General features: G+C 73.7%; 45 protein-coding genes, 1 tRNA gene and 3 pseudogenes. 29 read left to right on the top strand and 20 right to left on the bottom strand.

Annotation, left to right across the window (positions count from 1 at the left end):
* A pseudogene (locus ACSNN9_RS13665) lies at positions 1 to 76 on the bottom strand (DUF402 domain-containing protein); the annotation flags it as partial.
* Between ACSNN9_RS13665 and ACSNN9_RS13670 the strand changes: the two are divergent.
* The 3 genes and pseudogenes from ACSNN9_RS13670 to ACSNN9_RS13680 all read left to right on the top strand — a co-directional run.
* Positions 76 to 765: pseudogene (locus ACSNN9_RS13670) on the top strand (PPK2 family polyphosphate kinase); the annotation flags it as partial. The pseudogenes ACSNN9_RS13665 and ACSNN9_RS13670 sit on opposite strands and share 1 nt — an antisense overlap.
* Positions 766 to 908: 143 nt before the next feature.
* Positions 909 to 1,535 carry a DUF47 domain-containing protein gene (locus tag ACSNN9_RS13675; protein ID WP_088998168.1) on the top strand — a complete coding sequence of 209 codons (627 nt, stop codon included), beginning with the start codon at positions 909 to 911 and terminating at the stop codon, positions 1,533 to 1,535.
* 4 nt (positions 1,536 to 1,539) lie between these two features.
* Positions 1,540 to 2,544 carry an inorganic phosphate transporter gene (locus ACSNN9_RS13680; protein WP_088998169.1) on the top strand — a complete coding sequence of 335 codons (1,005 nt, stop codon included), beginning with the start codon at positions 1,540 to 1,542 and terminating at the stop codon, positions 2,542 to 2,544.
* Positions 2,545 to 2,600: 56 nt separating this feature from the next.
* Here the strand turns inward: ACSNN9_RS13680 and ACSNN9_RS13685 are convergent, their stop codons facing one another.
* On the bottom strand, positions 2,601 to 3,569 hold the full coding sequence (locus ACSNN9_RS13685) for a Gfo/Idh/MocA family protein (RefSeq protein ID WP_436673405.1): 969 nt from the start codon (positions 3,567 to 3,569) through the stop codon (positions 2,601 to 2,603).
* Between the two features lie 71 nt (positions 3,570 to 3,640).
* Here ACSNN9_RS13685 and ACSNN9_RS13690 point away from each other — a divergent pair, with 71 nt between their 5' ends.
* Positions 3,641 to 4,474, top strand: a complete 834-nt coding sequence (locus ACSNN9_RS13690) for an NUDIX hydrolase (protein ID WP_436673406.1) — start codon at positions 3,641 to 3,643, stop codon at positions 4,472 to 4,474.
* Between the two features lie 31 nt (positions 4,475 to 4,505).
* Here ACSNN9_RS13690 and ACSNN9_RS13695 read toward each other — a convergent pair whose 3' ends face one another.
* The 8 genes from ACSNN9_RS13695 to ACSNN9_RS13730 form a co-directional block, all read right to left on the bottom strand.
* Complete coding sequence (locus ACSNN9_RS13695) at positions 4,506 to 4,919, bottom strand: VOC family protein (RefSeq protein ID WP_436673407.1); 414 nt, start codon at positions 4,917 to 4,919, stop codon at positions 4,506 to 4,508.
* A gap of 138 nt (positions 4,920 to 5,057) precedes the next feature.
* Complete coding sequence (gene pstB / locus ACSNN9_RS13700) at positions 5,058 to 5,834, bottom strand: phosphate ABC transporter ATP-binding protein PstB (RefSeq protein ID WP_358083247.1); 777 nt, start codon at positions 5,832 to 5,834, stop codon at positions 5,058 to 5,060.
* Positions 5,835 to 5,854: 20 nt separating this feature from the next.
* Complete coding sequence (pstA, locus tag ACSNN9_RS13705) at positions 5,855 to 6,943, bottom strand: phosphate ABC transporter permease PstA (RefSeq protein WP_436673408.1); 1,089 nt, start codon at positions 6,941 to 6,943, stop codon at positions 5,855 to 5,857.
* A 76-nt stretch (positions 6,944 to 7,019) separates the two neighbouring features.
* Complete coding sequence (gene pstC, locus ACSNN9_RS13710; protein ID WP_357877683.1) at positions 7,020 to 8,111, bottom strand: phosphate ABC transporter permease subunit PstC; 1,092 nt, start codon at positions 8,109 to 8,111, stop codon at positions 7,020 to 7,022.
* Between the two features lie 52 nt (positions 8,112 to 8,163).
* Positions 8,164 to 9,270 (bottom strand): phosphate ABC transporter substrate-binding protein PstS, encoded by a 1,107-nt coding sequence (pstS, locus tag ACSNN9_RS13715; protein ID WP_436673409.1) that lies wholly within the window; start codon positions 9,268 to 9,270, stop codon positions 8,164 to 8,166.
* 323 nt (positions 9,271 to 9,593) lie between these two features.
* Positions 9,594 to 10,520, bottom strand: a complete 927-nt coding sequence (gene mshD / locus ACSNN9_RS13720) for a mycothiol synthase (RefSeq protein ID WP_436673410.1) — start codon at positions 10,518 to 10,520, stop codon at positions 9,594 to 9,596.
* 115 nt (positions 10,521 to 10,635) lie between these two features.
* Positions 10,636 to 11,583, bottom strand: a complete 948-nt coding sequence (locus tag ACSNN9_RS13725) for a polysaccharide deacetylase family protein (RefSeq protein WP_436673438.1) — start codon at positions 11,581 to 11,583, stop codon at positions 10,636 to 10,638.
* A 105-nt stretch (positions 11,584 to 11,688) separates the two neighbouring features.
* The gene (locus ACSNN9_RS13730; protein WP_436673411.1) at positions 11,689 to 12,408 is read right to left on the bottom strand and encodes a winged helix-turn-helix transcriptional regulator; all 720 of its coding nucleotides are present in this window, start codon (positions 12,406 to 12,408) and stop codon (positions 11,689 to 11,691) included.
* 246 nt (positions 12,409 to 12,654) lie between these two features.
* Between ACSNN9_RS13730 and ACSNN9_RS13735 the strand changes: the two genes are divergently transcribed.
* The 9 genes from ACSNN9_RS13735 (at position 12,655) to ACSNN9_RS13775 (ending at position 18,223) form a co-directional block, all read left to right on the top strand.
* Entirely contained in the window at positions 12,655 to 13,716 is a 1,062-nt protein-coding gene (locus tag ACSNN9_RS13735) for a hypothetical protein (protein WP_436673412.1), read from the top strand.
* An 82-nt stretch (positions 13,717 to 13,798) separates the two neighbouring features.
* Positions 13,799 to 14,587, top strand: coding sequence for an LmeA family phospholipid-binding protein (locus tag ACSNN9_RS13740; protein WP_436673413.1), 789 nt, complete (start codon positions 13,799 to 13,801; stop codon positions 14,585 to 14,587).
* Between the two features lie 78 nt (positions 14,588 to 14,665).
* Positions 14,666 to 14,743, top strand: coding sequence for an Ms5788A family Cys-rich leader peptide (locus ACSNN9_RS13745; RefSeq protein ID WP_311202345.1), 78 nt, complete (start codon positions 14,666 to 14,668; stop codon positions 14,741 to 14,743).
* 204 nt (positions 14,744 to 14,947) lie between these two features.
* Positions 14,948 to 15,796: a sulfurtransferase gene (locus ACSNN9_RS13750; protein ID WP_357874982.1), complete on the top strand. Its 849-nt coding sequence runs from the start codon at positions 14,948 to 14,950 to the stop codon at positions 15,794 to 15,796.
* 3 nt (positions 15,797 to 15,799) lie between these two features.
* Positions 15,800 to 16,123 carry a DUF1416 domain-containing protein gene (locus ACSNN9_RS13755; protein ID WP_358083226.1) on the top strand — a complete coding sequence of 108 codons (324 nt, stop codon included), beginning with the start codon at positions 15,800 to 15,802 and terminating at the stop codon, positions 16,121 to 16,123.
* A gap of 97 nt (positions 16,124 to 16,220) precedes the next feature.
* Positions 16,221 to 16,994, top strand: a complete 774-nt coding sequence (locus tag ACSNN9_RS13760; RefSeq protein ID WP_436673414.1) for a hypothetical protein — start codon at positions 16,221 to 16,223, stop codon at positions 16,992 to 16,994.
* Between the two features lie 26 nt (positions 16,995 to 17,020).
* Positions 17,021 to 17,827: a helix-turn-helix domain-containing protein gene (locus tag ACSNN9_RS13765; protein ID WP_436673415.1), complete on the top strand. Its 807-nt coding sequence runs from the start codon at positions 17,021 to 17,023 to the stop codon at positions 17,825 to 17,827.
* On the top strand, positions 17,814 to 18,005 hold the full coding sequence (locus tag ACSNN9_RS13770) for a DUF397 domain-containing protein (RefSeq protein WP_436673416.1): 192 nt from the start codon (positions 17,814 to 17,816) through the stop codon (positions 18,003 to 18,005). The genes ACSNN9_RS13765 and ACSNN9_RS13770 overlap by 14 nt, the downstream gene beginning before the upstream one ends.
* Positions 18,006 to 18,148: 143 nt before the next feature.
* Positions 18,149 to 18,223: transfer RNA gene (locus tag ACSNN9_RS13775), tRNA-Lys, on the top strand.
* A 79-nt stretch (positions 18,224 to 18,302) separates the two neighbouring features.
* Here ACSNN9_RS13775 and ACSNN9_RS13780 read toward each other — a convergent pair.
* Entirely contained in the window at positions 18,303 to 18,593 is a 291-nt protein-coding gene (locus ACSNN9_RS13780) for a helix-turn-helix domain-containing protein (protein WP_436673417.1), read from the bottom strand.
* Between the two features lie 77 nt (positions 18,594 to 18,670).
* Between ACSNN9_RS13780 and map the strand changes: the two genes are divergently transcribed.
* Complete coding sequence (map, locus tag ACSNN9_RS13785; protein WP_436673418.1) at positions 18,671 to 19,489, top strand: type I methionyl aminopeptidase; 819 nt, start codon at positions 18,671 to 18,673, stop codon at positions 19,487 to 19,489.
* A gap of 78 nt (positions 19,490 to 19,567) precedes the next feature.
* Here the strand turns inward: map and ACSNN9_RS13790 are convergent, their stop codons facing one another.
* The 6 genes from ACSNN9_RS13790 to ACSNN9_RS13815 all read right to left on the bottom strand — a co-directional run bounded on the left by ACSNN9_RS13790 (position 19,568) and on the right by ACSNN9_RS13815 (position 25,073).
* On the bottom strand, positions 19,568 to 20,092 hold the full coding sequence (locus ACSNN9_RS13790; protein ID WP_436673419.1) for an SMI1/KNR4 family protein: 525 nt from the start codon (positions 20,090 to 20,092) through the stop codon (positions 19,568 to 19,570).
* Between the two features lie 103 nt (positions 20,093 to 20,195).
* Positions 20,196 to 20,843, bottom strand: a complete 648-nt coding sequence (locus ACSNN9_RS13795; RefSeq protein ID WP_436673420.1) for a hypothetical protein — start codon at positions 20,841 to 20,843, stop codon at positions 20,196 to 20,198.
* A gap of 344 nt (positions 20,844 to 21,187) precedes the next feature.
* Positions 21,188 to 21,862: a hypothetical protein gene (locus ACSNN9_RS13800; protein ID WP_436673421.1), complete on the bottom strand. Its 675-nt coding sequence runs from the start codon at positions 21,860 to 21,862 to the stop codon at positions 21,188 to 21,190.
* 167 nt (positions 21,863 to 22,029) lie between these two features.
* Positions 22,030 to 22,449, bottom strand: a complete 420-nt coding sequence (locus ACSNN9_RS13805) for a MerR family transcriptional regulator (protein WP_436673422.1) — start codon at positions 22,447 to 22,449, stop codon at positions 22,030 to 22,032.
* On the bottom strand, positions 22,449 to 23,948 hold the full coding sequence (locus ACSNN9_RS13810; RefSeq protein ID WP_436673423.1) for a SulP family inorganic anion transporter: 1,500 nt from the start codon (positions 23,946 to 23,948) through the stop codon (positions 22,449 to 22,451). The genes ACSNN9_RS13805 and ACSNN9_RS13810 overlap by 1 nt, the downstream gene beginning before the upstream one ends.
* A 258-nt stretch (positions 23,949 to 24,206) precedes the next feature.
* Positions 24,207 to 25,073, bottom strand: a complete 867-nt coding sequence (locus ACSNN9_RS13815; RefSeq protein ID WP_436673424.1) for an SDR family oxidoreductase — start codon at positions 25,071 to 25,073, stop codon at positions 24,207 to 24,209.
* A 114-nt stretch (positions 25,074 to 25,187) separates the two neighbouring features.
* On the opposite strand from ACSNN9_RS13815, the gene ACSNN9_RS13820 reads away from it, so the two are divergent.
* Together ACSNN9_RS13820 and ACSNN9_RS13825 are read left to right on the top strand one after the other, a co-directional pair.
* Positions 25,188 to 25,805, top strand: coding sequence for a TetR/AcrR family transcriptional regulator (locus ACSNN9_RS13820; protein WP_436673425.1), 618 nt, complete (start codon positions 25,188 to 25,190; stop codon positions 25,803 to 25,805).
* Between the two features lie 121 nt (positions 25,806 to 25,926).
* Positions 25,927 to 26,433, top strand: coding sequence for a hypothetical protein (locus ACSNN9_RS13825; protein ID WP_121397180.1), 507 nt, complete (start codon positions 25,927 to 25,929; stop codon positions 26,431 to 26,433).
* Here ACSNN9_RS13825 and ACSNN9_RS13830 read toward each other — a convergent pair.
* Positions 26,377 to 26,868, bottom strand: coding sequence for a GNAT family N-acetyltransferase (locus ACSNN9_RS13830; protein WP_436673426.1), 492 nt, complete (start codon positions 26,866 to 26,868; stop codon positions 26,377 to 26,379). The genes ACSNN9_RS13825 and ACSNN9_RS13830 overlap by 57 nt on opposite strands.
* Positions 26,869 to 26,900: 32 nt before the next feature.
* The gene (locus ACSNN9_RS13835; RefSeq protein WP_436673439.1) at positions 26,901 to 29,216 is read right to left on the bottom strand and encodes a glycoside hydrolase family 65 protein; all 2,316 of its coding nucleotides are present in this window, start codon (positions 29,214 to 29,216) and stop codon (positions 26,901 to 26,903) included.
* A gap of 262 nt (positions 29,217 to 29,478) precedes the next feature.
* On the opposite strand from ACSNN9_RS13835, the gene ACSNN9_RS13840 reads away from it, so the two are divergent.
* Positions 29,479 to 30,117, top strand: a complete 639-nt coding sequence (locus tag ACSNN9_RS13840; protein ID WP_436673427.1) for a phosphatase PAP2 family protein — start codon at positions 29,479 to 29,481, stop codon at positions 30,115 to 30,117.
* Positions 30,118 to 30,239: 122 nt separating this feature from the next.
* Here the strand turns inward: ACSNN9_RS13840 and ACSNN9_RS13845 are convergent, their stop codons facing one another.
* On the bottom strand, positions 30,240 to 30,992 hold the full coding sequence (locus ACSNN9_RS13845; protein WP_436673440.1) for a prepilin peptidase: 753 nt from the start codon (positions 30,990 to 30,992) through the stop codon (positions 30,240 to 30,242).
* 549 nt (positions 30,993 to 31,541) lie between these two features.
* Between ACSNN9_RS13845 and ACSNN9_RS13850 the strand changes: the two genes are divergently transcribed.
* From ACSNN9_RS13850 to ACSNN9_RS13905, 12 genes and pseudogenes are all read left to right on the top strand, one after another.
* Complete coding sequence (locus tag ACSNN9_RS13850) at positions 31,542 to 32,159, top strand: hypothetical protein (RefSeq protein WP_436673428.1); 618 nt, start codon at positions 31,542 to 31,544, stop codon at positions 32,157 to 32,159.
* Positions 32,153 to 33,079, top strand: coding sequence for a hypothetical protein (locus ACSNN9_RS13855; RefSeq protein WP_436673429.1), 927 nt, complete (start codon positions 32,153 to 32,155; stop codon positions 33,077 to 33,079). The genes ACSNN9_RS13850 and ACSNN9_RS13855 overlap by 7 nt, the downstream gene beginning before the upstream one ends.
* Positions 33,076 to 33,735 carry an SAF domain-containing protein gene (locus ACSNN9_RS13860; RefSeq protein ID WP_436673430.1) on the top strand — a complete coding sequence of 220 codons (660 nt, stop codon included), beginning with the start codon at positions 33,076 to 33,078 and terminating at the stop codon, positions 33,733 to 33,735. Before ACSNN9_RS13855 ends, ACSNN9_RS13860 begins: the two co-directional genes overlap by 4 nt.
* A gap of 2 nt (positions 33,736 to 33,737) precedes the next feature.
* Complete coding sequence (locus tag ACSNN9_RS13865; RefSeq protein WP_436673431.1) at positions 33,738 to 34,538, top strand: ParA family protein; 801 nt, start codon at positions 33,738 to 33,740, stop codon at positions 34,536 to 34,538.
* Complete coding sequence (locus tag ACSNN9_RS13870) at positions 34,528 to 36,060, top strand: CpaF family protein (protein ID WP_436673432.1); 1,533 nt, start codon at positions 34,528 to 34,530, stop codon at positions 36,058 to 36,060. Before ACSNN9_RS13865 ends, ACSNN9_RS13870 begins: the two co-directional genes overlap by 11 nt.
* Entirely contained in the window at positions 36,021 to 36,965 is a 945-nt protein-coding gene (locus tag ACSNN9_RS13875) for a type II secretion system F family protein (protein ID WP_436673433.1), read from the top strand. The genes ACSNN9_RS13870 and ACSNN9_RS13875 overlap by 40 nt, the downstream gene beginning before the upstream one ends.
* Positions 36,962 to 37,840 (top strand): type II secretion system F family protein, encoded by an 879-nt coding sequence (locus tag ACSNN9_RS13880; RefSeq protein ID WP_436673434.1) that lies wholly within the window; start codon positions 36,962 to 36,964, stop codon positions 37,838 to 37,840. Before ACSNN9_RS13875 ends, ACSNN9_RS13880 begins: the two co-directional genes overlap by 4 nt.
* A gap of 26 nt (positions 37,841 to 37,866) precedes the next feature.
* A complete protein-coding gene (locus ACSNN9_RS13885; protein WP_250102226.1) occupies positions 37,867 to 38,070 on the top strand; it encodes a hypothetical protein in 204 nt (67 codons plus the stop codon).
* A gap of 9 nt (positions 38,071 to 38,079) precedes the next feature.
* Positions 38,080 to 38,592 carry a TadE/TadG family type IV pilus assembly protein gene (locus ACSNN9_RS13890; protein WP_436673435.1) on the top strand — a complete coding sequence of 171 codons (513 nt, stop codon included), beginning with the start codon at positions 38,080 to 38,082 and terminating at the stop codon, positions 38,590 to 38,592.
* Positions 38,577 to 39,056, top strand: coding sequence for a TadE/TadG family type IV pilus assembly protein (locus ACSNN9_RS13895; RefSeq protein ID WP_436673436.1), 480 nt, complete (start codon positions 38,577 to 38,579; stop codon positions 39,054 to 39,056). Before ACSNN9_RS13890 ends, ACSNN9_RS13895 begins: the two co-directional genes overlap by 16 nt.
* Complete coding sequence (locus ACSNN9_RS13900; RefSeq protein ID WP_436673437.1) at positions 39,053 to 39,484, top strand: pilus assembly protein TadG-related protein; 432 nt, start codon at positions 39,053 to 39,055, stop codon at positions 39,482 to 39,484. The genes ACSNN9_RS13895 and ACSNN9_RS13900 overlap by 4 nt, the downstream gene beginning before the upstream one ends.
* Positions 39,485 to 39,499: 15 nt before the next feature.
* Positions 39,500 to 40,659: pseudogene (locus tag ACSNN9_RS13905) on the top strand (LysM peptidoglycan-binding domain-containing protein); the annotation flags it as partial.
* Positions 40,660 to 40,970: the final 311 nt, after the last annotated feature.

Here is a 40,970-nt window from a genome sequence, read left to right on the forward strand (position 1 = left end):
GGTAGCCGAAGCGGGCGCGGTGCTCGGCGAACTCGTCCTCGTCGCGCAGCTCCACCAGGCCGGTCGTCCGGCGGCGCGGGCGGGCCGGGCGCGGCTGCCGGGCGCCGGGTGCTGCTGGTCCTCCAGGCGATGGACTGCGGCGGCAAGGACGGCACGATCAGGCGGGTGGCCGGCGCGATGAACCCGCTGGGGCTGCACGTCCGCTCGTTCGGCCCGCCCACCCCCGAGGAGCTGCGGCACGACTTCCTGTGGCGGATCCGGCGGGCGCTCCCGCCGCCCGGTCACGTCGGGGTCTTCAACCGCTCGCACTACGAGGACGTGCTCGTGGCCCGCGTCGAGTCGCTGGTGCCCGAGCCGATCTGGCAGGCCCGGTACGACGAGATCAACGCCTTCGAGCGGGAGCAGGTTGACGCGGGGGTGACCCTGGTGAAGGTGCTGCTGCACATCTCGTACGCCGAGCAGGGCCGGCGGCTGCTGGCACGGCTGGACGACCCGCGCAAGCACTGGAAGTACGACCCCTCGGACGTCGACGCCCGCGCCCGCTGGGACGACTACCAGGCCGCGTACGCCGAGGCCCTGAGCCGGTGCGGCACGGACGCCGCGCCCTGGTACGTGGTGCCGGCGGACCGCAAGTGGTACCGCGACTGGGCCGTCGCGCACCTGCTCCGCGAGACGTTCGACACCCTCGATCTCGGGTATCCGCCTGCCGGTTTCGACGTCCGGTACGAACGGGAGCGGCTGCTGGGACCCGAGAGAAGGGCGTAGGTGAACGGCAGGTGAACGACCGGTGAATGTGGCCTGACCAGGGGGAGGCCGCGCAATTCCCGGTTCCGTCGTTTTCTAGCATTCCCAGGCGGGCACCCTCCGGGCGACCGACACCCTTCCACCGACACGACGAGGTCCGTGCTGTGAAGTTTTCCTTCCGCCCGAACGAGGGCGCCTTTTACGAGCTCTTCACCAGGGCCGCGCAGAACCTGGTGAAGGGCACCGAGCTGCTCAACGAGCTGGCCCTCCCCGGGGTGGAGGTGCAGTCGGTCAGCGAGCGGCTCACCGAGGTGGAGCACGACAGCGACCAGATCACCCACGAGCTGTACAAGAAGATCAACTCGACCTTCATCACCCCGTTCGACCGGGAGGACATCTACCGGCTCGGGTCGCTGCTGGACGACGTGATGGACCACCTCGAGGCGGTCGGCAACCTGCTCTACCTCTACGGCCTGACCAAGCTGCCCTCGCTGCCCCGCGAGATGCACGAAATGGTCAACGTGCTCGACGCGCAGGCGAAGCTGACCGCCGACGCGATGCCGCGCCTGAAGTCGATGAAGGACCTCGAGGACTACTGGATCGAGTGCAACCGGCTGGAGAACGACGGCGACCAGGTGTACCGGATGCTGCTGGTCCGCCTCTTCTCCGGCGAGTACGACGCGCTGACCGTGCTGAAGATGAAGGAGGTCGCCGACGAGCTGGAGGCCGCCTGCGACGCCTTCGAGCACGTGGCCAACACCGTCGAGACCATCGCGGTCAAGGAGTCCTGATCCTGTGAGTCCCGAACTCATCGCCGTGCTGGCGGTGATCGCGGTGGCGTTGGCGTTCGACTACACCAACGGCTTCCACGACGCCGCCAACGCGATCGCGACCAGCATCTCCACCCGGGCGCTCACACCCCGGGTGGCCCTGGCCATGGCGGCGGTCGGCAACTTCATCGGCGCGCACTTCGGCGCCGAGGTGGCCAAGACCGTCGGCAGCGGCCTGGTGAAACTACCCACCGGCACGGCGAGCCTCGGCATCGTCTTCGCCGGCGTGATCGGCGCGATCGTCTGGAACCTCGTCACCTGGTACTTCGGCCTCCCGTCGTCCTCGTCGCACGCGCTGATCGGCGGCCTCGTCGGCTCGACCGTCGCCGCGTCCGGCACGGTGCTCTGGACCGGCATCGGGGAGAGCGTGATCATCCCGATGGTGCTCTCGCCGATGGTCGGCTTCCTGCTCGGCTACATCGTCATGATCGCCGTTCAGTGGATCTTCCGGAAGGGGCACCCGGGCCGGCTCAACCGGGGCTTCCGCTGGGCGCAGACCGCGTCCGCCGCCGCCATGTCGGTCGGCCACGGCATGCAGGACGCCGCCAAGACCATCGGCATCGTGGTGCTCGCCCTCTACGTGGGCGGCTACCAGGACGACCCCAGCTTCATCCCGGAGTGGGCGTTCTGGACCTCGGCCGCCGTGCTGGCCGCCGGCACGTACGCCGGTGGTTGGCGGATCATCCGGACGCTGGGCCGGAAGATCATCGACCTGCGGCCGCCGGAGGGCTTCGCCGCCGAGACCGTGGCCAGCGGGGTGCTCTACTTCAACGCGCTGGTCCTCGGTGCGCCGATCTCGACGACCCACACGATCACCTCGGCGATCATGGGCGTCGGCGCCACCAAGCGGCTCTCCGCCGTCCGGTGGGGCGTGGCCGGCAACATCGTCGGCGCGTGGATCCTCACCTTCCCGGCCGCCGGCTCGATCGGCGCCCTGATGTACTTCCTGGTCCGCCCGCTGTTCAGCTGAACCGCGACGAAGGGCCCCCCGCGACGCGTCGCGGGGGGCCCTTCGCGCACAGCCCGTCAGGAGTAGTCGACGCCGATCTGGGCGCGGACGGAGTCGAGGAGCGCCATCACCTCCAGCGTGGCGACGTGGGGGACCAGGGGGCTCTCCAGGAGGCCCTCGGCGAGGCAGCGCTGGACCTCGGCGGCCTCGTACTGGTAGCCGCCGCCGACCAGCTCGTCGGTGATCGTCTCCGGCTCGGCGCCGGCCCGGCGCAGGGTCAGCGAGCCGGGGCGGAAGAACGGCTCGGGCAGGTCGATCCGGCCGGTGGTGCCGGTGACCGAGGCGACCAGCGGGGGCGCCCCGACCATGCCGCAGCTCAGCGTGGCGACCGCGCCCGAGTCGTAGCCGAGGACGATGCCGGTGTTCTCGTCCACCCCCTCCGGGCTCAGCCTGGCCCAGGCCCGGACGTGGTCGGGCACGCCGAGCAGCAGGTGGGCCAGGCTGACCGGGTAGACGCCGAGGTCGAGCAGGGCGCCGCCGCCGAGGGTGCGGGCCCGCATCCGGTGCTCCGGCGGGAACGGCCCGGCCACCCCGAAGTCGGCCCGGACGCCGGTCACCGTGCCGACCGCGCCGTCGGCGACCAGCTCGCAGAGCCGGCGGACGAGCGGGTTCGTCCGCATCCACATGGCCTCCATGAGGAAGATCCCGGCCGCGCGGGCGGTCTCCACCAGCTCGACGCTGGTCGCCAGGTCGAGGGTGAACGGCTTCTCCAGCAGCACCGCCCGGCCGGCCGCGAGGCAGGCCATGGCCGCCTCGTGGTGCGCGGCGTGCGGGGTGGCGACGTAGACGACGTCCAGCTCGTCGTCCGCGGCGAGTTCCGCCCAGGAGGCGTACGCCCGCGGCACGCCGTGCCGGGCCGCGAACCGCTCCGCGCTCTCGGCGGTACGCGAACCGACCGCCGCGAGTTCGGCGCCCGGGACCAGGCGCAGGTCCTCGGCGAAACGGGCGGCGATGTTGCCGGTGGCCAGGATGCCCCATCGAGTCATGCCGGCCACGCTAGCGAAGATCACCCGACGGCGGCGCGGGCGATCCACCCGTCGGGAACTAGGCTCGGCCCATGACGATCGACGCCGACGGCTTCCCCGCACCCCCGGCGCTCGTGGCGCACGCCCGCAAGTTCCGGGCCGAGGGCGGCACTCCGGTGGTGCCCCGGGTCGCGGCCACCGTGCTGCTGCTCCGCCCCGCCGGCGACGACTTCGAGGTGTACCTGATCCGTCGGGTCGCCGCGATGGCCTTCGGCGGGATGTACGCCTTCCCCGGCGGCGGCGTCGACCCCTCGGACTCGCAGGCGCACCTGGACTGGGCCGGCCCGACGCCGGCCGGGTGGGGTGAGCGGCTGGGGCTGACCCCCGAGGCCGCGCAGGCCGTCGTCTGTGCCGCCGCCCGGGAGGTGTTCGAGGAGGCCGGCGTCCTGCTGGCCGGCCCCGACGCGCAGACCGTGGTGGGCGACGTGAGCGGTGACGACTGGGAGGCCGACCGGGTGGCGCTGGAGCAGCGTCGGGGCGGCTTCGCCGACATGCTCGCCCGGCGCGGGCTCACCCTTCGGTCGGACCTGCTGCTGCCGTGGAGCCGGTGGATCACGCCGGAGTTCGAGCCGCGCCGCTTCGACACGTACTTCTTCGTGGCCCTGCTGCCGGAGGGGCAGCGGACCCGGGACGTCTCCGGCGAGGCCGACCACACCCTGTGGGTCCGCCCGGCGGACGCCCTGGCCCGGGCGGAGGCGGGTGAGCTGACCATGCTCCCGCCCACGCTGGTGAGCCTGGCCCAGGTGGCGGCCGGCGGCGACCTGGCCGGCGTCGCCCGCGCGGCGGCGACCCGGGACGCGGCCACCCCGGTCACGCCCCGCCTCGACGCGCCCGACGACGGCGAGGCCCGGTTCGTGCTGGGCTGACTGTGGTCTTCGTGCGCGGAGGTCGGCGAGGCTAGGCCACGAAGATGCAGAACGGGTGACCGGACAGGTCCGCGAACACGTACAACGGCTCGTCGGGGTCGTCGGACCGGTCGAGCAGGAGTTCCGCGCCCAGGGCCTCCGCGCGCTCACGCTGCCTCTCCAACTCGGACGCGTCCGGGACCGTGAAGTCGAGGTGCAACTGCATCGGAACGTCGTGCCGGGGCCAGGTGGTCCGAGGCAGGCGATCGACAAGTTGGAAGGCGAGCCGGGCCGCTCCGTCGGAGTCTCTGAGCACGAGCCAGCCCGGGGCGTCGGCCGTCCCGTCCGTCGGTGGTTCGTCACCGGGTCGGTACCGCAGCCCGAGCAGCTGCCGGTAGAACTCGGCAAGCTCCCGTGGGTTCGTGCTGTCGAGCACGGTCTGCAGCAACCGGGGATATTCCGACATGCCCGTCCTCCGCATCGACCGTAGGCGTTCCCCGACCCTAGAGCAGATCCCGGGGCGCTGCCGGGCTTGCCACGGCGTGGGCCCGGGAACGGAAGGGCCCCTTCCCAGGAGAGCGGGAAGGGGCCGCTGCCTCGCCGCTCAGCCGAAGCGGCCGGTGATGTAGTCCTCGGTCTTCTTCACGCCGGGGTTGCTGAAGATCTTCTGCGTGTTGTCGTACTCGATGAGGCGGCCCGGGTCGCCGGTCTTCTCGATCGAGAAGAAGGCGGTCCGGTCCGAGACGCGGGCGGCCTGCTGCATGTTGTGCGTGACGATGATGATGGTGAACTTGTCCTTGAGCTGGAACATCAGGTCCTCGATGGCCAGCGTGGAGATCGGGTCGAGCGCCGAGCAGGGCTCGTCCATCAGCACCACCTGCGGCTCGACGGCGATGGTCCGGGCGATGCAGAGCCGCTGCTGCTGACCGCCGGAGAGGCCGGCGCCGGGCTTGCCGAGCCGGTCCTTCACCTCGTCCCAGAGGTTGGCCGAGCGCAGCGCCCGCTCGGCCGCCTCGTCCAGGATCGACTTCTTCCGGACGCCGTTGAGCCGCAGCCCGGCCACCACGTTCTCGAAGATGCTCATGGTGGGGAACGGGTTCGGCCGCTGGAAGACCATGCCGATCATGCGCCGGACGGCGGTGACGTCCACGTCGCGGTCGTAGATGTCCTGGTCGTCGATGGTGAGGCTGCCCTCGACCCGGGCGCCGGGGAGCACCTCGTGCATCCGGTTGATCGACCGCAGGAAGGTGGACTTGCCGCAGCCGGACGGGCCGATCAGGGCGGTCACCGTCTTCGGCTCGACCGTCAGGTTGATGTTCTCGATCGCCTTGAAGGCGCCGTAGTAGGCGGTGACGTTCGAGGCTTCGATGCGCTTGGCCATGGTGGTGGTACCTCCGGGGTTCATCGGCCGAGCCGGTTGCGACGGGCCAGCAGCTTCGCCGCGACGGTCAGGATCAGCACGAGGGCGACCAGGGTGAGTGCCGCGGTCCACGCCCGCGCCGGCGCGTACCTCGACGCGTCACCGGCCTGCTGGTAGACGAAGAGGGCCAGCGACGACTGGTTGTTCTCGAACGGGTTGAAGTTGATCGCCGCGCCGCCGCCGGCGACGAGCAGCACCGGGGCGGTCTCTCCGGCCGCGCGGGCGATGGCGAGCATGACGCCGGTGACGATGCCCGGCAGGGCGGTCGGCAGCACGACCCGCAGGATGGTCTTCCACTTCGGCACGCCGAGGGCGTACGCCCCCTCGCGCAGCGGCGCCGGGACGAGACGCAGCATCTCCTCGGTGGAGCGGACCACGGTGGGCAGCATCAGCACGCTCAGCGCGAGCGCGGCGGCGAAGCCGGAGAAGCTGGGCCGCCCGTCGTTGAACCACGGCGAGACGATCAGCACCCAGAACGCGAGCACGAACAGGCCGGCGACGATCGACGGGATGCCCGTCATCACGTCCACGAAGAACCGGATCGTGAGGGCGAACCGACCCCGGCCGTACTCGACGATGTAGATCGCGCAGAGGATGCCGAGCGGGACGGTGATCAGGGCGGCGATGCCGACCTGCTGGAGCGTGCCGACGATCGCGTGGTACGCGCCGCCGTTCGGGTCCCGCGCGCCGATGTTGTTCATCGAGGTGAGGAAGAAGTCGGCGTCCAGGCGTTCCGCGCCCTTGCTGACCAGGGTCCAGACCACCGACGCCAGCGGCAGGACGGCCAGCACGAACGCGGAGTGGATCAGCGCGCTCCAGGTGCGGTTGCGGGCGGACCGCCGCCCCTCGACGCGGTTCGCGGCGGCGAACAGGCCGGCCAGGTAGAGCAGCGCGCCGAGGACCACGACCAGCACGGGGCCGCCGGTGTCGGTGCCGTACACGAAGGCGGCGGCGACCAGCAGGGCGGCTGCCGCGATGGCCGGCGCGGCGTACTTCGGCAGGCGCCGGGCCCGCAGCGTGGGCGGCTGGGCCGGCGGGCGGGTGCGGTGCGAGGTGACGGTGGTGCTCATGCCGCCACTCCGCTCCGCTGCGTGGCGCCATGAGGCACCGAGGCACTGTGACGATGATTCGCTCGCTGGTGCTCGCTCATGCGGCCGACTCCGTGAACTCCCGGCGGCGGTGGATGATCGCCCGCGCCGTGATGTTGACGATCAGCGTGATGGCGAAGAGCACGAGACCCGAGGCGATCAGCGCGCCCCGACCCGTGTCGTTCGCCTCGCCGAACGTGTTGGCGATGTTGGCGGCGATGGTGTTGCCGCCGCTCTCGATGAGGTTGAACGAGATGCCGAAGGTGATGCCGAGGGTCATCGCCAGGGCGATGGTCTCGCCGAGCGCCCGGCCCAGGCCGAGCATCACGGCGGCGACGATGCCGGGGCGGCCGTACGGCAGCACCGCGGTGCGGATCATCTCCCAGCGGGTGGCGCCGAGGGCGAGGGCGGCCTCCTCGTTGGCGGTCGGGGTCTGCAGGAACACCTCGCGGGAGAGCGAGGTGATGATCGGCAGCACCATGATCGCCAGGACCAGCGCGCCCAGCATGATGGACTTCCCGAACGGACCGTCGCCGCCGAAGATCGGGATCCAGCCGAAGTACGTGTTCAGCCAGGCGGAGAAGTCCCGCACCGGGTTGATGAAGACGTCGCGACCCCAGAGACCGAAGACCACGCTCGGCACCGCGGCCAGCAGGTCGATCAGGAAGCCCAGCGTGGTGCCGAGCCGGCGCGGCGCGTAGTGGGACAGGTAGAGGGCGATGCCCAGGGCCACCGGCACCGCGATGAGCAGGGCCAGCGCGGAGCTGAGCACGGTGCCGAAGGCGAGCGCCCCGATGCCGAACTTCGGCTCCGCGTCGTTCGGGAACCAGCCCTCGAAGGTCCAGAAGCTCTCGGTGTTGGCCCGTAGCGCCGGCACCGCCTTGGCGACCAGGAAGACCGCGATCGCCGCGATGACGACCAGGACGGCGGTGCCGGCGGCGAGGGTGAGGGCGCGGAAGGCCCGTTCGGCGCCGAACGCCCGGGCCCGGGGCAGCGCGCCGCCGCCGCCCAAGCCGGCCCCGCCCGGGGTACGGGTGCTGACTGGTGCCTCGGCCAGACGCGCCGAGGCACCGGCGGGCCGGTCGTGACCTTCGGTCACGCGCGTCCCGCCGGTGCCGGCGTGGGCCGAGCGGTGAGGGGTTTCACCCATCTGCTCGCTCGCTTCGCGTTGAGGTGGTGGTGACGGTGTCGATGCGGACGGCTCAGGCGAGGTTCTTGACCGCGGCCTCGACCTTGGTGCGGACCGAGTCGGGCAGCGGGGCGTAGCCCAGCTCCGTCAGGTCGGCCTGGCCCTCGGTGCTGGCGGCGTGGGCGAGGAAGCCCTTGACCAGTGGGAGCTTGTCGGCGGCGAGGCCCTTGGTGCAGACGATCTCGTAGGTCACCAGGACGATCGGGTAGGCCCCGGCCTCCTTGGTGTTGTAGTCGATCTTCATCTTCAGGTCGTCGCCCTGGCCGACCACCTCGGCGCCGGCGATGGTCTTGCCGGCCGACTCGGCGGTCAGCTCGGCGAACTCACCCGCGCCGTTGCCGACCTTCGCGGTCTTCAGGCCGCCGTTCTCGGCGTACGACCACTCGACGTAGCCGATGGTGCCGTCCTGGCCCTTGATCGCGCTGGCCACGCCGTCGGACTTCGCCGCGCCGGTGCCGCCCGGGGCCTTCCACTCCTTGGCCTTGCCGAAGGTCCAGTCGGACGCGGCGGTCTTGGTGAGGAAGTCGGTGAAGTTGTCGGTGGTGCCGGAGGAGTCCGAGCGGTGCACCGCGTTGATGGCGGTCGACGGCAGCTTGGCGTCCGGGTTGTCGGCCTTGATCGCCGGGTCGTCCCACCTGGTCACCTTGCCGGCGAAGATCTTCGCCAGGGTGGCCGGCTTGAGCTGGAGGTTGTCCACGCCGCTGACGTTGTAGGCGATGGCCACCGGGCCGATCACCATCGGCAGGTTGATCGCGGCGCCGCCGACGCACTTGGCGTTGGCCTGCGGCTGCTCCTCCTCCTTGAGGGCGGAGTCCGAGCCGGCGAAGTCGGCGGTGCCGGCGATGAAGGCCTGGATGCCGGCGCCCGAGCCGGAGGGCTCATAGTTGATCTTGGCGCCGGAGCACTTCTGCTGGTACGCCTTGATCCACTCATCCATCGCGTTCTTCTGCGCCGACGAGCCCTGGGCGTTCAGCGTGCCGGTGGCGCAGTCGGCGGCGGCGGCCGACCCGGAGGCGGAGGCGCTGCTCGCGGGCTCGTTGTTGTCCGAGCCGCATGCGCTGAGAGCGAGCGTCGCGGTAAGAGCGAGGCAGGCGAGAGTGCCGTGCCGCTGGAGCTTCACCTGAGGGGTTTCCCTTCACGTCTGACTTCGCACCCGGATTGGGGCCCGGGGTGCCGGCGCTGACCGGCTGATCCAAAAGTTAGGAGCGCCAGGTAGCCGGTTCGCCGGTCGGAAGTGAACGGGGGGTGAACAGGTGCGGCAGCGCAGATGACCGCTCGCTGAGGGTGAGTTGTCCGTTAAGTGAACCCGGGCGCCCCTGTCGGAAGTATGGGGATTTTCCCGGTAGGACGTCATCTCCCGGATGCGTCGCCGTCATCCGGCGGTGACCGTGCCGGGGCGGCACGCGCGGGCCCGGGCCGCCGCGGCCCGGGCCCGCGTCGGCGTCAGGCCGACTGGTAGTTGACGTGCGCCGACCAGGGGGCGAAGCCGAGCCGCTCGTAGAGCGCCACCGCGGCGGTGTTCGACTCGTCGACGTAGAGCATGACCCGGTCCAGCTCCCGCCGGTCCCGCAGGTACGCCAGCCCGGCTGCGGTCAGCGCCCGGCCCAGCCCGCCGCGGTGGGCCGACGGGTCCACGCCGAGGACGTAGACCTCGCCGATCCGGGCCGAGCCGGCCCGCTCGTGGACCTTCGTCCAGTGGAAGCCGAGCAGCCGCCCGGTGGACCCGTCGACGGCGAGCAGGAAACCCTCCGGGTCGAACCACGGCTCGGCGAGGCGTACCCGCAGGTCGGCGGCGGTCCAGCGGCCCTGTTCCGGGTGCTCGGCGAAGGCCCGCGCGTTGACCGCCAGCCACTCCTCGTCGTCGGCGCCGGGCCGGAACGCGCGCAGCGTCACCCCGTCCGGCAACGGGTGTTCGGCGATCAGGTCGGTCAGCGGCCGGCGCAGCTGCCAGAGCACCCGGGCCCGGCGTAGGCCCAGGTCGACGGCGAGCGCGGCGGCCGAGGGGTGGTCGCCGTGCGCCCAGACCCGCAGCGGGCCGTCGGCCGCCGCCAGGACGCCCCGGGCCAGCGCCCGCCCCGTCCCGCGTCGCCGGTACGCCGGGTGCACCACCAGCTCCACCCCGACCCCCGTGGCCGCGTCGGCGGTGTCCAGGTGCGCGTACCCGGTCAGTGTGCCGTCGTCCGCCCGGGCGGTCAGGTGCACCGCGGGCGCGTCGGGGTCGCGGAGCCGGAGCAGGACGTGCTCGTCGAACGGGTCCGCCCCGTCCGCGTCGCCGGCGGCGCGGGCGAGGGCCGTCACGTCGGCGATCTCCGTGGGGCTGAGGCGGTCGGCGCGGGTCACCCGGCCGCTGCTCGCATCGGGGTTGCTCATGACGTCACCGTAGTCTGGTCTTTCCTCGGCGCCGCCGGCCTCCGGCCGGTCGCCGGGCGGTGCGGCGGTCGTCACGCCGCCGGGTCGCCTGTGGACGAACGTCCGCCCGCACGGCTCACGTCGCCCCGTGGGGCAGGGCCTCCACCTCGAACCGCCTGGTCAGGTCCGGCAGGATGCGGTGCAACGCGTCCACCGTGCCCTGTCGGTCACCGCCGGCGTCGTGCAGCAGCACGACGGAGCCGGGTACGACGCCCTCGACGACCGTCGCCGCGATCCGGCCGGCGCCCGGCGTGTCCCAGTCCGCCGGGTCGACCGTCCAGTGCAGCGGCGTCATGCCGAGCTCCTGGGCCACCGACACCACCTGCGCGGTCCAGGCGCCGCCGGGCTGCCGGTAGTACGCGATCGGCGCGTCGGGCACCGCCGCCCGGATCGCCTCGCTGGTGCGCAGCAGGTCCGTTCGGATGACGGCCGGCGACCGCCGGCCGAGGTTGACGTCGTGGTTCCAGCTGTGATTGCACAGGGTGTGCCCGTCGGCCGCGATGGCTCGGATCAGGTCCGGGTGGCGCTGCGCGTTCTCGCCGACCACGCAGAAGGTGGCTCGCACCCGGTGCTCGCGGAGCAGGGCGAGCACCTGCGGCGTGTACTGGGGGTCCGGCCCGTCGTCGAAGGTCAGCGCGACCAGCGAGGTGCCGCTCGTGGTCTGCGTGCCGTACGGCCCGTCCGCCGTCCCCGGCGACGGCCCGTCCGCCGGGCCCGGCGGCGGCGTGCCGTCGGGGCTGGGGCCGCCGTCCTGCCCGGCCTCCGCCGGGCTGCTGCTCGGTTCACCCTCCGGCGTGCGGTGGGGAGTGTCCTCCGCCGGCGGCTGGTCGGCGTAGTGCGGGCCGGTGGCGCTGGTGGTCACGCTCGACCGGGTCGGCGGGTCGGGGACCAGGCTGCGGCCGAGGGCGTAGGCGGAGCCGAGCAACCCTGTCACCACCAGCGCGACGAGACCGACGGTGCGCGCCGCCGAGAGGTCCCGGACCAGTGGGCCCGTCCGTGCCGATCCGCCGCCCCCGTGGTCGATACGCACTCTGCCGCCCCCTTTTGCTTGCAAACCCGGCAGTCAGAATAGAACCGACGAGATGCACAAAAAGGGCATATGCGGATAGTCCCCGAGGGAGCCGGAAAGTCAGACCGGCAGGGGTGCGTGCTCGGTCTCCGGCAGGGACCGCGACGGAGGCACGACGAACTTGTAGCCCACCTGCCGCACGGTGCCGATCATCGACTCGTACTCGGAGCCGAGCTTGGCGCGCAGCCGCCGGACGTGCACGTCGACGGTGCGGGTGCCGCCGAAGTAGTCGTAGCCCCACACCTCGCGCAGGAGCTGGTCCCGGGTGAACACCCGGCCCGGGTGCTGCGCCAGGAACTTCAGCAGCTCGAACTCCTTGTAGGTGAGGTCGAGCGGCCGGCCCTTGAGTTTCGCGGCGTAGGTGTCCGGGTCGATCGTCAGCTCGCCGGCGCGGATCGAGCCGCCCGCCCCGGCGGTGGCGTTGCTCAGCCGCCCGACGGCGAGGCGCAGCCGGGCCTCCACCTCGGCCGGGCCGGCCGTGGCGAGGATGACGTCGTCGACGCCCCAGTCGGCGTTGAGCGCGATGAGGCCGGCCTCGGTGACGACCGCGACCAGCGGCACCCCGAGCCCGGTGGCGTGCAGCATCCGGCAGGTCGCCCGGGCCTCGCTCAGCTCGGAGCGGGCGTCGACCAGCACCGCGTCCGGACTGGGGCCGGCGACCAGCGTGCGGACGTCGCGGGGCGCGGTGCGGACCGAGTGCGGCAGCAGGTCGAGCGCCGGCAGCACTGCGGATGGTTCGCCTGCGCGCGCGGTCACCAGCAGCAGGATCTCCACGATCACCTCCGTCCCGGCGGCCGTCGGCCGCGCGCGACCAGCGCACTCCGCGGCGGGGCGTGACGCTGATGAACTTGCGTGGGTCCCGGCGTCGCTGACGGGGCGGGTAACGGGTCGAGCGTAACCGATCGCCCCGGTCGCACCTCCGCGTCCTTTCCCGTTTGCCCGGCTTGCCCGTGATCGTGCCCCAGGTTTTAACGTTGCCGAAACCGTGACCCGCGCGCCGGCTGGCCGGTCTGGCACGATCGGGGCGTGTTTCCCTCCAGCTCGCCCGAGACCGGCCGCGACCAGTGGCCCGACGGGCCCCGCCCCGGGCCCTCCGGCCCCTCCCGTGGCCAGCCGCCGGCGCCGCGCACCGGGCCGGCCCCCGACGACGACGGCGAGCGCCGGGAGCGCAGCGGGCCGCGCCGCGCCCGCCGGCCCGGCGAGCCGGCCCGCCGGCCCGACGACGAGCCGGACGACGAGCCGGACGAGGAGCCGATCGAGCCGGTCGAGGTGCGCCGCCCGCTCGCGCTGACCGTCGCCGGGTTCGCCGTCCTGCTCGGGGTGGGCCTGGTGCTCGGGGCGCAGACCTCCGGCCCGGGTCACCGGCTGCCCTTCGCGTTCATCATCTTCGGCGTACAGCTGCTCTTCGTGCTGGCCTGGACGATGGCCATGCGGCCGCCCGCGCTGCTGCTGGTCGCCCTGGTCAGCGTGGGCGCCGCCGCGGCGGCCGACACCGCCGCCGTGCAGGCGGACGTCGCCGGCCTGGCGCCGCTGGGCTACGTCGCGGCGGGCGGTTTCGCCCTCGGGGTGCTCGGCCAGCTCGTCCGGCGGGTCGACCGGGTGCGGGTGACCGACTCGCTCGGCAGCACCCTGCTGATCGTGGTCGGCGTCGTCGCCTTCGCCACCCTGATCGTGCTCAGCCGGATCCCGGCGGGCACCCAGGCCATCACGGTGTGCCTGACCGCGAGCGCGGTCGCGCTCACCGTCGCCCGGCTGACCGACGCGGTGGCGCCGTGGCCGCGACTGGCCCCCCAGGTGCCCCGGGGCGCGGCCGGCGTGGTCGTCGGCGCGATGGCCGGCACGCTCGTCAGCGCCGTCCTCGGCAGCTACCTGGTGACGCCCTTCACCCCGACCCGGGCCGCGATCATCGGGCTTGTCGCGGCGGTCGCCGCCGTGCTGGCCGACCTCGCCGTCGGCTACGCCGAGGCGGGCCGGCTGATGGCGGGGGAGCCGCCGACCATGTGGGTGGCCCGGCACATGCAGGGACCGCTCGGCGGCTTCGCCCTGGCCGCGCCGGCCGCGTACGCGATGTGCAAGCTCGTTCTCTGACACGGCGATTGAGGTTTTCGGAGTTCGGGTACCACCGGTGGGCCGCTTCGCGGCACCCTCGGCACTGACGACAGGAGGCGGCGTGGCCCACGACGACACGTACGAGGAGCGGCCCCGGCGACGCGGGCGAAAGGTGCTCATCACCCTCGTCGTGCTGCTGCTGGTCCTGGGCGGCCTGATCGTGGTGGCCGACCGGGTCGCCGTCGGGGTGGCCGAGCGGGCCATCGCCGACCAGGTCCGGCAGGAGATCGCCAAGCAGGGGGCGCAGTCCTCGCCGCCCGAGGTGGAGGTCGGCGGGGTCCCGTTCCTCACCCAGGTGCTCGACGGCCGCTACGAGCGCATCTCCATCGCGCTGCGCGACGTGCAGGGCTCGGTCCGGGGCGACGCGGTCGCGCTGCCGAAGCTCGACGTGGACGCCCGCAACGTGCGCGCCTCGCTCGACACCATCCGTTCGGGGCAGGGCGACGTGGTCGCCGAGACGGTCGACGGCACGGGCACCATCAGCTACGACAGCCTCGCGAAGCTGCTCGACCGGCCGGGGCTGACCCTCGGCGAGCAGAACGGCCGGCTGGCCGTCACCGCCCCGGTCGACATCCTCGGCCAGCGGCTCACCGTGACCGGCACGGCCGACATCGCGGTCGGCAAGGAGGGGCAGGTGTCGCTGCGTTTCAACGACCTGAACGCCGACGGCCTGCCGAACCTGCCGCTGGCCCGGACGCTGTTGAGCAACTACGCCCGCAGCATCTCCATCGACGTGCCCCTGCCCGAGCTGCCGTTCCAGCTCGCCGTCCGGGAGGTCCGGCCGCTGCCCGAGGGGCTGGCCGTCACCGCCGACGCCAGGAACGTGCCGATCAACTCCACCGCCGGTTGATCCGCCGCCGGTTCGGGGCGTCCCGGATGCTGGTCGGCCCGGTGGTGTCCCCGGGCCCGGCTGGTAGGCTCCCTGCTCATGGGGACGCTCCTCACCAAACGGCGCGCGGTCGACCTGTGCCGCGTGGCCACCTGCCTGTGTCGCCCCGTCATCTGACGGCGGGGCTGTCCTCGGCCGCCTAGCGGCCATCGGCACGCAGGGGCTCTTTCTTCTCCCGTGCTCTCTTTCAACGCCCGGCAGCGGCGCCGTCGCACGAACCCGTGATCCGTCCATACGGTGGATCCCGCGCGTGGTGCGATCGTCACGACTTTCGATGCCCTCGTGCTGGTTCACCATCCATCCTCACCAGGGAGTGATCTGATGAGTCGCGACACCGCACTCGTCTCGGCCGAATGGGCCGAGAAGAACCTCGACGCCCCGGGCGTCGTCTTCGTCGAGGTCGACGAGGACACCTCGGCCTACGACACCGGCCACATCGCCGGCGCGATCAAGCTGGACTGGAAGACCGACCTCCAGGACCAGGTGCGCCGGGACTTCGTCAACAAGAGCCAGTTCGAGGCCCTGCTCTCCGAGCGGGGCATCAGCAACGACGACACCGTGATCCTCTACGGCGGCAACAACAACTGGTTCGCCGCGTACGCGTACTGGTACTTCAAGCTCTACGGCCACCGCGACGTGAAGCTGCTCGACGGCGGTCGCAAGAAGTGGGAGCTCGACGCCCGTCCGCTGGTCACCGACGCGGTGACCCGCCCCGCGACCCAGTACGTGGCGCAGGAGCCGGACACCTCGATCCGGGCCTTCCGCGACGAGGTCGTGGCCGCCATCGGCACCAAGAACCTGGTGGACGTGCGCAGCCCCGACGAGTTCGCCGGCCGGCTGCTCGCCCCCGCCCACCTGCCGCAGGAGCAGGCGCAGCGGGCCGGGCACATCCCCACGGCGATCAGCGTGCCGTGGTCCAAGGCGGCCAACGAGGACGGCACCTTCAAGTCCGACGACGAGCTGCGCAAGATCTACGCCGACGCCGGGCTGGACGACAGCCGCGAGACCATCGCGTACTGCCGGATCGGCGAGCGTTCCTCGCACTCCTGGTTCGTGCTGCAGGAGCTGCTCGGCCACCGCAACGTGAAGAACTACGACGGATCCTGGACCGAGTACGGCTCGCTGGTCGGCGTGCCGGTCGCGCTCGGCGACGAGCCCGGGGAGGCCTGAGTCATGACCGCAACCACCGCTGCCAGCTGCGCCGCTCCCGACCAGGCCGCCCCGCTGCCCGCGAGCCTGGACCTGGAGAAGGAAACCGTGATCACCGGCGTCGTCCGGTCCGACGCGGGCGAGGCCGTCCCGGGCGCGTACGTCCGGCTGCTCGACTCGACCGGTGAGTTCACCGCCGAGGTGGTGACCTCGCCGGCCGGCCAGTTCCGGTTCTTCGCCGCGCCGGGTTCCTGGACCCTGCGGGCGCTCTCCCGGCACGGCAACGGCGACACCGCCGTGACCGCCGCCCGGGGCATCAACGAGGTCGCCGTCACGGTCGCCTCCTGACCCCCACGCTCTGATCGGCCCGTGGCCCGTCCCCTTCGCAGGTGGCGGCCCACGACCGTCTCCGGGCGCGGCTGACCGGCGTGACACCATGGCCCCCGTGAACGGCGTGCAAGCGGCGGGGCAGGCCCCGCCCACGGGTCCCGGCCAGCCGACACCCTCCCGGCGGTGGTGGCGTTGGCTGCTCGCCGCCACGGTGGCGTGGGCGGCGCTGCTGGCGGCGCTGACCTGGGTCTCGGTGCGGGACGACCCGCCGACCGTCCGCGAGCAGCGCAGCCTGACCGAGGCCGGCCCCGTCGTCGACCGCGCGGCCGGCGCACTGGTCGCGGCGGCCGGCGACACGGCCGTGCTGACCCCGCCCGAGGTCGAGCGGGGCTGCCGGGTCACCCCGTTCGCCGACGGTGCCACCCTGATCCGCGGGGTGGACGTGTTCGTCCCCGTGGGCCTGGAGCGGTCGCTGCTGCAGCGGGTCGCCGACCGGCTCCCCGAGAGCTGGCGGGCCGGCGTCCGGGTGACGTCGGAGGACGGCCCCCGGCTGCGCGCCGACGCGGGCGAGTTCGTCACCGTCTCCGGCGAGGTCGAGGCGGACGGCCTCGTCCGGCTGACCGTCGACACGGGGTGCCGGCCGGTCGGCGACGGCTACGCCGCACCGGCGGCCGGCGCCGACGACGGGGAGACCGAGGCCCTGGCCGCGGCGCTGCGGGCGCTCGGCGGCCCGCCCGGGGCGGCCCCCGCGAGACCGCCCCCGGCCAACGCTCCACGAGCGGCCCACGCTGGTGACACTCTGCTGCGCGGGCGACTACTCTCGGAAGCCATGGAACGCGTTCGGGCCGGGCTGGCCGAGCCCTCGCCCGACGGGTGGCGCCGCGGGTAGTCGATCTTCAAATTGGGAGGTCCTGAATGGCCGACGTGCCGAGCCCGCTCGCCGCCTTCATCGTGGGCGAGATCCGCAGAGCCCGGGGCGGTGCCGGCATGACGCAGGAGACCTTCGGCCGGGGTGCGGGATTCAGCGCGTCGCACGTCAGCGCCGTCGAGGGCGGCACCCGGGCACTGACGATGGACTTCATCAAGGGAGCCGACCGGGCGCTCAGAACCGGCGGGCTCTTCGAACGGCTCGTCGCCAGCGTCGGCGCCCCGTCCTGGTTCCTGCCGTGGCTCGACGCCGAGCGCGCCGCCACCCAGCTCCGCTACTTCGAGCCGAACCTGATCCCGGGTCTACTGCAAACGGAGAACTACGCCCGCACCGTGCTGCGCTCCGTCGACGTCCTCACCAGTGACGAGGTGGAACAGCGCGTCTCGGCTCGGATGGAGCGGCAGAGGATCCTGACGGACGACCGACCAACGCAGTTCGTCGCCGTACTCGACGAAGCAGCCCTACGCCGCTCCGGCGACGACATCGGCGGCGTCATGGCGCAACAGATCGCCCATCTGATCGCCCGCGCCGAACTGCCGCACGTACACGTGCACGTCATCCCGGCGAGGAGCGGCCTGCACGTCGGCCTGTCGGGGCCGTTCGCCCTCGCCCGCTCCCGCGACGGGGTGTGGGTCGGGCACCTTGAGAACCAGCTTGCCGGTGTCGTGGTGGACAAGGACGACGACGTGGCTGCGCTTCAAGCCAGGTGGGAGAGCGTGCGGAACGAGGCTCTGCCCCGCCGGCAGTCCATCGACCTGCTCAAGGAAGTAGAGAGCCTCCATGGACCTCAGTAGCGCTCAGTGGCGAAAGTCCACCCGTAGCGGCGCGAGCGGCGGGAACTGCCTCGAGGTGGCCGACAACCTGCCCGGCATGGTCGCCGTCCGCGACTCGAAGGACCCGACCGGCCCCGCCCTGACCTTCGCCCCCACCGCCTGGCGCGCGTTCGTCGCCCGCACCGCCGGGCGGGCCTGACCCTCTTCCGTACGCCCAAAGGTGTCCACCCGGACAGGCCGGCGCCTCCGGCGGCGTCGCTGGCCGCCCCTGACCTGCTCGCATCGACGACGGCAGGAAAGCCGAGAGTCGGAAGCGGCAGCCTTCCGGTAACCTGAGCGCGCGGGCCGCTAGCTCAATGGCAGAGCTGTGGACTTTTAATCCATAGGTTCAGGGTTCGAGTCCCTGGCGGCCCACCATCTGCCTCCCCTGAGCTGCGGATCCCACGAGAAAGACCACCAGGCACAACCTGGCTTCGCCGCCTGAACGGAGCTTCTACTACAGCACCTGGGCGGCGGGTCTCCGGGACGCCTGACGGATGGGCATGTCCGCCAGCCAGACGTCGGCCAGGTCGCTGAGGGGAACGTCGAGGGCCTGGCTGAGGCAGACCACGGTGCCGAACGCCGGCGCGGGGAGGCGGCCCGCCTCGATCTTGCGCAGCGTCTCGGGGGAGATGCCGGCCGCCAGGGCCACCTCGACGAGGCTGCGGCCGGCCCGCGCGGCCCGGAGGGCCACTCCGAGGCGCTGGCCCGCTGCGATCTGTTCGGCGGTGAGCGGTTGGCGAACCATGCCAGCAGGATATCCCTCCGAGGCAGCGCCGACCTGGCGTGGTATAAAAATACCGCACAACGGAGAGGGAGGCTGTCGTGATCGAACTCAAGTCCGCCGAGGAGATCGGCCGGATGGCGGTGACCGGCCAGTTCGTCGGCGAACTGCTCGCCGAGCTGAGCGATGTCGCCGCAGTCGGCGTCAACCTCATGGACCTCGAACATCACGCCCGCCGCCGGATCAAGGAACGCGGTGCCGAATCCTGCTACTGGGACTACGCCCCCTCGTTCGGGCGCGGCCCGTTCCGCAACGTGCTGTGCCTGTCGGTCAACGACGCGGTGCTGCACGGCCTGCCGCACGACTACGTTCTGCGCGACGGTGACCTGCTCAGCATCGACATGGCGCTCGGCATCGACGGCTGGGTCGCCGACTCCGCGCTCTCCGTCATCGTCGGCACTCCCGACCCGGCCGACCTCAAGCTGATCGAGGCCACCGAGGCCGCGCTGGAGGCCGGCATCGCCGCCGCCCAGCCCGGCGGCCGCCTCGGCGACGTCTCCGCCGCGATCGGCGGGGTCGCCCGCTCCTACGGCTACGGCGTCAACGGCGAGTTCGGCGGCCACGGCATCGGCCGCACCATGCACGAGGCCCCGCACGTCGCCAACGACGGCCGCCCCCGCCGCGGCCTGAGACTCGACCCCGGCCTCACCATCGCCATCGAGCCCTGGTTCTGCCGTTCCACCGACAAGATCAAGTTCGACAACGACGGCTGGACGATCCGCTCCGCCGACGGCTCCCGCACCGCCCACTCCGAACACACGGTCGCCATCACGGCTTCCGGCCCCCAGGTCCTGACCCGCCGCCCCGCTCACGGTGCCACCTCGGCCGACCCCACCAGGAAGCCCGCCACAGCCCGCTGACCTACTGCCTGCATCGGGGCGCGGCTGTACGGCGGTGGCCGCGCCTCCGGTCGAGGTCACCCCCTCCTGTCACGCCGACTAGCGGCAGAGCGAGCCGACCAGCTCCGCGAAGTCGGGGAACTCCGACCGTGCCGCGGTGATGGCCTCGGCAGGCGAGACGCGGCGGGACGGCGCCCAGCGCTCCGCGATCTCCGTGAGACGAGCGTCCGGGCGGGGATCGTGCATGTGGCGGGGGTACATCGTCGCTTCCAAGGGGCCGAAGCCGCCGGCAAGCAGCCACAGGTAGGCACCCAGGTCCTGGGCTACGACCGCCGTCTCGCCCTCCGACCCGAGGAACACCACCGGTTGCCGCTCGAGAGGCTCGTCCTGGCGCACCAGCCAGAACGCGGCGAGACCACCGCTGCCGTCCTGGCCGAAGATCCGGAACTCGGCTCCGTCGAGGTCACGGTTGCCCGTCCACGCCTGCAACCAGTCGGCCGTCTCGCGCTCATCGAGAAAGCCCGGGTACGGCTCGAAGTCGACCCCGGCCCCCTCCCGGTAGTCGAAGTCGACCTCGTGGGCTTCGGAGAGCGGGGGCGGCAGGGTACGACGATCATCATCCACGGCAGCACCCTAACGCCGGGGAACGACGTGACCTGCCCAAGGACCGCCCGAACGGCCTCGGCGCACTCGGTCACCGACGCGTCGGCAGCAGGTCGGTCCCCGCCTACGTGGGGAGGGTCCGCACGATCGCCGCCGCGAGGGTCGTCGCCTTCTCCTGGGCCATGGCGGTGATTTCGGCAGCGGAACTGAGCTTGCGGGGCCACCACGTGAGCGCCTCGATGCTGATCAGCAGTGACCCGTGCGCGAAGATCAGTCGCGCATCGCCGGGTAGGTACGCCATTCCGGCTTCGCTCTCCGGGTCCACCCGGTACGCCGTCGCCGTGGTCAGCCTCGCCCTCGTCGAGCCGATGGTCACCGTGCTCGCGGCCCATCGGGCGCTGGCCTGTCCGATGATGAGGCGGAACTCGCCGCTCGGGCACCTTGCGGTGCGCACCGCGGTCGCGGCTGCACCGGCCGCGGCGGCATCGGGCAGCTTGGCCACCCTGACGTCCAGGATGGTTGTCGGGCGCTGGATGTTGCCGTAGGACGACACGGGGTTGGCCTCGAGGCTGGCGGCCCACACCGCGTCGAGCGGCAACCCGCCCCCCTGCGCCCGGTCCGGCTCGGCGATGAGCAGGTCGCAGGGTTCGTATCGCGCCTCGCCGGTCTCGATCTCGCCCTGCCGAATGTCGTCACCCACACCGGCCTGTTCGGCCAGCCCGCGAATGGTCGTCATCAGAGCCTGCGGGTCGTCGGGCAGCGCCGACGGCACGGGGTTCACCGAGGGTGGTGGGGGTGGCGGCGGAGCGGGCTGTTCCACGCAGCCGGCGAGCCCCGCCATTACCAGCACGCTCGCGATGAGCGTTCCAGCGCGCGCCCGATCACCCGAATTCATTGACCCCCGCTTTCGTCAGGGGCGCAGCTTACTGTTTTCCGCGGCCGACAGTTGTCCGTGTCGACGCACGCCATCCGGGTGCTCGCCGCCCGCTGCACATTTGACGACCTGGACCTGGCCGGCGCCGGCCGGATCGAGTCAGGAAGGCGTGGTGACGTGATTGGGCGTCGCCCAACCACGTCACCAGGACCGGCACCGGCACCGCTACGGGCTTATGGCCCTCAGGGCGTGTACGGCGTGTCCGTGTGGCTGACCTCGACGAGCCGGCTGCCGCTGAGCCGGTAGACCGCCGTACGCCGGACGGCGACCTCCGCCGAGGACGCGTCCTCGGGGCGGGTCAGGTAGACCACCGTCGCCCGTCGTGAGCTGATCGAGACCGACTCGACCGGCGTCCGGTCGCCGATGTCGAGCATGGTGACGTAGACCGGCTTGCCGTCGATGTTGCCGTACATCACGACCTGCCAGAACTTGCCGGTCCCGCCGCCGTCCATGAGCACCGGGACCAGCGCGTCGGCCGCCTCGTCGCCGGTCAGGTCGCCGATGGCGCAGGGCTGTTGCATGTGGACGACGACGCCGTCCTCCCCTGACCACATGCCGTCGACCAGCGGAATCGGGTCGGCGTAGCCGTTGTACCGCTCGGTGCCGTTACCGAGCGCGGCGGTCTTGAGCTGCTCGCAGGTGAGGGCCCGCAGCGGGTCAGGCGCTCCGGGTGTGTCCGGTGCGGCCGACGGGGCCGCGTCGGGGCTCGCTGTCTCGTCGTCCACCACGCTGGTGCTGGCCGTCGGCTGCCCGGCGGCCGCCGGGTCCGGGTCGTCCGCCGGTGCGGTGATGGTGATGCATCCGCTCAGCGCCGCCACCAGGGCCAGAGCCGCGACGGGCAGCAGGGTCCTACGCATTGATCTTCCCTCTCCTCCAGGTGGCCCGGAGCGTAGTGCGCCTCCGCCACGGTCGGCGCGGCCCGTGGGCGGCACGGCCCGTGGGCAGCCCCGTCCGTGGGTGGCGCTGTCAGCTCCCACCGGAGCGAAGAGGACGGACAGTTCGCGGAAGCTGGCCCCGGGTCCGGTCAGGAGGGCGGGCCGCCGTGCTGGTCGAGCCGGTCGCGGAGCGTGTCGGCGAACCCCTCGGCCGTGGCGAGCTGGTCGCGCAGCGCGCCGACGCGGGCGGTGGCGGCGGCGTGGAACATGCCGAGCCGGTCGAGCAGGGCGGCCCGGTCGGCGCCCTCGGCCTCTTCGAGAGCGTCGAGGACGGCGAGCAGGTCGCGCATCTCGTCGAGGGTGAAGCCGAGGGGCTTCATCCGCTTCACCACGGCGAGCCGGTCGAGGTCGGGCGCGGTGTAGAGGCGGAAGCCGCCGTCGCTGCGGGCCGAGGGCACGATCAGGCCGACGTCCTCGTAGTGCCGGATGGTGCGGATGCTCAGCCCGACCCGCTCGGCGGCCTCACCGATCTGCACCAGCCGGCCCTCCGTACGGCTGCCGGCGGCCATCAGTGGCCGACGCCGAGCCGGCCGGCGAGGGTGCCGTGGATGTGGGCGCTGGGCTTGTTCAGCTCGACGATCTCCACGGTCTTGCCCCGGGCGGCGTACCTGGTGGTGATGGCGTCGAGGGCGGCGACGGAGGAGGCGTCCCAGACGTGGGCGTGCGTCATGTCGACGACCACCCTGTCGGGGTCGTTCGCGTAGTCGAACTGGTGCACGAGGTCGTTGCTGGAGGCGAAGAACAGCTCGCCGCGCACCGAGTAGATCCGGGTCGTCCCGTCGGGGTCGAGGACGCTGGTGACCTCCACCAGGTGGGCGACCCGGCGGGCGAAGACCACCATCGCGGTGAGCACGCCCGCGACGACGCCGACGGCGAGGTTGTGGGTGGCCAGGGTGGTGCCGACGGTGGTCAGCATGACGATCGTCTCGCCGTACGGCATCCGCTTGAGCGTGGCCGGGGCGACCGAGTGCCAGTCGAACGTGGACCCGGCCACGATGACCATCACGGCCACCAGGGCGGCCATCGGGATCACCGCGACCACGTCGCCGAGCGCGACCACCAGGATCAGCAGGAAGACTCCGGCCAGGAAGGTCGACAGCCGGGTACGGGCGCCGGACGCCTTCACGTTGATCATCGTCTGGCCGATCATCGCGCAGCCGCCCATGCCGCCGAAGAAGCCGGTGACGATGTTGGCCACGCCCTGTCCCCACGACTCCCGGGTCTTGCTGGACGGGGTGTCGGTGATGTCGTCGACCAGCTTCGCGGTCATCAGCGACTCCATGAGCCCGACCAGCGCGATCCCCAGAGCGTACGGGGCGATCAGGGTCAGGGTGTCCATGGTCCAGGGGATCTGCGGCAGGCCGAGCGTGGGCAGGCTGTCCGGCAACGCCCCCTCGTCGCCCACGGTCGGCACCGCCAGGTGGGTGGTCACCGTGAGCACGGTCAGCACCACGATGGCGACCAGCGGCGCCGGGACGGCCCGGGTGAGCCGGGGCAGCCCCACCATGATCGCCAGCGCGACGGCCACGAGCGGGTACACCAGCCACGGCACTCCGAGCAGGTGCGGCACCTGGGCGGCGAAGATCAGGATGGCCAGGGCGTTGACGAAGCCGACCATCACGCTGCGCGGGATGAACCGCATCAGCTTCGCCACCCCGAGCACCGCCAGCAGGATCTGGATCGCGCCGCCGAGGATCACCGCCGCGATCAGGTGGTCCAGGCCGTGCTCCTTCGCCAGCGGCGCCACCACGAGGGCGATCGCGCCGGTGGCGGCGGAGATCATCGCCGGCCGTCCGCCGCAGATCGCGATGGTGACGGCCATGGTGAACGAGGCGAACAGGCCGACGCGCGGGTCGACCCCGGCCAGGATCGAGAAGGAGATCGCCTCCGGGATCAGCGCCAGGGCGACCACGAGGCCCGCGAGGACCTCGGTGCGGAACACCTTGGGCGACAGCCAGGACGGGCGGGACAGGCGCGGACGGGAGGCCGCGGACAGCACAGACGGCATGGAGCCATTTCCACTCGGGGGCGGGGGCGCGCACCGCGCCACCCACAGGGGGCGCGGGTCGGTCGGGGTCGCATCGCATCGCGTACGGACACGGCCACCGACGTCGGCCAGGCGTCGTTGCCCGGTTGCCGCGGACAGGGGGCGCGCGGCACGGCGGCCCAGCGGACCCTACTCTTCCGCCACGGAAGAGTTCGCACCCGCGTGGCGATCATCACGGCGGCCGTCGCCGGCACGTCCCCGCCGAGCCCGCCCGGCCGGTCAGGTCGGCCCGGCGCCCGGGGCCGGGACGGCCTTCTCGGCGGCGCGGCTCACCTCTTCCCAGCCCGCCCAGACGTCCATGCGCCGCTTCGAGATGTCGAAGGCGAGGTCGTAGACCATGCTGCCGAGCAGCAGCCGCAGCGGCGGGTCGTCGCTGGCGACCAGCTTCAGCAGCGCCTCGGCGGCCAGCCGGGGCTCGCTGTCGACCGACCCCTCCGCCCACTGCCGCGCCAGCTCCTCCCGCAGCGGGTCGTAGGCGGGGTCCGGGGTGGCCGCCCTGCTGCTGGCGTAGAGGTCGGTCCAGTAGCCGCCCGGCTGGACGATGGTGACCTTGACGCCGAACCGGGCGGCCTCGGCGGCCAGCGCCTCGCTCATGCCCTCCAGCGCGAACTTGCTCGCGCTGTAGAGCCCCGTGCTCGGGAAGCCGCCGAGCGCGCCGATGCTGGAGACCTGCACGACGTGCCCGCTGCCCTGGGCGCGCAGCTGCGGCAGGACGGCCTGGCTGACCCAGAGCGCGCCGAAGAAGTTGAGGTCCAGTTGGGCGCGGGCCTCGGCCTCGGTGAACTCCTCCACCATGCCCATGAAGAGGGCGCCGGCGTTGTTCACGACGACGTCGAGCCGCCCGAAGTGCCGGACCGCGCGGGCGACGACGTCGAAGACCGCCGCGCGGTCCGTGACGTCGAGGCGCAGCGCCAGCAGGCGGCCGGGGTGTCGGGCGGCGAGGTCGTCGAGCGGCGAGACGTCCCGGGCCGCGCCGACGACCCGGTCGCCGGCGGCGAGCGCCGCCTCGGTGAACGCCCGGCCGAGGCCGCGGCTGGCCCCGGTGACGAACCAGACCCGCGGTACGGCGGTGGCTGGGGCTTCCATGGGACCTCCTTGTCGAGACGGACCGTCTCGTCTTGTTCATGAGGGAGACCGTACCCGACCACGCCGCGCTGTCAAGACGGACCGTCTCGTCTCACCCCTTGCTAGATTGGGCCCGTGCCCCCGCAGAAGGTCGCCCCCGACTCCAGCCGTCGCAGTGAGACGGCGCGCCGCGCCATCCTCGCCGCCGCCTTCGACCTCGTCGGCGAGGTGGGCTACGCGAAGCTCAGCATCGAAGGCATCGCCGCCGCCGCCGGCGTCGGCAAGCAGACGATCTACCGCTGGTGGCCCTCGAAGGGCGCCCTGCTCTTCGACGCCTTCCTCGCGCTCACGACCGACGGCGGGCAGGACGGCCGGAGCGGCGCCCTGCCCGACACCGGCGACCTGGCCGCCGACCTGAAGCTGGTCCTGCGGGCGATCGTCGACGAGCTGAACGACCCGCGCTACGACCAGCCGATGCGCGCCCTGCACACCGAGATCGTCCACGACCCCGCCCTGGCCGCCGACTACGCGACGCGGCTGGACGGGCCCATGCGGGAGCTGAAGAAGGAGCGCCTGCGCGCCGCTCGGCGCGCGGGGCAACTGGCCGAGGACGTCGATCTCGATGTGGCCGTCGACCTGCTCTTCGGTCCGGTCCTCAACCGGTGGCTCCAGCGCACCGGCCCCCTGACCCACGGGTACGCCGACCAGGTGGTGGACACCGCGCTGCGCGGCCTGCGCCCCCGCGAGGCGTAGCCCTCGGCCGGTCCCGCGCGCCGGGCGGACACAACACCCGACCCCCGGTCGTCGTTGATCCGGTTGTATCCGCCCCACCCGCCACGACGGTGCGGGCGCCGACCGTGGAGGAGGCACGCCGATGACCAGTCAGCGCGAGACCGTGGAGGTCGACCCGGTCCTGTTCCGTGCCGTCTACGACTCGCCCGCCTCGCTGCCCGGCAGGCACCGGTGGACGACCCCGGAGTCGGACGTGCGGCGCATCGAGAAGCTGCTCGGCATGCCGCTGCGGAGCATCGGCGCCCCGCTCTGGGTCAGCGGGGACGAGCCGGACTGCCCGAAGTGCGGCCGCCGGGTGAACTGGTACGACATCGTCTCCTCCGCCCTCTCCGGCGTGCACGACCGGATGATGATCGCGACGGTCATCCTCGGCGACCGCAGGTACGTCAACACCGAGGTCCCGGACGCGATCGCCGGGGTGCGCTGCACCGACTGCCGCACCGCGATCGAGGGGCTGCGCAGCTTCAAGTGCCACAACTGGGCGTACGCCTTCGAGGCGCTGGAGACCGTCCGGCAGCGGATGTCCGGCGCGTCAGTCGTCGGCCGTCAGCTCTCGGGCGAACCGCAGCCCGGGGCGCCCGTCGAGTGACACCTCGCCGACCGGCGTGAACCCGGTGCGCCGGAGCACCGCGCGCGAGCCCGCGTTGTCCATGGTGGTCTGGGCGGTCAGCCGGCGCAGCCCGTACGCCCGGCGGGCGAGTGCCACGACGCGGCGGACGCCGTCGGTCGCCACCCCGCGCCCGGCGGCCCGCTCGGCCACCCGGTAGCCCAGCTCGGCCTCGCCGTCGGCGACGTCGACCAGGTTGAACCGGCCCAGCACCGCTCCGTCCGGCTCGACCAGGACGTGGAAGTGGCAGCGGCCGGTCTCCTGCTCGGCGAGCAGCCCCGCGTGCCGCGCAGCGAAGTCGGCGAAGTACGCGTCGCCCCGGTCCGGCACCGACCGCGCGAACCACTCCCGGTTCTCCCGCTCGAAGCGCAGCAGCGCGGCGGCGTGGTGGGCGGCGAGCCGCTGGAGATCCGACACCGCGCCACCCTACCCAGGCGCCCCCGCCCTCCTCAGCGTTCGCCGGCGGAGCGGCGGGTGGGGCGGCGGCCGGGCGGGGAGTGCGGCTCCGGGCCCGGGTCGGGCACCGCGGGCATCGGCCGCGTCACCGGCCCGGCCCCGGTGACCCGGAGCGGCTCGCCGTGGTGCCACACCTCGATGCCGGTCTCCGGGTCGGCGTCCGGCAGCTCGTAGCGGGCCTCCTCGGAGGTCAGGGTGACCCGCAGCCGGTGGCCGTGCCAGCGCAGGCTGAACGCGAGCCGGTCGATCGCCGCCGGCAGCCGGGGGTCGAAGGAGAGCACCCCCCGGTCGTCGCGCATCCCGCCGAAGCCCTGCACCAGGGCCAGCCACGCCCCGGCCAGCGACGCCAGGTGCAGCCCGTCGCCGGTCTTGTCGCCCAGGTCCGCCAGGTCCTGGAGCACCGACTCGGCGAACAGGTCGTACGCCAGGTCGAGGTGCCCGACCTCGGCGGCGAGCACGGCCTGCGGGGAGGCCGACAGCGACGAGTCCCGGACGGTCCGCGCCTCGTAGTAGGCGAAGTTGCGGGCCTTCTCGTCGGCCGTGAACTCCCCCGGGCAGCGCTGCATGGCGAGCACCAGGTCGGCCTGCTTGACCACCTTCCTGCGGTACAGCTCCAGGTAGGGGAAGTGCAGCAGCAGCGGGTAGTCGTCGTCGGAGGTGTTCGCGAAGTCCCACTCCGGCTGCTCGGTGAAGCCGGCCGCCTGCTGGTGCACCCCGCGCTTGCGGTCGTACGGGACGAAGACCGCGTCCGCCGCGGCCCGCCACGCCGACACCTCGGCCGGCTCGACCCCGAGCCGGGCCGCCGCCTCGGGGTGCCGCTCGGCGGCGTCGGCGGCGCCGCGCAGGTTGCGCCGGGCCATCAGGTTGGTGAAGACGTTGTCGTCGACCAGGGCGCTGTACTCGTCGGGGCCGGTCACGCCGTGCAGGTGGAAGGTGCCGGTGTCGGACCAGTGGCCGAAGCCGTGCCAGAGCCGGGCCGTCTCGACCAGCAGTTCCAGCCCGGGCCCGGCGAGGAACTCCTCGTCGCCCGTGGCGGCGACGTAGCGCAGCACCGCGTCGGCGATGTCGGCGTTGAGATGCAGCCCGGCCGTGCCGGCCGGCCAGTAGCCGGAGCACTCCTGCCCGCCGATGGTCCGCCACGGGAAGGTCGCCCCGGTCAGCCGCAGCTCCGCCGCGCGCTCGCGGGCCTGCGGCAGGTGCGCGTGCCGCCAGCGCAGCGCCGAGCGGGCCAGTGGCGGGTCGAGGTAGGTCAGCACGGGCAGCACGTAGCCCTCCGTGTCCCAGAGCACGTGCCCGTCGTAGCCGTTGCCGGTCAGGCCCTTGGCGGGGATGGTCCGGTCGCCGTCCGCCCGGCCCGCCTGGAGCAGGTGGAACACCGAGAACCGGATGGCCTGCTGGAGTTCGGCGTCGCCGTCGAGCTGCACGTCGGCGGTCTGCCAGGCGACGTCCAGCGCCGCGCGCTGGCCGGCCAGCAGGGCCTCGAAGCCCTCGGCGCGGGCCGCGTCGGCCTCCGCGACGACCAGGCGGGCCAGCTCCTCCGGGGGCATGCCGTCCACCGGGGTGCACTCGTACGCGGCGAACTTGGTCAGTTGGAGCCGCTCGCCGGCGCGCAGCGTCCCGGTCAGCGTGAGGCGCAGCCGGTCGGGGGTGCAGTCGACGCCGGGGGCGAAGCCGTCCGGGGCGTGCACGTCGTGGGCGACGGCGACGGCGACCCGCTGGCCGCTGTGCTCGGTGCGGTGGACGAGGACGCCGTCGTGCCCGTCGGAGTGGCGGTACTCGGCGGTCAGCGGGTCGGTGATGACGGAGGCGGCGCGGGGGTCGTCGGCGCGCTCCGGCACCCGCTCGTTGGCGAGCAGGTCGGCGCAGACCCGCACCTCGACCGTGCCGTCCAACGGCTCGACGGACCACCGGACGGCGGCCACGGGACGGCGGGGCAGGGAGACCAGCCGGACGCTGCGGACGCGTACGCCGTGGCCGGCCGGGGAGGTCCACTCGGTGTGCCGCTCGACCACCCCGGCGCGCAGGTCGAGCACCCGCTCGTGGGTGCGCAGGGTGCCGGTGCGCACGTCCAGCGGCTCGCCGTCGACCCAGAGCCGGATCAGGGCCGCGTTCGGCGCGCTGATCACGGTGTCACTGAACTGCGGGAAGGCGTACCCGTCCTCGGGGTAGTCGAGCTCGCGCCGCTCGTGGAAGCCGTTGAGGTAGGTGCCGGGCATCCCGTAGGGCGTGCCCTCGTCCAGGGTGCCGCGCCAGCCGACCCAGCCGTTGCCCAACGCGAAGATCGACTCGGTCTCGGCGAGGCGGTCCATGTCCGCCTCCGTACGCCGGATCCGCCAGGCCTCGTCCTCCCCCGTGACCTGCCCGGTCGGCGGCCGATCGGCGATGGGGGTGTCGTGCACAGCGCCTCCAAGGAAGTCCGACTTACCAGGCCAATCGAAGCAGACCGGGCTGAGAGGTCGCTGAGACGAAGGTCGGGGTCGCCACCCGACCAATGCACACTGCGCCCAGCTTCCAGGTGTTCCAGGGTTGTCTGCGAGCTAAACGAGGTATGAACGATGCGTGAGGTGAATCATGATTGATGCGGACAGGCCGGACGCTCCGGAAATCAGTGTCGAGTGGTACCGGGACATCGTCGACTTCGCGGCAGACACCCCGCAACCGGTGCAGTGGTTCGCCGAGCACTTCACCGAGGGCGCGATCCTGCTGCTCGGCGCGCTGTGGCTGATCGCGGCCGTGTCCCGGCTCGGGGGCGGGCCGCGCGACCGCGCGTACGCCCTGGTGTCGCCGGCGCCGGTGGTGCTCGCGTACGGGTTCAGCGAGTTGTTGAAGACGGTGGTGGACCAGGAGCGCCCCTGCCGGGCGCTCGCCACCGAGTTCGCCATCGTCGCCGGCGAGTGCCCGCCGACGGGCGACTGGTCGTTCCCCAGCAACCACTCGACGATCGCGGGCGGCCTGGCGGTGGCGACGCTGCTGCTGTCCCGCCGGGTCGGGCTGGTGGCGCTGCCGCTGGCGGCGCTGGCCGCGTTCTCCCGCGTCTTCGTCGGCGTGCACTACCCCCACGACGTGGTCGCCGGCGTCCTGCTCGGCGCCCTGTTCGCCGCGCTGCTCACGCCGCTCTTCGCCCGCCCCGCCGCCGGGCTGCTGCACCGCCGCGCCCGCGAGGCCGAGCGCCCCGTCCCCGACCCGGCCACCCCGACGTCCCGCCGCTGACCGCCCCGCTCGGCGAGTCGCCGTCGGCGGGGTGTGGCCCCGTCACCGCCTCGGCGGTCCCGGTCTTCCGCCGGGGCGGGGACGGCCGCCGCTGACCCCGGGAACGTCGGAGCCCGCCCGGGTCAGGGGAGAAGGAGGGCGGCGAGGGCGCCGAGGACGAGGAACGGGCCGAAGGGGAGGTGGCTGCGCCAGCCGACCCGGCGGGCGGCCAGCAGCGCGACACCGACCAGTCCGGAGAGCAGCAGGGCGAGCAGCAGCCCGGCGACCAGCGCGGCCCAGCCGTACCAGCCCAGCAGCGCGCCGACGCCGAGCGCCAGCTTCGCGTCGCCGAGGCCGAAGCCGCGCCGGCCGAGCAGCAGCGTGGTGGCGGCGAAGAAGAGCGCCAGCGCGACGCCCGCGGCGGTGGCTCGCAGCCAGGGCGTTGGGCCCGCCCCGGCGAGGGCGGCCAGGCCCAGCAGCAGCCAGGTCCCGCCCGCGGCGGGCCAGGTGAGCCGGTCCGGCAGCCGGTGCACCGCCGCGTCGACGAAGACCAGCGGGATGGCCCAGCCAACCCACCAGGCTGTGGCGACCAGCACGGTCGCGGGCGGCCCGAGCAGCGCCAGCGCCCCGACAGCCGCCGCGAGGGCGAGTTCCACCGCGCCCGGCGGCGGGCCGACGCGCACCCCGCACGGCCCGCACCGCGCCGTCGGGCCCAGCGCCGGCCAGGGCCGGGCCAGCCCGATCGGGGCACCGCACGCGTCGCACCCGGTCCGGGTCCCCACCCCCGGCGGTACGGCGTGCCGGAGCACGGCGAGCCGGAGCGCCGGGGCGAGCGCGAGGACGGCCAGCAGCCGCGCGCCGCGCGGGGCGGCCTTCGGCGCGGTCGGCTCCGCCACCGTCGGCGGCCCGGTCAGCGCCACGGTCGCGCCCGCAGGCCGGCGCCGGAGGCGACCACGGAGGGTAGCGGCGTAGACGCCCTGCCGTAACGGGCGAAACGGCCCGCGCCCCTTCCGCACGAGGCGTGGAATTGCGCGCGGGAATGGCGCTTCCACATTGGCGGGAATCCCATGTCGACGGAATGTCGATGCGTCGACCCGGGGGACGGATCGGACCAGCCGGCATGTCCGGGACACGCACCGACCGCCCCGTCGACTCCGCGCCCACGGGTCGCGCTTCCCACGCCGCCGCCCCGCCGGGTCTCGCCGCCTCCCCTGCCGTCACCAGCCGAAACCACCCGTCGCCACCGCCCGTCATCACTCACAGTGCTCACATGAATTGCCCCTGTCGCATCGGCGAACGTCAGCCTATGCTCGCCCCTTGGGTGTGGTGCAACCCACAACCACGCGACGGGACGACGCGGGACATCGAATCCGTGGAGATTTACAACGGTAAATGCGGTGGCAGTTTCGACAGGTCCGGACAATCCCATCCGGCCGCGCCGCCGCATGCCCGGAAGCCGGTACGCCGGCCCCGGGTGGCCACCGAGGAGGCACGACGTGCGCGGACGGCGGTTCAGCCGAGGGGCAACCTGCCTGCTCGCCATCGCGGCGCTCGGCGCGGCCCCGGCCTGTGGCGCCGAGCCCGGAACCACCCCCCGGGCGGCGACCGCCGGGGACACGCCCGCCCCCACCCGACAGGCCGCCGACGAACAGGCGGCGAGGAAGGCGGCGCTCGCCGCGTACGCCGGGTATCTCACCGCCTCCCGCACGGCGAGCGGGCGCGGCGACCCCCACCATCCGGAGCTGTCCCGGTTCCTCGCCGACCCGCTGCTGACCCGGGTCCAGCTGGCCATCCACGAGGCGAAGGAGCACGGCGCGATGCGTACCGGCACGTTGGTCTCCGACCCCACGGTGACCTCGGTGAGCCTGGATTCGAGCCCGCCCACCGTGGAGATCCAGGACTGCCTGGACGCCACCCGCTACCGGCTCGTCTACACCAGGGACAAGCGGGTCGTACCCGGCACCGGCGGAACGCGGCACCTGGCCACCGCCACCGCCACCCGCTACCCGGACGGCCGCTGGCTGATCAGCGCCGGCGCCGCCCACGAGGACCTGCCGTGCTGACGCGGAGGGCCCGCCGGTCCCTCGCGGGCACCGGCCTGGCCCTGCTGCTGGCGCTCGGGGCGGCCGTGCCCGCGATCGCCGCGGGGCGGGCGGATCCCGGCGCGGAGTGCCCGCCGGGGCAGAGCGACTGCAGCGTGTGGGACGACGATCCCGGCACCCCGGGCGATCCCGCCGTCGTCCCCGCCCCCGCCGGGATCGCCCGGGGTGGGGGCGGCGGCGGCAAGTGTCAGTGGAACGGCCGCACCGTCGCTTGCTACCACGACGTGCTCGGCTGGTTCAACAACGGGGACGGGTGCTACTACAAGCTCGCCCATCCGCAGCCCGAGGCCCCCGAGGGCAAGCAGTGGTACCTGCGCTCATGCAGCGGCAGCGGCCTCGGCACCCAGACCCCGGTCCTGCTCGACGCCCCGCCGCCCGGCTTCGGCGCGCCGCCCGACCCGGAGGAACTCGCCCGGCGGGCACTGGCGAAGATCACCATCGCGACGCCCCGGATCGCGGTCGCCCCCCGCCGCAGCAAGGGCCCCGGCCTGGTCGGGCTGCCGGTCTGGATGTGGGGCAGCAACGGCGACGACCCCAGGTACTTCGGGCCGATCCAGCAGGCGTCGGAGACCGAGCGGGGCCTGACCGTGGAGATCACGGCGACGTTCGACCGGATCGTCTGGGACATGGGCAACGGCGACCAGGTCACCTGCTCCGACGCGGGGACCGCGTACCGGGCCGACGGCCCCCGCGCCGGCCGCCGCTCCCCCGACTGCGGCTACCACAGCGGCTACCCGAAGGCCGGCGACTACCGGGTGCGGGCCACGACGTACTGGAAGGTGACCTGGGAGGGCGGCGGCCAGAGCGGCGTCATCCCGGTCAACCGGCCCACGGGGACGATCCCGGTCCGAATCAACGAACTACAGGTGGTGGCTCAATGAGTGTGGCGACCCGGAACGGAACCGGGCCGGTGGACGCGCCGGTCGCCCCGCCCAGGGTGGTCCGGCAGCGCCGGATGCGGCCCGGGCTGCTCGGCCTGGCCGTGCTGCTGATCGCCCTCGGCGGCCTGGGGGCGGCGTTCGCGGTCACCTCGGTACGCGCCACCGGCAGCTACCTGGCGGTGGCCCGGCCGGTCGAGGTCGGCCGGCAGGTCAGCGCCGACGACCTGGTCCCGGTGCAGGTGGCCGGCGGTCAGGGGCTCTCCCCGGTGCCCGCCGGCCGGCTCGACGAGGTGGTCGGCAAGCGGGCCGCCGTGTCGCTGACCCCCGGCACGCTGCTGACGATGGCCCAGCTCACCGACGACCCGCTGCTCGGGCCCGGCCAGCAGCAGCTCGCCCTGGGCCTGGGCCCCGCCGAGGTGCCCGCCCGCAAGCTCCACCCCGGCGACAAGGTCCTGCTGGTGAGCACGCCGGACGGCGACGACGACCGCCCGGCCGGCGCCGCCACCCGGTTCGAGGCGACGGTCATCGACACCGTCACCTCCGACGACGACGACGAGGTGGTGGTCTACCTGGCGCTCGCCGTGCGGGACGTGCCGGCCGTCGTCGCGTTGTCCAGCCAGGAGCGGATCGCCCTCGTACTGACCGAGGCGGCCTGACGATGGCGATCGTCGCGCTGGTGTCGGCGAAGGGCTCCCCGGGCGTCACCACCACCGCCCTGGCCTGCGCCCTGACCTGGCACCGGCGGCTGGTGCTCGCCGAGTGCGACCCGGCCGGCGGGTCGATCCTCGCCGGCTACCTGGGCGGCGCGCTCGACGGGCCCCGGGGCATCGGCGAGCTGGCGGTCGGCGAGTTGCGCGACGGCAACCTGGAGTCGGCGTTCTGGTCGCAACTGGTCGACCTGGACGCGCCGAAGCGGGAGCGGCTGCTGCTGCCCGGCGTCGTCGACCCCGCCCAGGCCGGCAGCGTCACCCCGCTCTGGCAGCGGTTCGCCGACTTCTTCGGCAGCCTGGAGGGCGGCGACCCGCCGTACGACGTGGTGGTGGACTGCGGGCGGCTGCACGTCGTCGGTCCACCGTGGCCGATCCTGCGCGCCGCCTCGGTGGTGCTGCTGGTCAGCGGCGCCCGGCTCCCCGATCTCTCCGGCACCCGGGCCATGGCCAAGGCGATCGAGCGGGACTTCGCCGAGCACCGGGTGCCGCCGGGCACCCTGCGGCTGCTGCTGGTCGGCGACGGCCACGGCAGCGGCGAGGTCAGCAAGGCGCTGCGGCTGCCGGTGATCGCCCGGATGCCGCACGACCCGCGTACCGCCGAGGTGCTCGGCCTCGGCGGCACCGTGCGGGCCGGTCGGCCCCTGATGCGCGCGGCCGGGGCCCTGGAGGTGCCGGTCGGGGCGCTGCTGGAACGCCGGCGCGCCCGGCTGGCCTGGCCCGTGGCGCAGGGGGTGCCGGATGCGGTTTGAACCGGTCTCCGGCGACCCGCGCCGCCAGCCGCCCGGCGCCACCTCCACCGCGCCGCCGCTCGCCCCGCCCAACGGGCGGCACCACCCCGTTCCGCTGCCGGTGCCGGTCACCGCGCCGCGGCCGGAGCCGCCGCCGCGCCCCCGGGTCGACTTCCAGGTGGTCCGCGAGCTGCGTCGGGAACTCAGCGAGCGGCTCGCCCTGTGGCAGCGCGGCCGGGAGTTCACCGTCGACGAGGAGGACACCGAGCGCGCCCGGCTCGCGGTGGCGGTGGTGGCCGAGTACGCCGACGCGGTGCGCCGGGCCGGCACCCCGATGGCGGCCGGCGAGGAGCGGATCCTGCTCGACCAGGTGACCGCCGAGCTGGCCGGGCTCGGCCGCCTCCAGACGCTGCTGGTCGACGACACCATCGAGGAGGTGCACATCCTCGGCTGCGACCAGGTGCGCGTCACCCGGCACGGCGGCGGGGTCGACTGGGTGGAGCCGATCGCCGACAGCGACGACGAGCTGGTGGAGATCCTCCAGGCGGCGGCCCGCCGGGCCGGGGCCACCGAGCGCTCGCTGTCGACGTCCAAGCCCACCCTCGACCTGCAACTGCCCGACGGCAGCCGGCTCGCCGCGGTGTTCCTGGTCAGCCACCGCCCGTACGCGGTGATCCGCAAGCACAACACGCTGGACGTGAGCCTCGACGACCTCGCCGGGGGCCGGGGCGACCTGGACGAGATGATCGACCCGCTGGTGCGCGACTTCCTCCGCGCGTCCATGCGCGCCGGGCTGAACATCATGGTGGCCGGCCTCGCGGGCGCCGGGAAGACCACCGTCATCCGGGCGCTGATGGACGAGATCCCGGCCGACGAGCCGTACGTGCTGCTGGAGGAGAGCCGCGAGCTGCTGCCGGCCCGCCGCCGGCTCAAGCACCGGGCGGTGATGAGCTTCGAGGCCCGGGAGGGGCACGGCGAACGCGGGGCGGACGGCCGCCCGGCCGGCGAGGTGAGCATCGCCGACCTGATCCCGGTCTCCCTGCGGATGGGCGTGCTGCGGATCATCGTCGGCGAGGTCCGGTCCCGGGAGATCGTCCCGATGCTCCAGGCCATGACGACCAGCCGCGGCTCGATGTGCACCATCCACGCGCGTACGCCCGCCGGGGTGAGCGAGCGGATCATCGAGCTGGCGCTCGCGCACGGCCGGGAGATGACCGTCGACCAGGCCCGCCGGATGGCCGGCAACGCGCTGGACCTGATCGTCTACGTCACCGTCGAGGACGAGACCGCGATCGGCGGGCGCAAGCACCGCTTCGTCTCGCACGTCGAGGAGGTCATCGGGGTCGGCGACGGCAACCGGATCACCACCACCCAGGTGTTCGGGCCCGGGCCGGACGGGCGGGCCGTGCCCCTGCACCTGCCCGAGCGGGTGCGCGCCCAACTCCTCCGGGTCGGCTACGACGCCCGGCTGCTCAGCCGGTGGATCGAGGCCGGCACGGGCGCGTGGCGGCGGCCCCGGCACACCCGGCTCGGACGGCGGTGACGCCGGTGCTGGACAACGTCGAACTCGTCGCGGTCGCCTCCGGGGCCGCCTGCGTCGCGGGGCTGCTGCTGGCGGTCGTCGCGCTGGTCGGCACCCGCCGGCCACCCGGCAGGCCCGGCGCGGGCCGGGGCCTGGACCGCCTGTGGAAGGGCTCGGGCGCCACCGCGCGCGAGCAGCGGGCGCACCAGGCCCTGCTGGTGGGCGCCCTGGTCGCGGGGGCGCTGGCCTTCCTGGTCACCGGCCTGCCGGTGGTCGGCCTGCTGGTCGCCGTGGCCGTCCCGGGCACCCCGTGGCTCTTCTCCGTCGGCAGGGCCGAGCAGCGGGCCATCGCCCGCATCGAGGCGGTCGGCGAGTGGACCCGCCGGCTCCGGGACGTCTCCGCCACCGGCCAGGGGCTCCAGCAGACGATCATCGGCACCGTCGCCACCGCGCCCGAGGAGATTCAGGAGGAGGTACGGCTGCTCGCCGCGCGCCTCCAGGCCGGCTGGCTGGCCCGCCCCGCGCTGCTCGCCTTCGCCGACGAGATCGGCGACCCGGTCTGCGACCAGGTGGTGGCCGCGCTGATCCTGCACGTGACCGACCGGGGCGAGCGCCTCGGCGACGTGCTCGGCTCGATCGCCGGGGCGGCGGCGGCCGAGGTGGCCACCCGCCGGGAGATCGAGGCGAAGCGCACCCAGCCGCGCTTCGCGGTCCGCTTCCTCACCGGGATGACCCTGGCCACCGTCGCGTACGGGCTGCTCAACACCGAGTACATCAGCCCGTACGGCACGCCCTTCGGGCAGCTCGTGATGGCGGCGCTCGGCGCGGCCTTCGTCGGCCTGCTGGCCTGGGTGCGGTCGATGAGTCAGCCCCGCCGGCCGGCGCGCTTCCTGCCCGCCCCCGACCCGGAGGAGGTGCTGGCATGAGCCTGGTCCTCAACTGGCAGCTCGCGGTGGCCGTCTGCGGCGGGGCGGCGGTCGGGCTCGGCGCCTTCCTGGTGGTCCGCGAGCTGGTGCCGGCCACCCCCGCGCTCGGGCCCGCGCTGCGTCGGCTGCACCAGCCGCCGGGCGGCGGGCAGTTCGCCGCGCCCGCGGACCGGCGGCTGGAGTGGCTCACCGGGCTGTCCCGCTGGCTGCGGCCACCGCACCGGCAGCTCGCCCTGATCGACCGGACCCCCGAGCAGTACGCCCTGTCGATGCTGCTCTCCGCGCTGATCGGGCTCGCCGCGCCGACGCTGCTCGGCGCCACCCTGTTCGCCGTCGGCATCCGGCTGCCGGTGGTCGTACCCGTGCTCGGCAGCCTCGGGCTGGCGCTGCTCTGCGCCCTGATCGCGCACCGGTCGGTGCTGGACCGGGCGGACCGGGCGCGCGACGAGTTCCGCCAGGCGGTCTGCACCTACCTCGACCTGGTCGCCTTGCAGCTCTCCGCCGCGCACGGACCGGTGCAGTCGCTGGAGCGGGCGGCGGCGGTCTGCGACGGCTGGGTCTTCGACCGCATCTCGGAGGCCCTGCGGATCGCCCAGATGCAGATGCACTCGCCCTGGGACGAGCTGCGCGACCTCGCCGAGCGCATCGGCATCGCGGAACTGGGCGACGTCGGGGCGATCATGCGCTCCTCCGGCAGCGAGGGCGCGCAGGTGCACGAGACCCTGCGCAGCCGCGCCGACTCGCTGCGCGACCAGATCCGCACCGACAACCTGGCCCGCGCCGAGGGAGTGACCAGTCGGCTCGACATCCCCGGGGCGCTGCTCGTCTTCGTGCTGCTCGGCTTCGCCGTCTACCCGTTCATCGCCCGCCTCTGACCCACCCCCGAGAGAAGGAGCACGTCATGTCCGTCATCACCCGCCTGCACGTCGCGCTGACGACACGCCTGGCCGAACTGCGCGAGGACGGCGAGCGGGGCGACAGCCCCGTACCCACCGCCGTGATCATCTTCGGCCTGGTCGCCGTCGCGATGGCGGTCACCGCCGCCGCCCTCGGCGCCGCGAACGACTGGATGGACAACATCCCCACCCACCAGGACCCGAAGTAACGCCGGGCCGTGCGCCGAGCAGACTCCGTACCGGGGCGCCGGGCGGTCGCCGCCACCCGGCGTACCGGCGCGGCCGTCGCCCGGCACCCCGGTCCGACCGCCGTCCGGCGGCTCCGCTCCGCCGTCGCCCGGCGGCTCGCGGTTGGCGGGGGCGACCGGGGGGCCAACCCGGTCGAGCTGGCGGTGGTGATGCCGCTGATCCTGCTGCTGCTCTTCGCCTCGATCCAGGCCGCGGCCTGGTTCGTCGCCCGCTCCACCGCGCTCAACGCCGCGCAGAGCGCGGTCAACGCGCAGCGGCTGCACCAGGCGCCGGCCGGGGCCGGCGAGGCCCGGGCCACCCGGTTCCTGCGGGCCGCCGGCGGCTGGCTCGTCGGCTGGGACGATCCCGCCCCGAGCTGCCAGACCACCGCGACCGAGGTGACCTGCACGGTGCGCGGGCGGTCCCTGTCGGTCGTCCCCGGGGTCAGCTTCCCGGTGCGCCAGACCGCCCACGGAACCGTCGAACGGTGGACCACGCCGTGAGCCGTACCGCCGAGCGGGGCTCGGTCTCGATCGAGGTGGCGGTGCTCGCCCCGGCCTTCATCGCGCTGATCGTGCTGGCGGGCGTCGCCGGGCGTACCGCCGTGGCGGCCGAGGCCATCGACGCCGCCGCCCACGACGCCGCCCGCGCCGCCTCGATCTCCCGGGACGCCCGCACCGCCCGCGCCGAGGCCCGGGACGCGGCCCGCCGGCAGCTCGACTGGCGCGGCCTGAACTGCGCCGGCACTCCCGAGGTGACGTTCAGCGGCGCGGTGGGCGGCGCTCCCACCAACTTCGACGCGGCGTTCCGCAGCCCGGCCGGGCGGGAGGCCTCGGTCACCGTCCGGATCGCGTGCACGGTCTCCTACGAGGACCTGCACCTGTCCGTCCTGCCGGCGATGCCCGCCGGCAAGCGCGTGTCGGCGAGCTTCACGTCGCCGCTGGACCGCTACCGGAGCCGGGGATGACCGCCGTCGCCGGCCGGCGCGACCAGGGCCGGGTGAGCATCTTCCTCGCGGTGGCGATGACCGGCGTCCTGGCCGTCATCGGCATGGCCTTCGACGGCGCGGGCCAGCTGCGCACGCTGCAGCGGGCCGACAACCTCGCGGCCGAGGCCGCCCGCGCCGGCGGCCAGGCCATCGACCGGGCCACCGCCATCGCGGGCGGGCCGCCCCGGATCGACCGCCCCCAGGCCCGCCAGGCCGTCGCCGACTACCTCGCCGCCGCCGGTGCCGCCGGCCACACCGTCAGCTTCCCGGTCGTCGACGGGGAGACCCGGGTCCGGGTACGCGTCACCGTCACGCACCGCAGATCCATGCTCGGCCTGTTCGGCTTCGACGAGACCGTCACCGTCTCCGGCGAGGCGACCGCGCGGCCGCTCACCGGGGCACCGTAGGAAGGGAAGGCAGCCATGGCCGCATCGGGGCGTTCCGCCGTACGGCGGACCGGACGCATCCTGACCGGGTTCGGCGCGCTGGTCGTGCTCTGCGCGGTGCTGGCCGGCGCGCCGGTGGCGCTGCTCGCCCTGGCCGGCAACCCGTTGCCCGACCACCTGCCCACCGTCGCGGAGATCGGCTCGACGCTGACCAGCCGCGACGACGGGCGGCTCTTCCTGCGGGCGCTGGCGCTGGCCGGCTGGTTCGGCTGGGCCACGTTCTCCTTCTCCGTGCTGGTCGAGCTCTGCGCCCAGGCGCTGCGCCGGCCCGCGCCCCGGCTGCCGGGGATGAGCCGCCAGCAGCGGGCCGCCGCCGCACTGGTCGGTTCGGTCGCGCTGATCCTCGCCGCCAGCCCGGCGGCGAGCGCGGCGACGGCGGTCGCCGGACCGTACGCCCTGCCGGCGGCACCGGCCGCGACCGCGCAGGCGACCGGTACGGAGGCCGCCCGGTCCGCCCCGGTCGCGCACACCTGGTCCGCCTCGGCCGCTCAGGTCGCCCGGCCCGCCTCGGCGTCGGTGGCCCGGCCCGCCTCGGCCGCTCAGGCCGCACCACCACTGTCGGCCGCCCTGCCCGCTCAGCCCCCGACGGTTGTTCCGGTTGCCCGGACCGCGTCGACCGCCTCCGTCGCTCCGGCCGCCTCGGACGAGGGTGGCGCGGTCTACCGGGTGGCCAGGGGCGACCACCTGGGCGCCGTCGCGCAGCGCTACCTGGACGAGTTCGCCGACTACCGGGAGCTGGCCGAGCTGAACCGGCTCGGCGACCCCGACCGGATCCACCCGGGTCAGCTGCTGAGGCTTCCCGGGGACGCCGAGGACCGGGGTGCCCGCCGGCACGCCACCGGCCGCCTCGTCGCCCGCCCGGGAGCGGCCTGGCCGGGCGGGCGACGCCGCCCCCGCCTGCGGCCGAGGCCCCGGTGCCGCCACCGGCGGAGACGGACGCCGGTCAGGCCCCGACGGTGACGGTGGGAGCGGCCCGGGCCGGCGAGCCGGATCGGGTCAACCGCCCCCTCGCGGTCTCCGCCGTCCTGGCGGTGGCGAGCATCGTCGGCGCGCAGATCGGCGCGGTCCTGGGCCTGCGCCGCCGCCCGGGCCACGTACCGGCCGGCGCTGCCCGGAGCACGGCCGCCGCCCGCCGGGGCACCGCAACACGCCGTGGCGCCACCACGACCGGGCGCGGCGCGGATTACCGGGACACCGGCACCGCCCCGCGCGGAAGCGCGACCGCGACCGGCCGGGGCGGTACGGACACCGGCACCCACGACACCGCACGCCCGATCGGTCGGGGCTCTGCGCACCCCACCGGCCACGGTCGCGCGGGCACGACCGCCCCCGGCACCGCCACGGCCCCTGGCGCCGGTACCCACGAGCACGGGCTGACCGGCCACGGCCGGGCCCACCCGGACTCGCCCCGCGACACCCCGATCGGCCGCCACCGCCGCCCCTGACC

Origin of the sequence: Micromonospora sp. URMC 107, from assembly GCF_051386315.1 — a bacterium.
Taxonomy (GTDB): domain Bacteria; phylum Actinomycetota; class Actinomycetes; order Mycobacteriales; family Micromonosporaceae; genus Micromonospora.

Excerpts from the sequence above, each read along its gene's own strand:
- ACSNN9_RS13685 (WP_436673405.1), bottom strand. The coding sequence starts at position 3,569 with ATGACTCGATGGGGCATCCTGGCCACCGGCAACATCGCCGCCCGTTTC.
- ACSNN9_RS13690 (WP_436673406.1), top strand. The coding sequence starts at position 3,641 with ATGACGATCGACGCCGACGGCTTCCCCGCACCCCCGGCGCTCGTGGCG.
- ACSNN9_RS13695 (WP_436673407.1), bottom strand. The coding sequence starts at position 4,919 with ATGTCGGAATATCCCCGGTTGCTGCAGACCGTGCTCGACAGCACGAAC.
- pstB (WP_358083247.1), bottom strand. The coding sequence starts at position 5,834 with ATGGCCAAGCGCATCGAAGCCTCGAACGTCACCGCCTACTACGGCGCC.
- pstA (WP_436673408.1), bottom strand. The coding sequence starts at position 6,943 with ATGAGCACCACCGTCACCTCGCACCGCACCCGCCCGCCGGCCCAGCCG.
- pstC (WP_357877683.1), bottom strand. The coding sequence starts at position 8,111 with ATGGGTGAAACCCCTCACCGCTCGGCCCACGCCGGCACCGGCGGGACG.
- mshD (WP_436673410.1), bottom strand. The coding sequence starts at position 10,520 with ATGAGCAACCCCGATGCGAGCAGCGGCCGGGTGACCCGCGCCGACCGC.
- ACSNN9_RS13745 (WP_311202345.1), top strand. The coding sequence starts at position 14,666 with ATGGGGACGCTCCTCACCAAACGGCGCGCGGTCGACCTGTGCCGCGTG.
- ACSNN9_RS13750 (WP_357874982.1), top strand. The coding sequence starts at position 14,948 with ATGAGTCGCGACACCGCACTCGTCTCGGCCGAATGGGCCGAGAAGAAC.
- ACSNN9_RS13755 (WP_358083226.1), top strand. The coding sequence starts at position 15,800 with ATGACCGCAACCACCGCTGCCAGCTGCGCCGCTCCCGACCAGGCCGCC.
- ACSNN9_RS13765 (WP_436673415.1), top strand. The coding sequence starts at position 17,021 with ATGGCCGACGTGCCGAGCCCGCTCGCCGCCTTCATCGTGGGCGAGATC.
- ACSNN9_RS13770 (WP_436673416.1), top strand. The coding sequence starts at position 17,814 with ATGGACCTCAGTAGCGCTCAGTGGCGAAAGTCCACCCGTAGCGGCGCG.
- ACSNN9_RS13780 (WP_436673417.1), bottom strand. The coding sequence starts at position 18,593 with ATGGTTCGCCAACCGCTCACCGCCGAACAGATCGCAGCGGGCCAGCGC.
- ACSNN9_RS13800 (WP_436673421.1), bottom strand. The coding sequence starts at position 21,862 with ATGCGTAGGACCCTGCTGCCCGTCGCGGCTCTGGCCCTGGTGGCGGCG.
- ACSNN9_RS13805 (WP_436673422.1), bottom strand. The coding sequence starts at position 22,449 with ATGGCCGCCGGCAGCCGTACGGAGGGCCGGCTGGTGCAGATCGGTGAG.
- ACSNN9_RS13810 (WP_436673423.1), bottom strand. The coding sequence starts at position 23,948 with ATGCCGTCTGTGCTGTCCGCGGCCTCCCGTCCGCGCCTGTCCCGCCCG.
- ACSNN9_RS13815 (WP_436673424.1), bottom strand. The coding sequence starts at position 25,073 with ATGGAAGCCCCAGCCACCGCCGTACCGCGGGTCTGGTTCGTCACCGGG.
- ACSNN9_RS13825 (WP_121397180.1), top strand. The coding sequence starts at position 25,927 with ATGACCAGTCAGCGCGAGACCGTGGAGGTCGACCCGGTCCTGTTCCGT.
- ACSNN9_RS13835 (WP_436673439.1), bottom strand. The coding sequence starts at position 29,216 with ATGGACCGCCTCGCCGAGACCGAGTCGATCTTCGCGTTGGGCAACGGC.
- ACSNN9_RS13840 (WP_436673427.1), top strand. The coding sequence starts at position 29,479 with ATGATTGATGCGGACAGGCCGGACGCTCCGGAAATCAGTGTCGAGTGG.
- ACSNN9_RS13850 (WP_436673428.1), top strand. The coding sequence starts at position 31,542 with ATGCCCGGAAGCCGGTACGCCGGCCCCGGGTGGCCACCGAGGAGGCAC.
- ACSNN9_RS13860 (WP_436673430.1), top strand. The coding sequence starts at position 33,076 with ATGAGTGTGGCGACCCGGAACGGAACCGGGCCGGTGGACGCGCCGGTC.
- ACSNN9_RS13865 (WP_436673431.1), top strand. The coding sequence starts at position 33,738 with ATGGCGATCGTCGCGCTGGTGTCGGCGAAGGGCTCCCCGGGCGTCACC.
- ACSNN9_RS13870 (WP_436673432.1), top strand. The coding sequence starts at position 34,528 with ATGCGGTTTGAACCGGTCTCCGGCGACCCGCGCCGCCAGCCGCCCGGC.
- ACSNN9_RS13880 (WP_436673434.1), top strand. The coding sequence starts at position 36,962 with ATGAGCCTGGTCCTCAACTGGCAGCTCGCGGTGGCCGTCTGCGGCGGG.
- ACSNN9_RS13885 (WP_250102226.1), top strand. The coding sequence starts at position 37,867 with ATGTCCGTCATCACCCGCCTGCACGTCGCGCTGACGACACGCCTGGCC.
- ACSNN9_RS13900 (WP_436673437.1), top strand. The coding sequence starts at position 39,053 with ATGACCGCCGTCGCCGGCCGGCGCGACCAGGGCCGGGTGAGCATCTTC.